Consider the following 56,453-nt stretch of genomic DNA (forward strand, 5'->3'; position numbering starts at 1 on the left):
GAGGGTGTTGATCTCGGTGATGTCCATGTTCAGCGCCTCGACCACCGAGGTCTGCTCTTCGGTCGCGGTGGCCACCGACTGGTTCATGCCGTCGATCTCGCCGATGCGCTCGGTCACGCTGCCCAGGCGCTCGCCGGCCTGGTTGGCGATCTCCACGCTCTGCGCGCTGTAGTGCTGGCTCTCGGTCATGGTGGTGACCGACTCGCGGGCGCCGACCTGCAGCTCCTCGATCATCTTGTGGATCTCCTGCGCCGACTCCTGGGTGCGGTGCGCCAGGCTGCGCACCTCGTCGGCGACCACGGCGAAGCCACGCCCCGCCTCGCCGGCACGGGCCGCCTCGATGGCTGCGTTGAGCGCCAAGAGGTTGGTCTGCGCGGAGATGCTCTTGATCACTTCGAGGATCTGACCGATGTCCACGGTCTTGCTGTTGAGCACCTCGATATTGGCGCTGGAGGCACTGATCTTCTCCGACAGCTCGTTCATCGCCGCGATGGTCTTCTGCAGCACCTGGCTGCCGTCCTCGGCCAGCTCGCGGGCATCCGAGGCCTGGTGCGAGGCATCAGCGGCGTTGCGTGCAATCTCCTGGGCGGCAGCGCCCAGCTCGTTGATCGCCGCGGCCACGCTGTTGGTGCGGGTGGCCTGCTCGTCTGAGTTGGCCATCGACGAGTTGGAGGCACTGACCACCAGCTTGGCCACTTCGTTGAGCTGCTGGGTGGCCGAGGACACCTCGCGAATCGAGCCGTGGATACGCTCGACGAACTGGTTGAAGGAGCCGGCCAGCTCGCCGAACTCGTCGTTGCTCTGCACGCTCAGGCGCTTGGTCAGGTCGCCCTCGCCCTTGGCGATGTCGCGCATGGCCTGGCCCATCAGCAGCAGCGGCTGCATCAGCACGCGGATCAGCATGCCCAGCAGCAGCACGGTGGCGACCACTGCGACTATGGTGGCGACCGCCGCCGAGGCGCGGAACTCGTCGAGCGCGGCGAAGGCGGCGTCCTGATCCAGCACCAGGGCCACGTACCAGTTGGCCGAGAGCAGCCCCTCCAGCGGGGTGAAGGCGATGAACTGGGTCTTGCCATCCACCTCGACCTCGCTGACGCCGGCTTTCACCTGCGGGGTGTCCTGCGGGTACAGCTCCTTGATGTCCTTGAGCGAGTATTTGCTGTCCGGGTGCAGCAGCACCTTGCCCTGGGCGCTAACCAGGAAGGCATGGCCGTGGCCCTGGAACTTCAGCGAGCCGAGCAGCTGGGCGATGCTCTCCAGGTCCATATCGGCACCGGCCACGCCGACCATCTGGCCGTCACGGCGCACCGGGGTGGCGATGGTGATCACCAGCTTCTGCGACGAGGCGGCGATATAGGGTTCGGTCAGCACGCTGCCCTGCGCCGCACTGGCGGCCTGGTACCAGCCACGTATGCGCGGGTCGTAGTCGGCCGGGCGGTTGCCGGCCGGCACCGAGTTCATCGCACCGTCGGCGCCGCCGAAGTAGGTCAGCTGGAAGCGCTGGCCATACACCGGCAGGTTCAGCGCGGCCAGCAGCGGCTCGCCCTGCTGACCATTGCTGGAGAGCTGCTGGGCCAGCGACTCGACCAGCTGGATGCGGCCGTCCAGCCAGGTCTTGATGTTGCGGGTGGCCAGGCTGCCGACTTCCTGCAGCGAGGCATGCACGTCCTCGTTCAGCGACTGGCGCTGGCGGTAGTCGTTGAACAGCACAAACAGGGTGAAGGCGACAATCGTCACCAGCGAGGCGGCCAGCAGGATCTTCTGGCTGAACTTCAGGTTGGAGGGCATCGCAAGGTATCCATGCAAGGTGGCTGGCAGGGTATGCCGGTTACCGCCCCGGCTCGTGCCCGGCGGCGGATCATCGCTCCCTGGCGTGGCCTGCTCCGCGCGAAGGGAGCCGGGCCGAACCAGGGCGCAGGCACCGGATTGCGATGCACTGCGAGCCCTCACCGGTTGGAATGGTGGTTATGGTCCGGATGGGGCTGGAACCCTGCGGGAAGGGCTTCCCGAGGGCCGATGAAAATACCGGCATTCTGCTACCAACCATAGCCCAGCCGTGAGACGGTTTTGCGGCAAAGATGTGTAGCTTTGGGCCGGACAGAACTGCCGCCCCAGGCATTTCGAACATACCCAAGCGTCCTCTTCGCTATCACCCAGTGCGGCAACACAAGTTGCAATGAATCCCCGATCAGTAGCTCGCCGGAGCGCTTGACCTTAAAGTTAAGTTAAAAGTTAGGGTGCCTGCCCAGTGGCTCTTCCAGCGAGCCCTGGCGCAGACGCGATCTGCGCGGACATCAACCTTCACGCAGATAGCGGAGATCCAGAAGCATGAAAGTCAGAAACATCGCGGTAATGGCGGGGCTGTTGCTGAATGTCGTGGCAGCCTCTGCCTGGGCGAGCGGCGCGGCCAGCGCCCCGCAAGCCACCACCACCATCGCCGGCCAGGCCATCCCGGTGGTCGCCGGCGGGCTGTACGACCGCTACCACTCCAACCCGCCGCTTTCGGTCATCGCCAGCGAGGCGCCGGATATCGACCTCAGCTGGTTCAAGGGGCTGCAGAAGACCAAGGTGAACATAGGCTTCGAGTCCTACTCGCCGAACTTCTACTACCGCAACAGCCGAGTCACCGCAGTGTTCACCGCGAACCTGGAGCGTCTGCGCGAGCTGATGCCCGCCGCCGTGCTGGAGCAGGTGCAGCCGCTGCAGATCTGGCCCGGCCGTGGCCTGGTCGCCCTGACTGCCTACGCCTACCACTACTGCGATAACGACAGCTACAACGAGATCGCCCTATCCATCGTCACGAACAAGCCCGGCAACGCCAACCTGGGGCCCATCAGTCTGGTCAGCCAGGCGCTGTCGAAGGACCTCTGGGGCTACGTGCTCAAGCTGCCGGTCAATACCGAACTGGCGCGCGTGCGCGGCGTGGTCGGCTACAACCTGCCGAAATGGCTGACCGCCATCGACTACCAGGAAACCGACAAGTCGGTGGTCTTCACCATCAGCGACAGCCAGACCGGCAAGCTCGACGTCACCCTGGAAACCGCCAAGCTGAGCGATCTCTCCGATGAGCCTGAACTGGTCACCAACAGCTTCACCAATATCGGTCACGACGGTCAGCTGGCCTACGGTTACGCGGTATCGCGCCAGCAGAGTTACGCCTCGAGCAGCGCTGAGGAAACGGTGAAGCTGGAGCTGAGCGACGGCAGCCTGTCGACCTTCATCAAGTCGCTGGATCTGGGCGATCTGGTGAAGTACGAGTACGTGCCGCAGTTCCAGAGCGCGCTGTACGCACCTGCCCCGCTGCAGAGCCTGCTGGAGCAGGACTGAGCACGACGCCTGGCGGGAGCACTGGCTCCCGCCTCTCCCCGCCTAGCGCTTGCCGGCAGCGCGGCGCCGGGCCGACTTGCCGAGAACCTTGGCGTCCTCGGCCTCCATCAACGGGCCATCCAGATCGCCCAGCTGCATGCGCGACAGCACGCGCTTGGCGTTGGTGGCGCAGTCGATATCGTCCGGCTTCGCCTCGATCTCGGCGATCAGCGCCAGCAAGTGCACCTTGCTCTGCGCCAGGCGCTGCTCCAGGGACTCGATGTCCTGCACCTTGCCGCGCAGGGTGTCGATCAGCGTGCCGTGCTGCCACTGGGTCAGGTCGGACGGCAGCAGCGTGCGCAGCTCATCGAGGCTGAAACCGGCCTTCTGCGCCGTGGCGATCAAGTTGAGCACCAGCACCGCTTCGGCCGGATAGCTGCGGTAGCCGTTGGCCTGGCGCTCGACCGTGTGCAGCAGGCCGATGCTCTCGTAGAAACGGATGCGCGAAGGCGCCAGGCCCGTGCGCTCCGCCAGTTCGCCGATCTTCATGGCCTCGATGTTCCTCGTGCAGGTGTGAGCCGATACTGAGGTTAACTTTAACATCAAGGTTTGCGGGTCGTAGCGGCACGGCTTCGAGAGTATTCGGCAGCTGATTCCCGCAAGCAGACAGCCCCGTGGTGCAATCGCCAAGGGCGCAGGCCATTCGTCATCAAGCGACTGCCCGCTCCGTCCGTCGCTCCTCCAGCTCGCGCACCAGCGGCAGTACGTGCTCGCCGAAGTACGCCACCTCCTCCTGGAAATGCAGGAAACCGGAGAGAATCAGGTCCACGCCCACCGCCTTGAGCGCGACGATGCGTTCGGCGATCTGCCGCGGCGTGCCGATCAGGTTGGTCTTGAAGCCGTCGTTGTACTGCACCAGGTCCTCGAAGCTCGACTTGACCCAGTTGCCCTCGCGCTCCGGGCTGGCCGCGCCGGCGTTCTTCACCTCGGCACCGAAGGCGTTGACCGCCTCCGGGTTGGCCTTGTCGATGATCTCCTGCAGCACGGCGCGCGCCTCTTCCTCAGTGTCGCGGGCGATGATGAAGGCGTTCACCCCAATCTTCACCGCATGGCCGTTGGCCGCAGCCTTGGCGCGGATGTCGTCGACCTGGGCCTTGATCCCTTCCACCGTGTTGCCGTTGGTGAAGTACCAGTCGGACACCCGCGCCGCCATGTCGCGCGCGGCGCGCGAACTGCCGCCCTGGAAGATTTCCGGGTGCGGCTGCTGCAGCGGCTTGGGTTTCAGCGTGTAGTCGCGGAAGCGGTAGAAGTCGCCGTTGAAACTGAAGTTGTCCTGGGTCCAGATGCCCTTCAGCGCGCGGATGAATTCCTCCGAGCGGCGGTAACGCTCGTCGTGCTCCAGCCAGTGCTCGCCGATGGCGTGGAACTCGCCCTTGAACCAGCCGGACACCAGGTTGATGGCGATGCGGCCGTTGGTGAGCTGGTCGATGGTCGCCAGCTGCTTGGCCGCCAGCACCGGATTCCACGGCCCCGGCAGGATGGCGGCGATCACCTTGAGCTTCTCGGTGGCAGCCAGCAGCGCGTGGCTGATAGCCACCGATTCGTGCTGGTACTCGGCGCCGTAGCCGGCGGTGAAGCGGATCTGCGACAGCGCGTAGTCGAAGCCTGAGCGCTCGGCGATCTGCGCCAGCTTGCGGTTGTAGTCGATGTCCCAGCTGGTGCGCTGCTCGATGTCGCTGACCACCAGGCCACCGCTGACGTTGGGCACCCAGTAGGCGAACTTGATCGGTTGTTGGCTCATGTCCATCTCTCCTGTCGGGTCGGGATCAGTTGGCGCTCTGCGCCACCACGGCGGTGGAGCCCTTCAGCGCCGCATCGAGGAACTTCGGTTCGGCCCAGTCGGCGACGACGAAGCCACGGCGCACTAGGCGCTGCTCGGCGGCTAGGTCGACGCTCTGCTGCAGGCGGGCGAGGAAGGCAGCGTCCAGCTGCGGGTCGAAGATCTTGTGGAAGCTGGTGCCGTGCAGGTCGTTGGTGAGGATCAGCGTCGGGTAGCTGGCCAGGCCGGAAACCAGCTCGATGTAGGCCTGCTTGTTCTGCTCGTCGCGCAGCCAGGCCACGGCCTTCTGCTGGGCCTTGATCAGGCGGGCGGTGAGCTGCGGGTTCTCGTCGACGAAGCTGCCGTGGCCGACGAACACGCCCTGGATGCTGCCGGCACCGCCGAGGTCATCGGTGGACAGCGGCAGCTCAGCCACGCCACGGGCCTTGAGCACGATCAGGTTGGACAGGCCCCAGGTGGCGTCGATCTGCTTGGCCGCCAGCGCCGCGTTGGCCGCGTTGAAGTCCAGATTGATCACCTGCAGGTCGCGCTCGGACAGGCCCTGGCTGGCCAGCGCGGCGTCGAACGACAGCTGCGAGGCGGTACCCCGGAAGATCGCCACGCGCTTGCCTTTGAGGTCGGCCAGGGTCTTGATCCCCGAGCCGGGCACCACGCCCAGGTAGTGTTTGATGTCGCGCGCGGTGGCGCTGAGCAGGCGGGTGTCCAGGCCATTGGCCTTGCCGATGATGGCGGCCAGGTCGCCGAGGTAGGCGAAGTCCACCTGGTCGTTGGCCAGCGCCTCGTTGATCACCGGGCCGGCGCCCTTGAAGAAGCTCCAGGTGATCTTCACGCCGTCGGCGGCGAACTCCTGCTCGAAGATCTGCTGGGTACGCAGCACATCGACCACACCACCGCCGCTGTGCTGGCTGCCGGCGCTGAGGTCAGGCACGGCGATGCGGATTTCCTTGGCGCCGTCCGCAGCCTGCACCGGCGGCAGGTAGGCCAGCAGACCGATCAGGGCCGGCGTGGCGAACAAGGTGGCGAAGGAGGTGAAGAGGCTTTTCATGGTCGTGCTCCTGAATGCGCGGAACGCTCCACGGCGTTCCCTGGGGCGCACTTAAGGCACGACTCGCTTATAGAATTTAAATACTAAAAAATTATTTTTTAATTACTTAAAAGCCTAAATCAGCAGCCGCGCGGCCCAGCCGGCAGATGCAACGCAGGCATAAAAAATATTCGGCAAAGGCATTGGCCGGCGGACCGCTCAGGTTCTTTAAATGACCGCTCTTATCACTCAATCGAATTGATATGAGCTTTTATATGCCTTTACTGCAAAGTGCTTATATAGACCCACGCGGGAGTAGCCGGCGATGAGTCTGAGCGCTTCCCTCCCGCTGAACCCTGCAAGCGTGCGCCCGCGTCTGAACGGCGAGCGTCTGCTGCCCTGGCTGTTGCCGCTGGCCCTGCTGCTGTTGTGGCAGGCCGCCAGCCACTGGCAATGGATGAGCGAGCAGGTGCTGCCGGCGCCCGAGCTGGTCTGGCAAACGCTGCTGGAGCTGGGCCGTGGCGAGCTGTGGCAGCACCTGGCGATCAGCCTCAAGCGCCTGGCCTGGGGCCTGCTCGGCGGCGTCGCCGCCGGCGTCGCGCTGGGTGCCTGGCTCGGCAGCAGCCCACGGGCCGAGCGCCTGGTGTTCCCCACCTTCGCCGCCCTGGCACAGATTCCCACCCTGGCCTGGATTCCGCTGTTCATGCTGTTCTTTGGCATCGGCGAGTTGCTCAAGCTGGTGGTGCTGGTCAAGGCCATCGTGGTGCCGGTGACCATCCATACCCTGGTCGGCGTACGCGACGCCCAGCCGCGCCTGCGCGAGGCCGCCGACGCCCTGCGCCTGCCACCACTGCTGCGCCTGTGGCGGCTGACCATCCCCGCCGCCCTGCCCTCGTTCATGGCCGGCCTGCGCCTGGCCCTGGCCACCGGCTGGGCCTCGCTGCTGGCGGTGGAACTGCTGGCCTCCAGCGAGGGCATCGGCTACCTGATGGTCTGGGGTCGGCAGCTGTTCATGCTCGACATCGTGTTCGTCTGCATCCTGATCATCGGCCTGTTCGGCATCGTGCTGGATCGCGGCATCCAGTGGCTCGACGGCCGCCTGCTGCACTGGCCGCATCCGCCGGCCGCCGAGTTCCGCCGCGTGCCTTCCGGCCGTGGCTGGCAGCGCCTGCAGGCCTGGTACCTGCCGCTGGCCCTGCTCGGCCTGTGGCAACTGACCTGCAGCGCCGGCTGGGTCGACGCCAATATCCTCGCCAGCCCGGCGCAGGTGGCCCAGGCCACCTGGCAGGGCCTGGCCGACGGCACCCTACTCAATGGCCTGCTGCTGAGCCTGCGTCGCGCCCTTGGCGGTCTGCTGCTGGGCGGCAGCCTCGGCCTGCTGCTCGGCGTGCTGCTCGGTCTGTGGCGCCCGGCCGAACGGCTGCTCGGCCCGACCCTGTCGGCGCTGCGCCAGGTCGCCATCTTCGCCTGGGTGCCGCTGCTCACCGCCTGGTTCGGCCTGGGTGAGCTGGCCAAGCTGGTGTTCGTCGGCATGGCCACCTTCTTCCCACTGCTGATCGCCAGCCAGCGCGGCATCGCCGCCCTCTCCTCGCAGCTCGACGAAGCGGCCCGCGCCCTGCGCCTGAATCGCCGCCAGCGCCTGCTGCGCCTGGTACTGCCAGGCGCAGCCCCGGCCATCTTCGCCGGCCTACGCCTGGCGCTGATCTTCGCCTGGCTCGGCACCATCGGCGCCGAGTACTTCATGCCCTCGGACGGCGGCCTGGCCAGCCTGATGATCGGCGCCCAGCAAATGTTTCGCATGGACCAGGTGATGGCCGGAATGCTGCTGATCGGCATCACCGGCGCCCTGCTCAACACCCTCGGACAACTGATCGAAGCGCGCGCCACGCGCTGGAGAACCGCATGAACAGCCTGACCCAACCCGACGACCGTACCCTCCAGGGCCTGCCGCCTCTCCCGCCGCTGGTGAGCTTCGCCGGCGTCGGCAAACACTTCGGCGAGCTGCAGGCGATCAGCGACTTCAACCTGGATATCCGCGAGGGCGAGTCCATCGCCATCCTCGGCTCCAGCGGCTGCGGCAAGTCCACCCTGCTGCGCCTGCTGGTCGGCCTGGATCGCGAGTTCGAAGGCCGCATCGAGGTCGCCGGCAAGCCCGTCGAGGGCATCGGCAGCGAGCGCGGCATCGTGTTCCAGGAGCACCGCCTGTTCCCCTGGCTGACCGTGGAGCAGAACGTCGGCCTCGGCCTGGTCAACGAGGGCCTGACCCAGGCCGAGCGCTTCCGCCGCATTGAGGAATTCATCCAGCTGGTCGGCCTCGACGGCTTCCAGCGCGCCTACCCGCACCAGCTCTCCGGCGGCATGGCCCAGCGTGTGGCCATTGCCCGCGGCCTGGTGGCCAGCCCGCGCATCCTGCTGCTCGACGAACCCTTCGGCGCCCTCGACGCGCTGACCCGTCAGCAGATGCAGGAAGAGCTGCTGGCCATCCGCAAGCGCGCCGGCATCACCAGCCTGCTGGTCACCCACGATGTCGAGGAAGCGATCTTCCTCGCCGACCGCGTGGTGGTGCTGGCACCGCGTCCGGGGCGGATCAAGCGCATCGTCGAGATCGACCTGCCGCACCCGCGCGACCGCGCCGGCTACGACTTCCACCAGCTGCGCGCCGAGCTGCTCTACGAACTGACCGGCGATGGCGACTACCGCGCCCCACCGCCCCGCGTCGAAGACCTGCCCTTCGCCTCCCTGGCCTACTGATCACTGCACCGAGCATTCCATGAGCAAACGCCCCAACTTCCTGCTGATCGTCGCCGACGATCTCGGCTTCTCCGACCTCGGCGCCTTCGGTGGCGAGATCGCAACACCGCACCTCGACGCCCTGGCCAATGCCGGCCTGCGCCTGACCGACTTCCATGCCGCCTCGGCCTGCTCGCCGACCCGCGCCATGCTGCTGACCGGCACCGACCACCACCTGGCCGGCATCGGCGCCATGGCCGAGTTCAGCGACCAGAAGATCCGCCGCAACCCCGGCTACGAGGGCCACCTCAACCAGCGCGTGGCCGCCCTGCCCGAGCTGCTGCGCGACGCCGGCTACCACACGCTGATCTCCGGCAAGTGGCACCTCGGCCGCACGGCCGAGACCTCCGCCGCCGCCCGCGGCTTCGAGCGCTCGTTCATCCTCGAAGGCGCCGCGCACAACCACTACGACTGGTCGCCGGACGTACCGCCGCACAAGATGCCGCGCCTGCTGCACACGGTGGAAGGCACCTACCGCGACGGCTTCGAGCCGGTCACCGAGTTGCCCAAGGACTTCTACTCCTCCGACGCCTTCACCGACCGCCTGTTGCAGTACCTCGGCGAACGCCCGCAAGACGATGAGCGGCCGTTCTTCGCCTACCTGCCGTTCTCCGCACCGCACTTCCCGCTGCAGGCCCCGGCCGAGCTGATCGCCAAGTACCACGGCCGCTACGACGCCGGCCCCGACGCCCTGCGCCAACAGCGCCTGGCACGGCTCAAGGAGCTGGGTCTGGTACCGGCCGATGTCGAGGCGCATCCGGTGGTGGCCGACACACCGAACTGGGACGAGCTGGACGACGCCGGCCGTCGCCAGTCCGCGCGCGCCATGGAGGTCTACGCGGCGATGGTCGAGCGCCTGGACTGGAACGTCGGCCGGGTGGTCGAGCACCTGCGCGCCAGCGGCGAGCTGGACAACACCGTGGTGCTGTTCCTCTCCGACAACGGCGCCGAGGGCGCGGCGCTAGAGGCCATCCCCATCGTCGGCAAACGCGCCCAGCGCTTTATCGCCAAGCACTACGACAACAGCCTGGACAACCTCGGCCGCGCCAACTCCTACCTCTGGTACGGCCCGCGCTGGGCCCAGGCGGCCACCGCGCCGTCGCGCCAATTCAAGCTGTTCACCAGCCAGGGAGGTATCCGCGTGCCGGCCTTCATCACCTGGCCGGGCCTGCAGCTACAGGGGCAGATCAGCCACGAATTTTCCACCGTGATGGACATCGTGCCGACCCTGCTGCAACTGGCCGGCACCGAGCACCCCGGCACCAGTTACCAGGGCCGCGAGGTGCTGCCACTGCGCGGCCGTTCGCTGCTGCCCTACCTGCAGGGCCAGGAGGCGCAGCCGCACAGCCAGGACGAGACCACCGGCTGGGAGCTGTTCCGCGCCCGCACCATTCGCCAGGGCGACTGGAAGGCGCTGTACATCCCCAAACCGGACGGCCCAGGGCGCTGGCAGCTGTACCACCTCAAGCGCGACCCCGGCGAAATCCACGACCTGGCCCACGCCGAGCCGGAGCGCCTGAACAAGCTGATCGGCCACTGGCAGCGCTACGTCGATGAGACCGGCGTGCTCGACTTCAGCTTCGCCGGGCGCCTGCTACGCGAGCTGGGTGGTGCCCTGCTGCGTGTCTTCACCCGCCAGCCACGGACGCTTTGAGATGCACAACAAGCTCCCCGGCCTGATCGCCGCCCTGCTGCTGAGCCTGGCCGGCCCACTGGCGGCCGAGCCGGCGCAGCCGCTAGAGGTCATCCGCCTGGCCGTACCGGATGCCAGCGCCGGGCGTCATCCCAGCAGCGGCACGCCAACCATCGACTACGCCTACACGCAGAAGCTGTTCGAGCAGGAATTCGCCAAGGACGGCATCGAGATCCAGTGGGCCTTCTTCAAGAACGCCGGTCCGGCGATCAACGAGGCCTTCGCCAACGAGCAGATCGACGTGGCCTTCCTCGGCGACCTGGCGGCCATCATCGGCGAGGCGGTGGGCAACAGCACGCGCCTGCTGGCCGCCACCAGCCGTGGCCTGAATGGCTACCTCGGCGTGGTGCCGGGCAGCGGCAACGACAGCCTGGAATCCCTGCGCGGCAAGACCATCGGCGTGTGGCTCGGCACCGCCGGGCACCTGTCGCTGGAGGCGATGCTGGCCAGCCGTGGCTACAGCGACAAGGACTTCCACCTGATCAGCCTGGACAACAGCGCCGGCCTCGCCGCGCTGGCGGCCAAGCGCATCGACGCAGTGTGGAGCGCCGCCGGCGTGCTGGCCCTGCGTAACCGTGGCCTGGCCGAGATTCCGCTGAGCACCCAGGGTGGCGACGGCACCGGCACCATCGCCGTGACCATGCTCGGCGCCAGCGACTTCGTCGAACGCCACCCGGCCATCACCGAGCGACTGGTGCGCGTGCTGGTACAGGCCGCGCACTGGAGTTCGCGCCCGGAAAACGGCGAGGCGGCGGTCGACCTGCTGGTCAAGCAGATCGGCCTGCCACCGGAGCTGATGGCGCAGGAGCTACAGGGCGAGCCGCTCTCCCGGCGCAACTCGCCGCTGCTCGACGACTACTTCCTCAAGCACCTGCAGTACGGCGCCGACGCCGCCTATGCCAAACGCCTGATCCGCAGCCGCGTCGACGTCCAAAACTGGGCCGAACCACGCTTCCTCGACCAGGCCCTGGCCGAGCTGCAACTCACCGATTACTGGCCGCAACGGGAGGCCTATGTCGACCCTTGGCACTGAGCGCTTAGGCGCCCTCCACTCTCTACCTAGCCTCAAGCTGCCGCCGGCCCTGCTCGGCCTGGTGGTGCCGCTGGCCCTGCTCCTGCTCTGGTCGCTGGCATCGGCCAACGGCTGGATGCCCAAACAGATCCTGCCGCCACCGAGCCTGGTGTGGCACACCGCGCTGGAACTCTGGCACAGCGGCGCCCTGGCCCAGCTCGGCGTCAGCCTGGCGCTGCTGGCCAAGGGCCTGCTGTTCGGCGTGCTTGGCGGTCTGCTGATCGGCATCGTCACCGGCCTCAGTCGCCGCGCCGAGGACATCATCGCGCCGAGCTTCTACGCCTTCGCGCAGATCCCCACGCTGGCCTGGATTCCACTGCTGATCGTCTATCTGGGCATCGGCGACGGGCTCAAGCTGTTCCTGATCTTCAAGGCCGTGGTGGTGCCGGTGGCGGTGCATGTGCAGGTCGGTGTGCGTGATGTGCCCGAGCGCCTGCGCGAGGCAGCCGCCGTGCTGCGCCTGCCCTGGTACCTGCGCCTGTGGCGGCTGACACTGCCGGCAGCGCTGCCGGCCTTCCTCACCGGCCTGCGCCTGGCGCTGATGGCCGGCTGGATGACCCTTATCGCTGTCGAGCTGCTGGCCTCCAGCGAGGGCATCGGCTACCTGATGGTCTGGGGCCGCCAGCTGTTCCAGCTCGACCTGGTGTTCGTCTGCATCCTGGTCATCGGCCTCACCGGCTGGCTGATCGATCGCGGCATCCAGGGCCTCGACGGCGCCCTGGTGCGCTGGCCGCGTCCGCCGCTGGCCGCCCATGCCGGGCGCGCGCCGCAACGCGGCTGGGCCTGGCTGGCGACCCAGGCACGGCGCTGGGCTATTCCGCTATTGCTGCTGTGGGGCTGGAGTTCGCTGGTTGCCAGCGGCAAGGTCAACCCGGCGATCCTGCCGTCGCCACTGGGCATCGTGCAGGCCGGCTGGGCCGACCTGCTCGACGGCAGCCTTAGTGCGGCGCTGGGCTGGAGCTTGCTGCGCAGCCTGCTCGGCCTGCTGCTCGGTAGCGCGGTGGGCATCGCCGTAGGTCTGCTGCTCGGCCTGTTCCGCCCGCTGGAGCGGCTGTTCGCGCCGAGCCTGGCCGCCTTCCGCCAGGTCGCGCTGTTCGCCTGGGTGCCGCTGATCACCGCCTGGGCCGGCATCTACGACTTCGCCAAGATCGTGTTCATCGCCCTGGCCGCCTTCCTGCCGGTGTACCTGGCCACTTGGCGCGGCGTGGCCAACCGCTCGGCGCAACTCGACGAGGTGGCCGACAGCCTGCGCCTGAGCTTCGTCCAGCGCCTGCGCCTGGTCATCCTGCCCGGCGCCGTGCCGTCGATCTTCGCCGGCCTGCGCCTGGCGCTGATCTACGCCTGGCTCGGCTCGCTCGGCGCCGAGTACTTCATGAATTCAGGTGTAGGCATCGGCAGCTACATGGTCGGCGCCCAGCAGAAGTTCGAGATGGCCCGGGTGTTCGCCGGCATGGTCCTGGTCGGCCTGCTTGGCGCCCTGCTCGCCGCCCTCGGCCTGCGCCTGGAGCGCCTGGCCAGCCGCTGGCGGCAGAGCGGCGCCCCTTCCTGAACCCAGACAACCGCCCGCGTGGCTCGGCCGCGCGGGCCACCTTCAGCACATAGCGAGTCCACACCCATGTCCAGAACACCTGAACGCCCCAACTTCCTGGTGATAGTCGCCGACGACCTCGGCTTCTCCGACCTCGGCGCCTTCGGTGGCGAGATCGCCACGCCCAACCTCGACGCCCTGGCCCTCAACGGCCTGCGCCTGACCGACTTCCACGTGGCGCCGACCTGCTCGCCGACCCGCTCGATGCTGCTCACCGGCACCGACCACCACATCGCCGGCATCGGCGCCATGGCCGAGGCCATCGCCCCCGAGCAGATCGGCCAACCCGGCTACGAGGGCTACCTCAACGAGCGCGTGGTCGCCCTGCCCGAGCTGCTGCGCGAGGCCGGTTACCAGACGCTGATGGCCGGCAAGTGGCATCTGGGCCTCAGGCCCGAACTGGCGCCGCATGCGCGCGGCTTCGAGCGCTCCTTCTCGCTGCTGCCCGGCGCCGCCAACCACTATGGCTTCGAGCCGCCCTACGACGAGAACACCCCAGGCGTGCTGAAGTCGACGCCGGCGCTGTATATCGAGGACGACCAGTTCGTCGACCAGTTGCCCGAGGGCTTCTATTCCTCCGACGCCTTCGGCGACAAGCTGATCCAGTACCTCAAGGAGCGCGACCAGAGCCGGCCTTTCTTCGCCTACTTGCCCTTCTCCGCACCGCACTGGCCGCTGCAGGCGCCGCAGGAGGTGGTGGCCAAGTACCAGGGCCGCTACGACGCCGGCCCCGAGGCGCTGCGCCAGGAACGCCTGCAACGGCTCAAGCAGCTCGGCCTGGTGGCCGAGGACGTACAGGCCCACCCGGTGATCGCCTTGACCCAGGAGTGGGACAAGCTCACCCCGGAGAAACGCGCGATCTCGGCGCGCACCATGGAGGTGTACGCGGCCATGGTCGAGCGCATGGACTGGAACATCGGCCGGGTGGTCGACTACCTGCGCCAGCAGGGCCAGCTGGACAACACCTTCGTCCTGTTCATCTCCGACAACGGCGCCGAGGGCGCGCTGCTGGAAGCCTTCCCCAAGTTCGGCCCGAACCTGCAGAGCTTCCTCGATGCGCACTACGACAACAGCCTGGACAACATCGGCAACGCCAACTCCTACGTCTGGTACGGCCCGCGCTGGGCACAGGCGGCCACCGCGCCTTCCAAGCTGTTCAAGGCCTTCACTACCCAGGGCGGCATCCGCGTGCCGGCGCTGATCCGCTACCCGGAATTCGCCCGCCAGGGCGGGCAGATCAGTGGTGCGTTCAGCACAGTGATGGACGTCACCCCGACCATCCTCGACCTGGCCGGCGTACGCCATCCCGGTACCCGCTGGAACGGCCGCGACGTGGCGGCGCTGCGCGGCAAGTCGTGGCTCGGCTACCTCAGCGGCGAGACCAGCGAAGTGCATGACGACGACACGGTGACCGGCTGGGAGCTGTTCGGCATGCGCGGCGTGCGCAAGGGCCAGTGGAAGGCGGTGTACATCCCGCGCCCGCTGGGCCCGGCCAGCTGGCAGCTGTACGACCTGAGCAAGGACCCCGGCGAGACCACCGACCTGGCCCAGAGCGAGCCGAGCAAACTGGCTGCGCTGATCGAACACTGGGACGACTACGCCGAGGAAACCGGCGTGGTCCTGGCCGCCTCGCCCTTCCAGCTATAGAACCGGAGCATCCGCGCCCCGCATGGGGCGCGGAAACATCTGCACAAGAAACCGCCCTGGCTCCCGCCGGGCGGCTGAACCCCGCGTCTGCCGTGCCCTCGGCGCCTGCTGGTTTCACCCGCCCCAGGCTGGCGTCCAGCGGCCCCTGCGCACTGCAACATCCCCGTAATCACCGCCCGTTATGGTGCCGGCTCTTGTTTCAGAAGGCCCATGTCGTGACCAGCGTTAAGAACCTCCGCAAGACCCTCGATCAGGTAGCCGCCAACAACGAGTCTGCCGCCATCTCCGTGATGCGCGCCGCGGAACGCACCGGCGACGAAGTCCTGCGCCAGCAGCTGCACCGGGTCATCCTGCAAATGAACCAGGACGCCCTCGCCCTCCGCGCCCTACGCGACGCCCAACCCGCCGACACCCAGCGGCGCGCCTAAGCGCGCCCTACTCCCCGATACCTGGCGCTACACCCTGTACCCGCCGCCGCTAGTCATCCGTGTTCTCGTACTGCATCGGCACCGATCCGCATCTTTTCTAGTAGCCAACACTTCCAGCCTCTGGATCGGCACTTTCAGCCGAGCCCGTAACCTAGACGCACGCCTCGCGAATTCGTAATGTCGCCCCTAGGTCCTGTCGCATTGCCATCATGAGCGGTGCCGCGTTTGCCTTCGGCAGACTCAAGCACCAAAAGGGATTTCGCAGAGACAGGGAATGTTATGCGACACAAGTGGCGGAAAATATTACGCCGTTTGTGTCGCCTACTTATAGTTATACGGAAATGCAATCTTGATGGATCCATACCGTGACCCACAGCAATCAAATAAGGCAGGACAAATGGACATTAATGTCAGCCTTAAAAAAATAGAAAAGAACTTCAGCAACAAACAGAATAAGCTTCTCCAAAAGATCGAAAAACTAATAGGCCGAGAAGCATCCATAGGCTTAATTAGCCTGCAAGGCTCAGAGCAAACATCGCAAGCAGAAATTGAAGTAATTGCAAATTTAATTACTCAATTTCAACCAATAAAAATCTCTGAATTTCAAGAAACTCCAAGACACATCACATTAGAGGGGCATTTAGATAATTGGCACCCACTAACCATCTCGCCGCAGTATAAAATTCAGAATACAAGCCCTAACAGCCAGCCTTGGGCTATCGACCTAGCTCTGCACTTAAATAGAATCATTGGCCAGGACACAATCCGAGTTTCCTCTCTTGGAATTGAGTATGACGGCTATCCATCGCACTATATAGAGAGCAACATAAAGAAAACATATCTGAGAGACACAGCAATTTCTTCAGAATCCGGAATTCAATCCATAAGAATCTCGCCTGAGTCCTGGAAGAGAGATCCTGACTTCTTCAAGAAAGCGATAAAAAAATACTTCAACCACTCAATTAAAACAGTCGATCAAATTCAGCTAAGCACAATAAAAGCAACAAAAGAATCTGATCTTAAACGCTACACGAATGACATAGAAGACCAAAGACTAACAAAGTGCATTGTATGCAATGGAAGAGGAGAACTGGCAGGAAGCGAATGCCCCATTTGCCGAGGAATGTGCTCTATCCTAGAAAGCACAGCAAGAAAAATTGATATATCGGAATATGATAAGTTTCCATGCCCAAGCTGCAAAGGTATTAACTGCTCTGCATGCCGAGGCTCTGGAGTAATAACCCGCGAAAAAGCAATTTCCTGGAAATAATCAGCCACGTATAACAATGCGCTCAACTTCCGCTCACTCCGCTCGCTGGACGTCCAAAAGCTGCGCTTTTGGCCGCCCGTTAGCTTAATCGTTAAGCGCCCTTGGAGGGCCCAGCATTGGAAGCAGTATTAAACATGATGATAGGAGTATTTACAGGAGTAATAACAACTGTACTCCTATATCTCACAAAACTCATAATAGATAAAATTCTACTACCGTGGTACCAAAACCTTACATATAGAGGAATTGATGTTTCTGGAGTTTGGGAGGGAGAATTCAGCAGTTCAGACACGGCAAACTTTACAGCAAAACTAACCTTAGATCAGAGCGCGCACAATCTTTCCGGCTCATACATCGTCATTAAGTATATAAATGGGGAAGAGCAAAAAATCACATCCATGTCGGTTAGTGGAGAGGTATGGGAAGGCTTCGTATCATTAAAGTGCAGAACAATCAGCAATAAAAACCTATCATTCGGCTCAATGCTTCTAAAAATAAATGATTCCGAGCTAAATGGCCATAAAGTATTCAGAAACCTTGCTGGAAATGGTTCCGGCATTGTCAATAGACCAATAATACTAAAAAGAACGGAGGGTAACGCTTAACAATGCGCTCAACTTTCGCTCACTTCGTTCGTTGGACGTCCAAAAGCTGCGCTTTTGGCCGCCCGTTAGTTTAATCGTTATTAACCACAATTAGCCATGACGCATCCAGAAAATTTTTATAAATACGCATCTCCAAGCACTGCCTTGATCATTCTGGAGAACTCCCGGCTAAGGTGGTCGAGCCCATTACTTTTCAATGACCCTGCCGAGTTCCAACGAATGCCTCGCTTCGAGCCTACTATTGCCGAAGCGTCCAATGAGTTCCCCAGCACCCTTATAAATATAGCTAGTGGAAAAATAAAATTCGACGAATCGGCACTTTCTCCAAGTGCAAATTTACTGCTTCAGTGTGTAAAAGTACTTCTTGCACAAAAAACGCCTGAAGCCAAAATTGCTTCTGCACTTACATCTAGAATTGAAGACCCAGACGCCCATGTAATTTCCGGCTTGAGAGGATTTTTCGGGGAAAATTTTCTATCCACAGCCCGTGTAATGTGCCTAACAACCAATCACAGCAATGATGCTATGTGGGCAAATTACGCCGACGGCCATAAAGGATGCGTTCTAGGGTTTAAGCACATCCCAAGGCTTTCCACACCGTTTCTTGAGGCAAAAAAAGTAATGTACTCAGAGAACCCACCGGTAGTGGGTAACGGTATGGACTTTCTTCTCTATGGAGACACAAGACCACTAAGAGCGGCTACGATCAACGCTGTTTGTTATACCAAAAAAATCGACTGGTCCTATGAGCAGGAATGGCGCGCTATTACATGGCGCCCCGAAGAAGATTCGCAGTTCGCAGATTACAAATTTTATCCTGATGAATTAGAGTCGGTGACCATTGGAAGTAAAGCTTCGCCAGATACTGAGTTGGCCGTAAAAAAAATACTGCGCGAGCTCTACCCGCACTGCCACTTGTATCGACTGGTAATAAATAATGGCGAAAGCTCTCGCGTACCGATAGAGCACTGTGAAAGCAGCACATAACAACTGGTTCAAACCGTTCGCCGCTCTCACTGGGACGGGCTAAAGCCCGCCCCTTAACCAAACGTTAGTCCTCTACAGTTGACTCATCACCGCATGAAGACATACAAACATTACCACGGCACGCCAAATCAAATAATGGCTCAAGAAGAGGTTTCAATTTTGCTGTGCGTTGAACGTGCGCTTGCGTCTTCTAGTAACTCGCAAACAATCGGCAGAAACGGTGAGCTCCCATTTATAAGCTTCTTGCAACGATATTTACCTAATACGCTTCGCGCCGCCTCTGGCCACTTCATTACACCGAACGGCGATATCTCTCCTCAACTCGATGCCATTGTTTTTGATGCGAGGTATCCACTTCTCTCCGAAAACACCGATGGTTCAGCGCTCCTAATGCTGAACTCCGTCGTTCATATCTATGAGCTCAAGACCAATCTAACGGCTAGAGACATACGCAAAAGCATCGAGAATTCAAAGAAGATAACAACACTTACGCAACAGGTTAAAGAGTTCGAGACACCTGATGGTTGGGGCTCACCTCGCCAAACGTTATTGGCCTATCGCACTGAGCAAAAACTGGAGACGCTTGAAGCGGCATTCTTCGGTGCATCAAGCCCCGAAATTTCCCCCATGGATAGTATCGTACTGCGCTGTCTTCCTAATGACGCAGCAATCATTGGAGGAGTGGGCGGAACTCTTCATTTGGAGCCACCGTTTCCTGAAGAAAATGCTCGCGGACCTCGTCCAGATGGGTACTTTCCTATGTTTATACCAAGTCACACGCCGCTCTCTGACCTCTACTATTCGCTTGTTCAAAATGCCTACTACACATTGGGCGAAAGAGATTACTCATTCAACGACATTGGCGCACATTTCAACGATTACATGAGTTGGGCAACAGCATGATTAAGGGTCAAGCAGCTACTACTAGGCTAATAAGCGGTTCATACCGCTCGTTTCGCTCACTGGGACGGGCCAAAGCCCGCCCCTTAACCAAACGTTAGGCTTCGTTCTTCACGCCCCAATCACCCCACCATCCACCCGCGTAATCAGCAACGTGGTCGAGCGCGGCCGGGTCTTGCCGTCGCTGGCTGGGAAGCTGATGGCCGGGTGCTGGATATTGGCCCACATGGCCTTGCCGTCCGGGCTCCAGGCCAGGCCAGTGATTTCGCAGCCGCGCGGGCCGACCAGGAAGCGGCGGACCTCGCGGGTGCTGGGGTCGGCGCAGAGCAGTTGGTTGCAGCCCATGCCGGCCATCACCGGTTCGATGTCGTCGTAGTCGGTCTGGATCCACAGGCGCCCGGCGGCGTCGAAGGCCAGGCCGTCCGGTGAGGAAAACAGGTCGCCGTTGATGGTGCCGGTGAGGTTGGCCGGCACCGGCTTGCCATCCTTGTCCTTGCTGCCGCGGGCTTCGCCGGCGAGGAGGAACAGTTCCCAGGTGAAGGCAGTGGCGGTCGGGTTGGCGCCCTTTTCGTTGAAGCGCAGGATCTGCCCGTGCAGGTTGTGCGGGCGCGGGTTGGCCTTGTCGGTGGGTTGCTTGTCGCCACGCCCGTCGTTGTTGGTCAGGGTCACGTAGACCTCGCCGGTGGCGGGATGCACGGCGGCCCACTCGGGGCGGTCCATCGGCGTGGCGCCGGCGCGGTCGGCGGCGGCGCGGGCGTTGAGCAGTACCTCGGCCTGGTTGGCGAAACCGTTCTCGGCGCTGAGGCCGTTCTGCCCGTGCACCAGGGCCAGCCACTGGCCGCTGCCGTCGGCATCGAAGCGCGCGGCGTACAGGGTGCCTTCGTCCAGCAGATCACGATTGGCCCTAGGGTTGGCAGCGTCGAAGCGGCCGGCGGGGACGAATTTGTAGACATACTCGCCCTTGGCATCGTCGCCGGAGTAGAAGGCCATGCGCCCGTCCTTGCCCAGGCTCAGCGCCGCGCATTCGCGGCTGAAGCGGCCGAAGGCGGTGCGCTTGATCGGCTGCGCCTTGGGGTCGAAGGGATCGATCTCGACCACCCAGCCGAAGCGGTGCGGCTCGTTGACGTGGCCGCCGTGGGGTTGGTCGGCGTAGGGCGTGGCGTCGAAGCGCGCGTCGGCGGTCTCCCATGCGTAGTTCTTGCTGGTGCCCTCCTTCGCCAGGCCGTAGCGCTTGTGCGACACGCGCGCCTCGAAGTCGGCCTTGTCGCGGTTGATGAAGTAGTTGGGCCAGTTCTCCTCGCAGGTGAGGAAGGTGCCCCAGGGCGTGACGCCGGTGGCGCAGTTGTTGAGGGTGCCGAGCACGGTGAGGCCGCTCGGGTCGCTGGCGGTCTTCATCTGCTCGTGGGCGGCCAGCGGGCCGGCGATGCGCATGGGCGTGAGCATGCTGATGCGGCGGTTGTAGGCGGAATCCATCACCCGTTGCCACTGGCCACCTTCGCCCTTTTTCACCTCGATCACCGAGACGCCGTGGGCGGCTTGTTCCTTGCGCACCTCGGCAAGCGGGCGCGGCTTGGACTGGTCGATCTTGCCGGACGGGTGCAGCGGCGGGTTGATGTACTCATGGTTCATCACCAGCAGGCCGCGGTCGGTCTCGCCGGGGAAGGCGAAGAAGTCCATGCCGTCGTGATTGTCGCCGGCCTGCTTGAGCTGGGCCTGCCAGTCGTCGCTGGCGTCCGGGTTCCAGGCCGGCGCGCCGGCTTCAACCGGGTCGCCCCAGGAGAAGAACGGCACGGCGCGGTAGCCCTCGGCCACCAGCACGCTGTCGAACTGCGGGTCGAGCTGCACCGGCACGCCCTTGAAGCTGAGCAGCGGGCTGGCCGAGGCCTTGGAGCAGGCAGCCAGGCCGCCGCCGAAGAAGCCCAGCGCGGCCAGGGTCAGGCCGCCCTTGAGCACGTTGCGTCGGCTACCGTCGACCAGCATGTCCAGCGGCGGGTTGGCGCTGGGGTTGATAGCGATATCGTCGTGCGCTTCCAGGCGCTGGTGGAACTGCTGGTGTTCAGGGTTCATCAGGGCTTCTCTGGTTATTCGATGCGGTAGTGGAAGGTGTTCTTCACGCCGTCCACCGCCACGGCGCGGCCATCGACCACACGCGGCTGGTAGCGGAAGGTGCGGGCGGCGGCCAGGGACGGACGGACGAACAGCGGGTGGCAGTCGCCGAGGGTTTGCGGGTCTTCGACGCGGCCTTGCGGGCTGACCCGGTAGGTCACCGTGCAGTCGCCCTCGATGCCCTTGTCCAGGGCGCGCTCGGGGTAGTCCGGCGCCTCCTTGGCGATGGGCAGGTACTGGCGGCTGGCGGCCGCCGCGGCCTCGGCCTGGCGGGCGCGCTCGGCGGCTTCGGCGTCGGCGCGGGCCTGGGCTTCGGCCTGGCGCTGCTGCTCCTGCTGGCGGGCCAGTTCGTCGGCCTCGCGGCGTTCGCGTTCGATGCGTTGACGCTCGACCTGTTCGCGTTCCTGGCGCTCGCGCTGTTCCTCGACGCGTTTGCGCGCCAGGGGGGCCTGCTCCAGCTTCTGCTGCTCGATGCGTGGATCGGGCTTGGGCGCTTCCACCGGCTTGGCCGGCTCGGGCTCAGGGATCGCTACTGGTGGCAGCACCGCCTCGGGCTGTGGCGGCGCTGGCGGGGCCAGGGTTATCAGGCGCGTGGTCAGGGTGCGCACCTGCGGTGCCGGCGGCGTGTCGGCCTGCCAGTGAGCCAGCAGCAGACCGAGCACCAGCGCGTGCAGGCCCACCGCCACACCGGCGGCTAGAAAGCTGCGCAGCCAGCGGCTGGAGGGAGCGGCGAGCGCCAGTGGCGCGGTGGCCTGCATGACCAGCGCGCTCACTGCGGCGCCTCGGTGATCAGGCCAAGGTTGCTCACCCCACCCTGCTGCAGCGCGGCCATGCCGGCCACCACCGTGGCATAGTCGGCGTGGCCGTCGGCGCGGATATACACCTGGGTGTCGCCGCGCGCGGCGATCAGCGCGCCGACCTTGCTGGTCATCTCCTCCAGGCTCACCGCGCTGTCGGTCCTGTGCTGGGTATCCAGCTCGCTGCCGAGGTTCCAGTAGTAGCCGCCATCGGCCTGCACCGAGAGGGTCAGCACCTGTTGCTGGCTGTCGGTCGGCAGCGCCTCGGCGGCGACCTTGGGCAGCTCGATCTTCACACCCTGGGTGAGCATCGGTGCGGTGACCATGAAGATCACCAGCAGTACCAGCATCACGTCGATGTAGGGCACCACGTTCATCTCGGCCTTGGGGCCGTGCTTGTTCTGCGGCTTGCGCATCTCGCCTCTCCTCAGGCTGCCTGGGCCACGCCGGTGGCAGCCGGCAGGCGCCGTTGCAGGCGACCCTGCAGTTCGTTGCCGAAGGCGTACAGGCGGGTGCTCAGCGCGGCGACGCGGGCAGAGAAGCGGTTGTAGGCGATCACCGCAGGAATCGCCGCGAACAGGCCGATGGCGGTGGCGATCAGCGCCTCGGCGATGCCCGGCGCGACGGTGGACAGCGTCGCCTGCTGCACCTGGGACAGGCCGATGAAGGAATTCATGATCCCCCACACGGTGCCAAACAGGCCGATATAGGGGCTGACCGAGCCGATGGTGGCGAGCAGCGGCAGGCCCTTCTCCAGGCGCTCCTCCTGCTCGGAGATGGCCACCAGCAGGCTGCGTTCGACGCCGTCGATCAGCGTCTCGCGCTCTACACCGGGGTCACGACGCAGCTGCGCGTATTCGCCGTAGCCGGCGCGGAACAGCTGCTCCAGCACGGCGTCCGCATCACTGCGCTCGGCGCCTTCGCGGTACAGGGTGGCGAGGTCGCCGGTCTCGCGGAAGCGGCGCAGGAAGTCCCGCGCCAGGCGCTCGCTGCGGCCCAGCAGCAGGCTGCGCTGGACGATCAGGTACCAACTGGCCAGAGAGGCGGCGAGCAGGGTCAGCATGACCAGTTTGACCAGCAGGCTGGCGTCGCTGACCAGGCTCCAGACGGTCATCTGTTCGAGGGTGGCGTGCATGGTGTGGCTCCTTTGCATGGCGGGCTGAGTCGTGCGCTGCACATCCCTCACCCCGGCCCTCTCCCAGGGGGAGAGGGTGAATGGTGCTATTCGATTACGTGACGGTTACCGGCTGATGACAGCGCGCTATTCCAGGCCGATGGCTTTGGCGACTTCGCTCCAGGGCACGAACTTGAAGTTCTGCGTGGTCTCGGGCATGCGCTTGCGGCCGTCCTGCACCACCAACATGCCTTGGCTCCATGGCCCGCCGAGGTTGGCCGAGGTGACTTCCAGGCCGTCGGTCTCGGAGGCGCCGTCGATGCCCAGGGCGCCGTTGGCGCCGACGCGGAAGGCGCCGCGCAAGGCGAATGGCGGCTCGGCGTCGAGCACCAGGTAGCTGTCGTTGCCCTGGCTGGATACCACCAGGTAGTCGCGCGCCTCGGACTGGTAGAGGCCCAAGCCCTCGACATCAGCGTGCAGCGCGCCGCCGACCTTCATCACCTCATGCAGCTCGGTGGGGCCATCGGCGCGGGCGTCCACCGCCCAGATGCCGGTGTCTTCCTCGCCGAGGAACAGGCGCTGGCGCTGGTCGTCGGCCACGCAGCCCTCGGGCTGGCTGGGCACGGCGAAGCGCCGTACCAGCTCACCGCTGACTTCGCCGCCGCTGTCGCTCAGGCGGTACTGCAGGAAGCTGCCGTCCTTGCCGTTGGCGAAGGCGTACAGCTCGCCGCTGGCCGGCTGGAACAGGCAGATACCGTAGATTTCCTTGAGCGGCGTGCGCACCTCGCCGGCCACGCGCAGCTCGCCGCTGGCGCGGTCGATGGCGAACACGGCGATGCTGTTGCGATCGCGATCGCTGGCCACGGCCAGGTCGACGCGCTCGCCGCCGAGGCTGAAGTTGGCGCGCAGGTCGACGTTGTTCAGGCGCCCTACTGGCAGGTCCTGCAGCAGCTTGCCGTCTAGGTCGTAGACCAGCAGGCCCTGCTTCTTGTTGGTACCGAGCACGCGCGAGCGTGCCGGGTTGGCCGGGTCGACCCAGATCGCCGGATCGTCGGCGGCATCGCCGTGGCGACCGACCGGCTCGCTCTGGCGCAGCGCCGTGACGTTGACCAGCGCCTCGGGCACGGCCACCGGTTGCGGCTTCCAGGCCAGTTCGCCTTCGTAGAAGCGCCCGCTGCCGTCGTCCTGCAGCAGCAGTTCGAGGCCTTCGGCACCTTCACGCACGGCCAGGCGTTCTGGCTCTTCCAAGCCCTCCAACGCAACGCTGCCGGCCGCCTGCCAGGCTTCACCCTGGCGCTGGTACAGGTGCAGGCGACGGGCGCCGACATCCAGCGCCAGCACGCCGCCCGGCACCGTAGCCATGGCGCCGACGCCCTGCTCCAGGCCGCCGAATGGCTTGACCATGTCCACCGCCACGCGGCTGGCCTCAGCCTCCGGGTGCGCCGGGTAGGCCCACAGGCCGACGTTCTCCTCGTTGACCAACAACTGGTTGGCGGCATCGTCGACCTGACAGAACTCGGCCTGTGGCGGCAGCGGCAAGCCGCGCACGCGCAGGGCCTCGGCATTCAACTCGCTGCCGGCGCCGACCAGCCACTGCTCGCCACGGCCTTCTTCGCCGACCAGGAACAGGTAGAGGTTGGCCGCCTCGTCGCGGTACAGGCACAGGCCGGTCACCGCATAGTCGCGCGCCGGCAGGGCCAGAGTACGGCCCCACTGGCGCGCGGCCGGGTCGAGCAGCGCCAGGGTCGGGCGCTGGTTGGCTGCGTCGAGGCTGGCGACCAGCAGTTGCTCACCGAGGTTGCGGCTATCCAGCCCGCTGAAGTTGCCGGGCAGGCGCGCCAGCTCGGCGCCCTGGGCATCGAGCAGCAGCAGGCCGCGCTTCTCGCTGGCGGCCAGGCGCTGTTCGCCGGCGAAGCGCAGGTCCTCAGCCTTGAACTGGCCGGAGGCGCCCCAGGGGCTGAGGGCCAGGCTCGGCGTGGCGGCGGAAGCCGCCGATGGCACCTGGTCGCAACCGGCCAACAGCAGGCCGGCGAACAACAGGGAAAGGGTGAACGATGGGTGCATGGGTATTCCTTGAGCGTGTGCGCAGGCGCGCCCGCCCCGCGAGGGAGCGCGCCGGTGGAGTCTTTTAGAAGTGGGTGAAGGTCAGGCCGAGCTTGTACGTCGGGCCGTATTCCTCGTACTGGGCGTTGTAGGAGCTGCGCCCGGTGTAGACGTAGTAGCTCTCGTCGGTGATGTTCTGCGCCTCGAACTTGAGCTGCAGTTCCTTGGTCAGGAAGTAGCCGGCGCTGAAGTCGACAAACACCTGGTCGTCCACGTGCAGGTCGTGCTGCTTGTCGTCGATGCCGGCGACTTCGTAGAGGTAGTCGGACTTGTAGTTGGCCGACAGGCGCAGGCTGAGCTTGTCGTTCTCCCAGCCGAGCATCAGGTTGCCGACGGTGTCGGACTGGAACGGCAGGTCGATGTCGCGCTCGAGGTAGCTGCCGCTGTCGGCGTCGAAGCCGCTGATGCTGGCGTCGGAGCGACTGAAGGTGGCGTTGGCGCCCAGCAGCAGGCCATTCCACGGCGCCGGCAGCCAGTCGAACTTCTGTGAGTAGGCCAGTTCCAGGCCCCACAGCTCGGCGTTGTCGCCGTTGGCGAAGGTGTTGGCCTCGGAGAAGGCGACCCAGTCGCCGGTGCCGGCGAGGTCGGCGTTGTAGACGAAGTTCTCGATGTCCTTGTAGAACACGAAGGCGGACACCACGCCGGCGCGGCCCAGGTAGTGCTCGATGCCGAGGTCGAAGTTGCGCGACTCCAGCGGGTCGAGCGTCGGGTTGCCGAAGCTGGCCTCGTCGCCGTCGATGACGAAGCCCGGCGCCAGCTGGCCGAAGGTCGGCCGCACCACGCTATTGGTGATGGCGGCGCGCACCTGGGTGTCCTTGTCCAGCTGGTAGCGCGCATGCAGGCCCGGCAGCCAGTGGTGGTAGTCGTTCTTCGCCTCGATGCTCTCGTACACGCCATCGCGGATGCCGGTGCCCTTGGCCTCGAACTCGGTGCCCTCGTAACGCACGCCGGCGATGATGCGCAGGTCGTCGATGTCCAGCGTGTGCATCAGGTAGGCGGCGTTGATGTCCTCGCTCATCTTGTAGTCGTTGACCCGCGACTCCTCCTCGTTGAAGAACTCGCTGCGATCCAGGCCGCCGAGCAGTGCCTCGATGCGGTCCGCCGACAGGCCCGGGCCGAAGCGACCCAGGTTGTAGTCGACCGAGCCCTTGCTGAACTGATCCATGCTCAGCTGTTCGTCGGTGAAGAAGTTGTCGAGGTCTTCGTAAGTCCAGATATCGGTGTCGTTGTCCTTGTCGCGGCGGCTGAGCTTGCCGCCGAACTTGACCTGCGCCGCGTAGCCGGCCAGCTCGTAGTCGCGGGCGGCGTCGAGCTTGATGTTCTTCTCGGTGTCCTCGGTGTTCTCCTCGGCCCACTCCACTTCGTTGAGGGTGAAGTTGGCCGGGTCGTAGAAGGCGTCGCCAACGCTCAGGCGCGGTTTCTCGGTGTCGTAGAAACCGACGTTCTCGAAGTCGTCGTTGCCCTCGAACACCGCCCCGCCGATATGCCCCGGCGTGTCTTCGCTGGACTGGCTGTAGCCGACCTGGCCGCCAAGGGTCCACTGGCCGATCAGCTGCTCGCCGCCGAACACGTAGGACTGAATTTCCTGGGTTTCCTCGCGGTCCTTCAGCTCGCGCCAGCCCTCGGCATCGCCGCTCTCGCCCGGCAGCTGCGCGTCGGCGAACTCGACGCCGGCGGCGTTGCGGGTCTCAGTATCCTTGTAGCGGCTGTACAGGGTGCGCAGGTAGTAGCTGGAGAAGTCGTCCGGGCGGTAGTCGAAGTTAAGGCCCAGGCCGCTGCGCTCGCGGCGGATGTCGTAGTCGCGCTGCTCGAATTTCTCCAGCCGAGCGCCGTCCTCGAAGTCCCAGTCGCCGCCGCTCTCGACGTTGTCCGAGCCGAAGTCGCGCTGCTGCCAGCTGAAGGCCGCAGCCACGCCGAAGTTGTCGACGCCGTCGCCCAGGCTGAAGCGGTCACTGATGGCGCCGGAGAATTTCGGGCTGGTCTGCTCGGTGTTGTCGTCGTAGCTGGCCTCGGTGCTGCCGGTATAGAACAGGCCCTTGTGGTCGAAGGCCGACAGGCTCTCCACCTCGATGGTGCCGCCGAGAGAGTTGGCGTCCATGTCCGGGGTCAGGGTCTTGACCACCGACAGCGACTGCACCAGCTCGGACGGCAACACGTCGAGGGCCACCGCGCGGCGGTCAGCCTCCGGCGAGGGGATCAGCGTGCCGTTGACGCTGACGCTGTTGAGGTCCGGGCCCAGGCCACGCACGCTGACGAAGCGGCCTTCGCCCTGGTCGCGCTCGACGCTCACACCGGGCAGGCGCTGGGTGGCTTCGGCAACGTTCTGGTCGGGCAGCTGGGCCACGCCATCGGCATGCACGGTGCTCTGTACGCTGTCGGAGCGGCGCTGCTCCTTGAGCGCCTGGTCGACGGCGGCGGCCTGGCCGATTACATCGACGTGCTCGGTGGCATTGTCTTCGGCCGCCCACAGCGGCGTGGTGGCGATGGCCAGCGCCAGCACGCTGATGCGGAAGCCGGCGCGGCGAGCGTTGAGTTGGCGTTTGTACATGCTGCTCTCTCCCCAGATGAGCGTTGCGCCGGGGCAAGTCCGGCGATCTGGGAGGGCATGCTGGGAGCGGCCTGTGACGCTTCTGTGACAGGCCCTGGCGCAGCGGGGATTTTGCCGGATTTTCGCCGCCGTTCTGGGCCGATTTGACCCCGAACGCCGGTCCGCAATGACCTCCTCGCAGTCGTTCGGCCCCGATGGCCAGGGGCGCAGAAGGTGAATCTGCAAAAAAACCGGCAGCCACTCTGGGCCGATTCGACCTCCCCCGCTGCAACCATTCGGTCATCTGCCTCTGTTCTGCTGGCGCCCGAACGCACATTCGGGGAACCACCATGCCTTCGCTGCTCGGCCTGCACCGCCTGAAACTCGCCGCCCTGTTGCTGGCCGCCAACGTCGCTCTGCTGCTGCACATGGGCGCCGGCGACATCAAGCCGCTGGCCTACTGGGTGTGGCTGGACATCCTCGGCGAAGGCGGCTCCGCCCTGCTCTGCCTGGTCTGGCTCGGCTTTCTGCTCAACAGTCGCCCGGCCGGGCGGGTCACCAACCTGCTGGCCCTGGGCCTGGGCCTGGTGTTCTTCTCCTGGTGGGTGGACTGCCTGGACGAGTTCATCGCCATGCCCGACGCCATCACCTGGGACCACTGGCTGGAGTCGGTGCCGATGCCGATCGGCCTGCTGCTACTGACCCTCGGCCTGTATCACTGGCACCTCGAACAGCGCGCCATCAGTGCGCAAATGGAGAAGCGCGAGCGGCTGTTCCGCGAACACCGCCTGTTCGACAAGCTGACCCCGCTGGGCGCCGCCGACTACCTGCGCCGCCAGCTGGAGCTGGGCCTACAGGAGAGCGTGCGCGAACAGCAGCCGCTGTCGCTGGTGATGATCGACCTGGATGGTTTCGACGCGATCAACCAGCGCTACGGCCATGCCGAGGGCGACCGCGTGCTGCAGGCCGTGCCGCAACTACTGCTGCTCAACCTGCGCCAGCAGGACCTGCTGTGCCGCCTGGCCGGCGACCGCTTCGTCGCCCTGCTGCCGAATACCGGGGAAACCGTGGCGGCGCAGATAGCCACGGAGCTGGCCGAGGCCGTGCGCCACCTGGCTCATCGCTCGCGCCAGCATGGCGAGCGCATCCAGCTGCGCGCCAGCGTGGCCCAGGTGATGGCCATGCAGGAGAGCGCCGAGAGCCTGCTGCAGCGCCTCAACCTGGCGCTGGCCAAGGCCAAGCAACCGCTGGCCCTGAGCGCCTGACCATGACGCTGCACTGCCCCTGGTACGAGAACGACAGCCGCTGCATCGCCGCGCACCAGCAGCCGGCCAGCCTGATCGAGCTGTGCCTGTCGCGCGGTATCGACAGCCACCGCCTGCTGCGCGGCACCGGGCTTTTCTTGGAAGACGTGCCCAAGGCCGACACGCGGATCAGCCCGACGCAGTTCCTCAGCCTGATCGACAACGCCCAGCGCCTGCTCGACGCCGACGACACCAGCTTCCTGTTCGGCCAGCGCCTGCTACCCGGCCACCACGGCGCCGCCAGCCAAGCCCTGGCGCTGGCCAACAACCTGCAGCAGGCTCTGGAACTGCTCGGCGAGCTGCGCGCCCTGCTCTCGCCGCTGCTCAGCCCGCGCCTGCTGCTAGACGAGCAGCACGCCTATTTATACTGGCTGGACAGCTGCGGCGCCGGTGCGCAGCAGCGCTTCCTGCTGGAGGCGCAGATGACCGCGGTGGTGGCCATGAGTCGGCGTCTGAGCGGCGAGGCGCTACCCTGGCAGTTCCACTTCCGCCACGCCCAGCCCAGGCATATCGAACAGTACTGGGTGCACCTCGGCGAGAACCTGCGCTTCGACCAGCCCTGCGACCTGCTGCGCCTGCCACGCGAGCACCTGACCCGTGCCTGGCCGCAGACCGTGCAAAGCACCGCCCAGGTGGCCTGCCAGCAGGCGCGCCAGCAGCTTGAGCTGCACGGCACCCGCGCCAGCCTGCTTGATACCCTGCAGCGCTGGCTGCTGCGCAACGTGCGCCAGGCACCCAACCTGGAACACGCTGCGGCCGCGCTGGGGATGAGCCCGACCACCCTCAAGCGCAAGCTGCACAGGCACGGCACCAGCTACCAGGAACAGCACGACCGCGTGCGCCTGCTGGTGGCGCTGTACCTCTACCAGATCAAGGGCTACAGCAACGACGAAGTGGCCAGCCACCTGCGCTTCCACGACGCCACCAACTTCCGCCGCTCGTTCAAGCGCTGGACGGGCCTGGCCCCCAGCGCCTTGCGCCAGCTGCTCGGCGGCTAGTCGCTGCGCCGCTCGCGCCTCGCCGAACGGTTGAGCATGGGCGCCAGCAGGTTGCCGAACGGCAGCCGGCAGCCTCTCTTCTCCTCGCTCGGTGCAACCTTGGCGGCCGCCGGCTTGAGCCGCGAGATGCCGAACATCACCAGCGCCAGGCCCGCCAACTGGTAGACCGAGATGGCTTCGCTGAGCAGCGCCCAGGAGGCGAAGATGGTCAGCACCGGGCCGAGGTTGCCGATGGCCGCGGTCTGCGTCGGCCCCAGACGCTGCACGGCCAGGGCCATCCAGTAGATCGGCAGCACGGTGGAGCACAGCGCCATCAGCGCGGCGTACAGCCAGATCTCGCTCGGCAGGCTGGTCAGTTGCGCGAACGAGCCGCCACTCACCGCGAAGTGCGCCAGCACCATGAACGATGAGGCCGTGCCGGCCAGCCCGGCCAGGCGCATGGAGCCGATGCGCTGCACCAGCACCCCGGTGCCGAAGTAGTACAGCGCATAGGTCACCGCGCTGGCGAATACCCAGGCGGCGCCCAGCAGGACCTGGTCGCCGACCTCGGCCACGCCGATGTCGTGGACGAAGGCGATACCCAGGCCGAGGTAGCAGATGCCCATGGCCAGCAGCGTGCGCCGGCTCGGCCGCTCGCGCAGGGCCACCGCCTGCAGCAACAGGACCAGGGTCGGATAGGTGAACAGGATCAGCCGCTCCAGCCCGGCGCTGATGTATTCCAGGCCGTAGAAGTCGAACAGGCTGGAGAGGTAGTAGCCGAGCATGCCCAGCACCAGCACGCGCAACACGCCGGACACGCCCATCGGCGCGCCGCTCTGGGCGCGGCTGAGCCACAGCAGCCAGAGGAACAGCGGCAGCGCCAGGACCATGCGCATGGCCAGCAGGCTCACCGCATCCACCGGCCCGGCGGCGTAGGCGAGCTTGACGAAGATGGCCTTGAGGCTGAAACCGGCCGCCGACATCACGGCGAACAGGCGGCCATCGGCGAGGCAACGCTGGTACAGGGAGGTGTTCATGGCAGTCCGCAACGGCAGCAAAGGCTTTATTCTGAGACGAATAGTGATTGGCTAGAATCGCATTTTTCCGAAGGAAGCCTTCGCCAAAGGAGAAATCTCATGCACTTCGACCTGGCCGACCTGCGCCTGCTGGCCGCCATCGCCAGCAGCGGCAGCCTGAGCAAGGCCGCAGCGAGCATTCCGGTGGCCGTGTCCGCTGCTAGCACCCGCCTGCGCCTGTTCGAGGAGCGCTGTGGCCTCGCCCTGTTCACCCGCACCGCCGGCGGCATGAGCCCGACCCCGGCCGGGCGCCTGGTGCTGGAGCGCGCGCGCAGCGTGCTCAATGAGGCGGAACAGTTGAAGGAAGCACTGAAGGAGCTCAGCGGCCAGCGCCGCATCACCCTGCGCCTGTCCGCCACCACGGTGGCCAATAGCACCTTCCTGCCGGCCACGCTCGGCCCCTTCCTGGCCGACTACCCGGAGGTGGACCTGCAGCTGATCGAACAGAAGAGCGTGGAGGTGCTGCGCGCCGTGCAATCCGGCGACTGCGAGATCGGCGTGTACGACGGCAACCTGCCCACCGGCGGCCTGCTGTCGCTGCCGTTTCGCGACGACAAGCTGGTGATGCTGGTGCCGCGCGACCATCCGCTGGCCAACCGCCAGGTCACCCAACTGCGCGACGCCCTCGGCTATCCCTTCGTCTGCCTGCCGGCGGAGCGCGCCATGCAGCGCTTCACCGAGGAGATGGCGACCAAGTACGCCATGCCGCTACAGGTGCGAGTGCGCGCGCCGAGCTTCGACGCCATCGCTCAGTTGGTGGCGCAGCGTGTCGGCATCGCCCTGCTGCCGGAGGCCGCCGCCTCGCGCCTGGCGCTGGAGCTGCCGGTCAGCCTGGTGCCGCTGACGGATACCTGGGCCAGCCGCGAGCTGCGCCTCTGCATCCACAGCTGGGAGGCGCTGTCGTCCCATGCACGGCAGCTGGTGACTTTCCTCTCCAGCCGCTAGCGCTGGCCTGTCTCAGGAGCCGATGGCATCCAGACACAACCAGCCGACGATCGAGAAGAACAGCACCGCCACGAGAGTAATCAGCATTGCTTCGCCCCTTTTTATGGATCACACCCGAAGCAGTGACCCTGGAGCGCGGCGGAAGTTGGGGGCGTTTTAGCCCGCGATGAAGAAGGCCCGTACCGCCGCCTCGCCCAGCGCGCGAGCCTCGGCCAGCGCCGCCTCGCCACGCGCGGTGCCTTCGACGGTGAAGAACTGCAGCGCCTGCAGGCCGACCGTGGCCAGCGCCACCTGCAGATAAGGGCGCAGGAAGTCCGGCTGGCGCGCCTGCTCGCCGCTGATCAGCCCGCCCGAAGAGATGGCCACGTACACCGGGCGGTCGCTCAGCACGCCGACCTTGCCCTGCGGCGTCGGCGTGAAGGTCACGCGCACCCGCACGATATGGTCGATCCACACCTTGAGCGCCGAAGGCACGGTGTAGTTGTGCATCGGCGTGGCGATCAGCAGCACGTCCGCCTCGTCGAGTTGGCGGATCAGCTGGTGCGAGCGCAGTTGCGCAGGCCCCGGATCGGGCAGGTCCACCGGCGAGGCCAGCGCCATGGCGTAGTCGCTATCGACATGCGGCAGCGTGTTCAGGTCCAGATCGGTCAGCTCGATGGCGCGGCCGCCGGCCTGCAGCGCCAGGCCTTCGAGCACCTGTTGCGACAGGCGCAAGCTCTCGGACTCGTGGCTGCGCGGGCTGCCGATCAGGCGCAGCACACGCAGGGGGCGGTTAGCGGATGTGGTCATGACGAGGTTTCCTGGGAGCTGAAAATCTGGGGTTCAAGGAGTATCGAGCAGTTTCTGGAAGCGCAGCGCGCCGGTCAGCAGGCCTTCGCGGAAATAGAAGCGCTGCGCCAGGGCATTGCCCAGCGCGGTATCCAGCACCAGGCGCGCACAACCCTCGGCGCGGGCGACCCGCTCCAGCGCACGCAGCAGGCGCGCGCCCCACTGGCCGCCGCGCTGAGTCTCGGCGGTGATCAGGTCATCGACGTAGAGAAAGCGCCCGTAGACGAAGTTGTGCTGCAGACGGTAGCCGGCCAGGGCCACCAGCGTGGCGCCGTCGAAGGCGCCGACCAGGCGATAGCCCTCGCCACGCATATGCTCGACCGCCGCGACGAACTCGCCCTCGCCGGCCAGGTGCGGGCGCAGCTCACGCATCACCGGGTAGGCGGCGCGCAGGTCGCCGGGGCCGTCGAGCGGGCGCAGCGCCGGGTCGGCAAGGTCCAGCACGCTGGGCAGGGGATGGTGTGATGAGTAGGTCATGGCACCATCCTAGACCGCCGATGCCATAATCGATTGATCCAAGAAAATGCATTTTGACTAGGCCATGACCGACTTCCGCTTCGCCCCGCTCGCCGAACAGGACAGCACCCCGCTCTACCGCCAGCTCTACGAGCGCGTGCGCGGCGCCATCGCCGCCGGCAGTCTAGGGCCTGGTGATCGCCTGCCCTCGGCCCGCGCGCTGGCCAAGGAGCTGGGCGTGGCCCGTGGCACCATCGAGCTGGCCTATTCGCTGCTGACCAGCGAGGGCTACCTGCTGGCGCGCGGCCAGGCCGGCACCGTGGTCAATCCACAACTGCACGCGCCCGCCACGCCCGTAGCGCCTCCGCCCAGCGAGGCCGACTCCGGCGAGGATGCACCGGATAGCCTGTGGCGCCCGCCGCAGCTGCTGCCGTTCCAGATGGGCGTGCCGGCGCTGGACGCCTTCCCGCGCAAGATCTGGGCACGCCTCGGTGCGCGCTACCTGCGCGGCCTGCGACCGGCCGACATGGACTACCCACCGACCCACGGTCTGCCCGCCCTGCGCAGCGCCATCGCCTCCTACCTGCAGGTCTCGCGCGGCATCGACTGCGGCGCCCACCAGGTATTCATCACCAGCGGCTGGCGCGCCAGCCTGGCGTTCGTCGCCCATGCCGTGCTCAGCGCCGGCCAGCGCGCCTGGGTGGAAGACCCGGGCTACCCGCCTGCGCGGCAGATCCTGCGCCAGTTCGGCCTGGAGCCGGTGCCGGTCGAGGTGGATGAACAGGGCCTGCGGGTGGATCGCGGCATCGCCCTGGCCAAGGATGCGCGGCTGGCGGTAGTCACTCCGGCGCACCAGAGCCCGCTGTCCATGACCCTGTCGCTACCGCGCCGGCAGGCCTTGCTGGAATGGGCCAGCCACAACGATGCATGGGTGATGGAAGACGACTACGACGGCGAGTACCGCTACGCCAGCCGCCCACTACCGGCGCTGGCCAGCCTGGATCGCCACGGCCGGGTGTTCTACGCCGGCACCTTCAGCAAGGTGCTGTTTCCCGGCATTCGTCTGGCCTACCTGGTGGTGCCGCAGGCCCAGGTGGTGCGCTTCGAGCAGGTCGGCCGGGCGCTGTTCGCCGCCGCCATGCCGGGCATGACCCAGGCGCTGGTCGCTGACTTCATCGCCGAAGGGCACTTCACCCGGCATATCCAGCGCATGCGCCGCCTGTACGGCGAGCGCCGCAGCAGCACCATCGCCGCGCTGGAGCGCGGCCTGGCGGGCAGTCTGCAAGTGGAACAGGCGCCGGGCGGCATGAATCTGGTTCTGCGTCTGCCCGGCGAGGCCAGCGATCAGCCTCTGGCCGAACACCTGTTGGCCCACGGCCTGGCGGTGCAGCCGCTGTCGCGCTGGTGGGCCTCATCACGCCGCGATTCGGCGCTGCTGCTGAGTTTCACCAACTGCACCTCGCCGGAGCAGGCGCAGCGCCTCGGCGAGCTGATTCGCCAGGCCCTGTGAGAGGCCTCAGCTGAGGTTGGCCTTGTCCAGGCCGAACAGCTTGTCGAAAGAGCCGGGCGCGGCCTGGAACGCGACGTTGAGGCGGTTCCAGCCATTGATGGCGACGACCAGGAACGAAAGGTCGGACAGCTCGGCCTCACTCCACTGCTCGCGTACCGCCGCATAGATGTCATCGGACACCCCGCGTGGCGACAGCGAGGTCAGCGCCTCGGTCCACTCCAGAGCGGCCCGTTCGCGTGGCGAGAACAACTGCGACTCGCGCCACACCGCGACATGATGCAGGCGCAGCTCGCGCTCGCCGGCGATCTTCGCCTCCTTCACGTGCATGTCCACGCAGAAGGCGCAGCCGTTGATCTGCGAGGCGCGCAGGGTGACCAGGTGGGCGATCTCGGCCAGGTGCGGCTTCTGCCCCAGCAGGTTGTTGAACTCCACGTACTTGCCGGAAATCTGCGGCGAGAGTTTGAAGTAGTCGAGGCGCTGGCTCATGGTCGTGATCTCCTGCTGGATGGGCGCAGCCTGCCGCGAGGTGGCGCGGCGGCTGCCGAGGTGCAATCACTCTAGGCAAACATGGCCCGCTCACCCAGTGCCAAGAGCGGCTCTTTCGACTGGGCCATGGCCTCAGCTGCGAGGCAGTCCTTCCAGGACCCGCTGTACCACCTGTGCCGACTCGAAGATCGCCTTCTCCTCGTAGGGCGCGAAGCCGATCACCAGCCCCGGCGGGCGCGGCGCATGGCAATAGGCGCTGAGCGGCAGCGCATCCACGCCCTGCTCAAGCAGCGCCGTGTAAGCCGCCGCCTCGTTATCCACGTGCAGGCGGCAGGCGATATCCAGGCCGGCGCGAATCGGCGGCACGTCGATCAGCCCGCGCCAGTGACGATGCGCGGCCTCGGCCAGGGCGTCGGCCCTCGAGGCGTAGAGCTTGCGCATGCGCCGCACGTGGCGGTCGAAGTGACCCTCCTCGATAAAGGCGGTCATCACCTCCTGGCTGAGGCTGTTGGCGTGCCGCGCCATCAGCGCCAGGGCGCGGGTGAAGCTGTCCACCAGCTGCGGCGGCAGCACCAGGTAGGCCAGGCGAATGGATGGGAACATCAGCTTGCTGAAAGTGCCGGCGAGGATCACCGAGCTGTCCGCCGCCGGCAGCGAGCGCAACGCCGGGATCGGCTTGGCGATGAAGCGGTACTCGCTGTCGTAGTCGTCCTCGACTATGTAGGCGCCGCTCTGCGTGGCCCAGCGCAACAACTCCAGGCGCCGCGCCGGTGACATCTCGCCACCCAGCGGCATCTGCCGAGACGGCGTGACATAGGCCAGGCGCGCCTTGGGTGCCAGGCGAATGCCCTCCTCTACCTGCAGGCCATGCTCGTCCACCGGCACGTTGACCCAGCTGCAGCCGGCCACCTGCATCAGCTGCCGTGCGCCCGGATAGGCCGGGTCCTCCAGCCAGACCTGCTCGCCCTCCGGCACCAGCAGGCGCAGGCACAGGTCGAGGCCCTGCTGCACGCTGCTCAGCACCAGGATGCGCTCGGCCGAGACCTGCACGCCGCGAGCGATGGCCAGGTAGCCGGCGATGGCTTCGCGCAGCGCCGGCAGGCCGGACGGGTCGGAATCCAGCAGGCTCGGCAGGCGTGAGGAACGCAGCTGCTGGATATGCAACTTGCGCCACAGGTCGACGGGAAAGGCGCTGACGTCGCCGCGATGGGGAAAGAACGGCCGGCTACCCGGCGTCACCGCGCGCCGGCCGAACACCGGGCGGATCGCGCTCAGGCGCTCCACCCAGGGCGTGGCCGGCGGCTCGCGCAGCGGCTCGACATTGGGCACCACCTTGCGCCGCACATAACCGGCATGCAGCGTGGTGTCCGGCAGCACCTCGCTGACGTGGGTACCACTGCCAACCCGCGACTGCAGATAGCCCTCGGACAACAGCTGCTGATACGCCGCCTGCACCGTGCCGCGGGCCATGCTGTAGTGCTCGGCCAGTGCGCGCGTGCTGGGCAGCTTGGCCCCGGCCGGCAGGCGCCCGCCGAGCACTGCCTCGCGCAGGCTCTGGTACAGCCAGGCCTGCAGGCTCACACCCGGCGCCGGAGCACCGAGCGGCAGGGACGAGACGACCAGGGAGGAGCGTTTTTCCGGAGGCATGACAGCACCAAAGTGGACTAATGCATTACGACACTATTGGATCAATACCATGATCCATCTGCGGCGCAAACTCTCCCCCGTCGTTCGAAACCAACCACAGTTCCTTTTCTCGATTCGGAGTGAGCCATGAAACAACAGATCCTGATCATCGGCGCCGGCTTCGGCGGCCTCTGGAGTGCCCTCAGCGCCGTGCGCCTGCTGGACCAGCACCAACGCCTCGACGTCGCCGTCACCGTGCTCGCTCCGCAAGCCGAGCTGCGCGTTCGTCCGCGCTTCTACGAAAGCGACATCTCCACCACCGTCGCCCCGCTCGCCGAGCTGTTCGACGCCGTCGGCGTCAACTTCATCCAGGGCAGCGCCACCGCCATCGACGCCGACGGCAAGTGCGTGCGCTACCGTGATGCCCACGGCGCGCAGCAGGTACTGGGCTTCGACCGTCTGATCCTCGCTGCCGGCAGCCAGGTGGCCCGCCCCGCCGTGGTTCCCGGCCTCGAGCGCTTCACCTTCGACGTCGACAGCTACGAGTCCGCCCTGCAGCTCGACGACCATCTGAAAGGCCTCAGCGCCCTGCCCGACAGCCCTGCCCGCAACACCGTGGTAGTGGTCGGCGGCGGCTTCACCGGCATCGAGACGGCGACCGAAATGCCGGCGCGCCTGCGTGAAGTGCTGGGCGAGCAAGCCAACGTGAACGTGGTGGTGGTCGACTCCGGCTCCAATGTCGGCGCCGCCATGGGCCAGGCCATCGCCGAAGTCGTGGCCCAAGCCAGCGATGAGTTGGGGGTGACCTGGCGCCTGGGCTCGGCCGTACAGGCGGTGGACGCCGATGGCGTAGTGCTCGCCAACGGCGAACGCATCGACGCCAAGACCGTAGTCTGGGCCGTGGGCGTGAAGGCCTCGCCACTAACCGAGCAAGTCGCCGGCGAACGCGACCGCATGGGCCGCCTGCACGTCGACCGCAACCTCAAGGTCCTCGGCCAGGAAAACATCTTCGCCACCGGCGACACCGCCTACGCCGCCACCGACGACCTGGGCAACTACGCGCTGATGACCTGCCAACACGCCATCGCCTTGGGCCGCTCGGCCGGCAACAACGCCGCAGCCGATCTGCTGGGCGTCGCCCCGATCCCCTACAGTCAGCACAAATACGTAACCTGCCTCGACCTGGGCGCCTGGGGCGCCGTATTCACCGAAGGCTGGGAACGCAAAGTGGTGCTCACCCGCACAGAAGGCAAGGAACTGAAAACCCAGATCAACACCCAGTGGATCTACCCACCAGCCGCCAACCGCGATATCGCCCTGGCCGCCGCCGACCCGCTGATTCCTGTAGTGGCCTAAGCCTTTACACCTAACAAAAGCCCGGACTTGATCCGGGCTTTTGTGTTTTTAGAAGCACAAAACGCAAAAGCCCCGAGAGCATTTCTGCTTTCGGGGCTTTTGTATTTCGATCTGGCGGTGAAGGAGGGATTCGAACCCTCGATACGGTTTCCCGTATACACACTTTCCAGGCGTGCTCCTTCAACCGCTCGGACACTTCACCGGATCTCGCCGAACCAGTCTGGTCCGTCGAGGCGCGCTAATGTAGCCGCACGGTTCTCCGAATGCAAATTTTTTTTCAGTCGATTCATGCGCTTATGCAGAGCGGCGGGGTTTCGCCTCGGTGCCTTCGAAGTGCTGGCCGCCGAACAGCAGGAAGCCGAGCGAGACGAACAGGCTGAACAGGAACAGCTGCAGCACGCCGGCCTGGCTGTGGCTGTAGGGGCTGGTTGCCAGCAGCGTCAGGCCGAGCAGCACCAGTGGTAATAGATAAGGAATGAAACGCGACATGGGGACTCCTCAGGTTCGCGACCAACCTAAGTCACTGCTCGGTATAGCAGCCAATTGGCGATGCCGATGGCACCGATAGCCTGTCACCGACGGGCGGATGACCCTCCGGTCAGCCAAAGCGCTTTACCCATGGCCCTGTGCTGGGTAACGTCAGCGCCACTTCCCGCAACCTGGACTAGGATTTCCGCCATGAGCGACCTGATCAGCTACCAACTCGAAGACGGTATCGCCACCCTGACCCTCAACAACGGCAAGGTGAATGCCATCTCCCCGGACGTGATCGCCGCCTTCAATGCAGCCCTGGACCAGGCCGTGCAGGATCGCGCCGTGGTGATCATCACCGGCCAGCCGGGCATCCTCTCCGGCGGCTACGATCTCAAGGTGATGACCTCCAGCCCACAGAATGCCGTGGCCCTGGTCACCGCCGGCTCCACCCTGGCCCGCCGCATGCTGGCCCACCCCTACCCGATCATCGTTGCCTGCCCGGGCCACGCCATCGCCAAAGGCGCCTTCATCCTGCTCTCCGCCGACTACCGCATCGGCGTCGAAGGCCCGTTCAACATCGGCCTGAACGAAGTACAGATCGGCATGACCATGCACCACGCCGGTATCGAGCTGGCGCGTGACCGCCTGCGCAAGGCCGCCTTCCACCGCTCGGTAATCAATGGCGAGATCTTCGATCCGGTCGGCGCCGTGGATGCCGGTTTCCTCGACAAGGTTGTGCCGGCCGAGCAGCTGCAAGCCACCGCCGTTGCTGCCGCCCAGCAGCTGAAGAAGATCAACATGACCGCGCACAAGAACACCAAGCTGAAAGTGCGCAAGGCCCTGCTGGAGACCCTGGACAAGGCCATCGAACTGGACCAGCAGCACCTCGGCTGACAGCTCGCATGCGACACAACAAGCCCGGCCCAGTGCCGGGCTTGTTGTTTGCGGGGAAGACCGCCGATCAGGCGCGGAAATGCATTGAAATAACCTCTGATCGGGATCAATTGCCGGCAGCAGTGCACGCCCGTACACTGCGCGCCTTTTTGTCTGCCTGAAGGCTTACCGATGCTTTTCCTCGCGCGCATGTTGTTGATGGGCCTGCATTTCCTCATTGCCGGTGTGCTCGGCCTGCTGCTCGGCCTGTGCCGGCCGTTCAACCCGGACAACAGCCGCCTGTGCGCGCGCCTGTATTCCCTGCCAGCCCTGTGCATGCTGCGCCTGCGAGTCAAGACAGAGGTGAGCAGCCTGTTCGGCCAGGATCGCCCCTGCGTGGTGGTGGCCAACCACCAGTCCAACTACGACCTCTATGTGCTCGGACGCGTGGTGCCGCCGCGTACCGTGAGCATCGGCAAGAAGAGCCTGAAGTGGGTGCCCTTCTTCGGCCAGCTCTACTGGCTGGCGGGCAACGTACTGATCGACCGTGGCAACGGCCGCAAGGCCAAGCAGGCCATGCTGAAAACCACCGAAACCCTGCAGCAGCGCGACACCTCCATCTGGGTCTTCCCGGAAGGCACGCGCAACCTGGGCAAGGGGCTGCTGCCGTTCAAGAAAGGCGCTTTCCAGATGGCCATCGCCGCCGGCGTGCCGATCATCCCGGTATGCGTCAGCACCTACGCCGGGCGCCTCAAGATCAACAGCTGGAGCAGCGGCAAGGTGATGATCCGCTCGCTGCCGGCCATCCCTACCCTGGGCCTGACCCTAGATGACCTGCCGCAACTGATGGAGCGCTGCCAGCAGGCGATGCGCGAATGCATCGAGCAGCTCGACCACGCGGTGACGGCCAAGGCTCCCGCCTAAGCCAAGCAGTAACCCAGAAGGCCCGGCATAGTCCGGGCCTTTTTCTACCTGGCACACGGTCCTGGGTTAAGCTGCGGCATCGCCATGCAGAGGACAGCCCATGGGTCAGGTCGTTGCCGCCGCCGCTTACCACAAAGGCAAGAAAGTCGCCGATATCGCCCTCAACCAGGGCCATGAGTGGGCCTCGCAGCCCGAGCATTTCGTCTGGATCGGACTGCGCGACCCGGCCGCCCCGGAATTCAGCATCCTGCAGCAGCAGTTCGGCCTGCACGAGCTGGCACTGGAAGATGCCCTCGCCCAGCACACCCGGCCCAAGCTGGAGACCTTTGGCGACGCCCTGTTCATGGTGGTGTATTCGCCGATCCGCCGCGCCGATGACCGCCTGGAGTTCGTCGAGACCCAGCTGTTCGCCGGCAAGGGCTACGTGATCAGCGCTCGCTACGGCGATTCCGCGCCCTACTCCACCGTGCGCCAGCGTTGCGAAGCACGGCCGCTGCTGCTGGAGCACGGCGAGGACTTCGTGCTCTACGCCCTGCTCGCCTTCGTCATCGAGAACTACCGGCCGCTGCTGGACTGCGTGCACACCGAGCTGGAAGACATCGAGCAGACCGTGCTCGCCCGCCCGCTGACCCAGGCCGACGTCGAGCGCATCCACAGCCTGCGCCGCGACCTGCTGCGCCTGCGTCGCCAGGTGGCGCCGCTGTCGGAGATCTGTCAGGAGCTGCAGCAGCTCGACTTCCCTTTCATCGACAAGCATATGCGCCCGTACTTCCGCGACATCACCATCCACGTCAACCGCCTGCTGGAGGATCTCACCGGGCTGCGCGAGATGGCCGACCACGCGATCGAGATCGGCCTGCTGCTGGAGTCGTCGCGGCAGAGCCTGACCCAGCGCAAGTTCGCCGCCTGGGCGGCGATCCTGGCCTTCCCTACGGCGGTGGCGGGCATCTATGGGATGAACTTCCAGAACATGCCGGAGCTGACCTGGCACTACGGCTACTTCGGCGTGCTGGGCGTGATCGGCCTGGGCTGCGCCGGGCTGTTCGCCAACTTCAAGCGGATGGGCTGGCTCTAGCGGACGCTGCGGCGCTCGCGCTTGTCGGCGTACATGCGCTCGTCGGCCAGCGCCAGTACGCCGTCGAGGGTCACGCCGTTGCAGTCTTCGACCTCAACGATGCCGATGCTGGCGGCCAGCGGGAACAGCTGACCGTCCTCGTTGCAGGCCGCCACGGCCTGGCGCAGGCGCTCGCGCAGGCTATCGCCAGCCAGGCCCGGGGCCAGCACGCAGAACTCGTCGCCGCCCATGCGCGCCGCCACGTCGGCATCACGCAGCACCTGGCGTAGCACGTCCGCGGCGCAGCGCAGCAGGGCATCGCCGGCCTCATGGCCGGCCTGGTCGTTGACCTGCTTGAGGCCATCCAGGTCCATCAGCATTAGGGTGTAGCCGCCGCCATAGCGGGCCGCATGGCGCAGCGCCTGGTCGGCCAGCAGGTAGAAGCCGCGACGGTTGTGCAGCTCGGTCAGTTCGTCGGTCATCGACAGCCGATGGATGCGGTCGTAGGCCTGCTGCAGCTCGCGGGTGCGCTCCTGCACCTTCAGCTCCAGGCTCTGATACAGCTGCACACTCTCGATGGCCACCGAGGTGGAGTCGGCCAAGGCCTGCAGCAACTGCACCTCCTCGGCGCAGGGCTGGTGATGATCGGCCCAGTAGTTGCCGATGGCGCCGATGGGGTCGCGGGTGCGGATCGGCACCATCACCAGGCTCTGCACGAAGGTCGGTCGGTAGGCCTCATGCGGAATGCGCGGGTCGGCGTAGATGTCGGGGATCACCGCCGGCTCGCTGTTGAGCATGGTCCAGCCGCTGATGCAGGTCTCCAGCGGGAAGCGCTTGCCCTTCCACAGCGGCGCCACGGCGTCCTCGTCGGCGTAGTGGCAAAGATCACCATCGCGCAGCACGAACGTGGCACCGTCGCAGCCGGTCAGGCGCCGCGCGGCGCGGCGCACGATGTCCTGCACGCTGGGTAGATCACGCGCCAGCGACAGTTCCTGCACCACGTGCAGCAGATGGCGCATGCCCTGCTGGTAGCGCTCGCTGGTCCAGGCCCGCTGTGCAGCAGGCTGTACCGGGGTATCACTGTGCATCGTTTCTCCGCTATGGCGCCGCGTACTTCCTAGAACGGCCGGCGCCAGACTGCATGGACGGGAACGGGTTACCCCAGATCAGACGGGCTGGGCACCCTTGCCCTGCGCGACGAAACGCATCATCCACTCGGCCACCGTGGTGCCCTGGTGCGAGTGGGCGAGGCTGGCGACAGCATTGCTGTAGACCGGCTCGCCAATGCACTGCTGGCGGATGTCGAGCAGTGCACGGGAATAGTCGTGGACGAATTCCGGATGGCCCTGGAAGCACAGCACCTGATCTTCGATGCAGTAGGCCGCTACCGGGCAGAACTCGCTGGAGGCCAGCAGGGTGGCCTTCTCCGGCAGCGCAGTGACCTGGTCCTGGTGGCTGATCAGCAGGGTCAGCTGATCCAGCGCCGGGGTCATCCACTGCGGTTGCTGCTTCATCTCGTAGTGGTGGATGCCTACGCCCCAGCCCTGATGAGCGCGTTCGGCGCGGCCGCCGAGCAGCAGAGCCAGCAGCTGGTGGCCGAAGCAGATGCCGAGCAGCTTGTCGCCGTTCTCGTAACGCTCGAGCAGGAAGCTCTTGAGGGGCTGAATCCACGGATCGCTGCCAAACGAGTCGGCCTTGCTGCCGGTCACCAGGTAAGCGTCATAGCGCTCACCAGCCGCCGGGTAATGGCCCTGCACCACGTTGAAGACTTCGAAGCTGGCCGCCAGCGGTTGCTGGGCGAACAGGCGTTCGAACATGCGGCCGTAACCCTGATATTGGTCGACGAGTTCGGGGCGGAGTACATCGGTTTCCAGAATGCAGATACGCAGAGACATGGAGCGGACTACCTGAAACAGCCGGGGGTGAAAGAAGAGGTGTTTAGCGTGCATCGAAGCGACACCGAAACGCAACAGCCACAAGGCCTTGCGCGATATCCGGCAATCATCAGCGGTTTCGATACCTATCATGCCGCGCATTCACTTCTGCGCGGCAAGCGGCTCGGCAAAGATGCAGCCACACCCAACCAGCAAGGAGAACCACCATGAGCAGTTTCGCCGCCCTCGCCAGCCTGATCGCCGCCTCCGCCTTCCACAGCGCTCCGGCCGCCAATCAACCCTCGCAACCGGCCAACGCCCGCCAGTAACCCTGGCGGCGCCCCCTCAGGAGGATCAGCCGTGACCATCACCGAAGCCTTCAGCAGCACCAACACCTATGGCGTGACCTACGTCAGCCTCAGCGATTCGGGTCTGAACTTCGAATCCGAAGCCGCCGTGCACATGGACGATGGCAGCCTGCTGACCCTGCGCATGCCAACCCGGCAGAGCGAGAAGCTGGCCATCCACTCGGTGGTCTGCATGCAGAACGGCTGGTGCCAGGCCGCCTGAGCGGTCACTGCGCGAGCAGACGCGCCGCCACCTCATCGCCCAGGTGCCGGGCGAGAATGCGCTGCCAGCTACCGTCCTGGCGCATGGCCGCGAAGGCCTGGCGCATTTCCAGCTGCACGCCCTGCGCATCCGCCAGCCGCGGGCTGCCGGCGATAAAGCTGCGCGACACCCCCACGGGCCGCCCTTCCAGCAACGAGCCGGCCGGATAGTTCAGGCGCCGCCAGAGATAGTGGGTGCGCAGATCGATTTCGTACCAGGCCAGTACCCGCCCGCCATACAGCATGCGCGCGGCCTGCTCCGGGTCCGTCACTTCCACCACCGTCTGCCCTTCCTGCTTCAGCGCCAGCGCTTCTTGCGCGCGCGGCGTGCCGCCCATCACCACCACGGGGCCGGCGGCGAGCGCATCTTTCAGGCTATCGAAACGCTGGCGCGGGCTGACCAGCATGTAGGAGGTGTTGAGCACGTCGAGCAGCCAGACGAAGCCCTGCTCACGCTCGGCGGTGCGCCCCAGGTTGAGCACGATGCCGTGCGGATCGTTCGCCACCTCCAGCTGCACGCGTTTCCACGGCACGCTGCGGTAGATGCACTCGCGGTGCATGCGCCGGCACAGCTCGTCCATCAGGTCGCCGAACACGCCGCGGTCACGCGGATTGTCGTCGGCGAACGGCATCTGCCCCTGCCCGACATAGACATTCAATGCCTGCCCGGCACCGGCCATGGCCGACGCCAGCGACAGACCGGTCGCCAGAAGAAATCCCACCCACCCCGAATGCGTGCTCACGCGCCAGCAACTCCCCCGATGCGCTGTCGGCAAGACTGACAGAAAGCCCATGAAAAGCAAAACCGGCCACTGGGGCCGGTTCGCTTGCTACGGGTGGCGATCAGAAGCCTTTGCCGCTGGCCGCTTTCTCCAGCAGCAGGGCCGGCGGCAGGAAGCGCTCGCCGTACTGCTCGGCCAGGTACTGGGCACGAGCGACGAAGTCCTTCACTCCGTACTGGTTGATGAACTGCAGCGCCCCGCCGGTCCAGGCAGCGAAACCGATGCCGAAGATCGAACCGATGTTGGCGTCGGCCACCGACTTCAGCACGCCCTCTTCCACGCATCTCACCGTTTCAATCGCCTGGATAAACAGGATGCGGTCACGCACGTCCTCCTGGGATATCTGCGCATCGGCCTTCTCGAAGTGCACCTTGAGCTCCGGCCACAGGCGCTTCTTGCCACCTTCGGGGTATTCGTAGAAGCCACCGCCGGCCGCCTTGCCCGGACGCTTGTACTCCTTGAGCATCAGCTCGATGACGTTGAACGCCGGGTGCTGCGGAATGCTCTTGCCCTCGGCGGCCAGGTCCTTGATGGTCTGCTGGCGAATGTGCTCCATCAGGCTCATCGACACCTCGTCACTGATCGCCAGCGGGCCCACCGGCATGCCGGCCTTGCGCGCCTCGTTCTCGATCATCGCCGCGCTCACGCCTTCGCCGAGCATGGCAATGCCTTCGTTGGTGAAGGTGCCGAACACCCGCGAGGTGAAGAAGCCGCGGCTGTCCTCGACCACGATCGGGGTCTTCTTGATCTGCAGCACATAGTCGAAGCCACGCGCCAGCGTCTCGTCGCTGGTCTTCTCGCCACGGATGATCTCCACCAGTGGCATCTTGTCGACTGGGCTGAAGAAGTGCAGGCCGATGAACTTGTCCTGCTTCTGCACCGCAGTGGCCAGGCCGGTGATCGGCAGGGTCGAGGTGTTGGAAGCGATCACCGCCTCCGGCAGCGCGGCGGCCTCGGCGGCAGCGTTGACCTTGGCCTTCAGACCGCGATCTTCGAACACCGCTTCGATGATCAGGTCGCAGCCTTCAAGGTCGGCATCGCTGGCGGTCGGCTTGATCCGCGCGAGGAAGGCGTCGCGCTTGTCAGCGGTCATGTGGCCACGACTGACCTTCTTGTCGAGCAGCTTGGCCGAGTAAGCCTTGCCCTTCTCCGCCGCCTCGATGGATACGTCCTTCAGCACCACCTCTATGCCGGCAGCAGCCGACACATAGGCGATGCCGGCCCCCATCATGCCGGCGCCGAGCACGCCGACCTTCTTCGTCACGTACTGCGGAATGCCCTGCGGGCGCGAGCTGCCGGCGTTGATCTCGTTCAGCTGGAACCAGAAGGTGCCGATCATGTTCTTCGCCACCTGGCCGGTGGTCAGCTCGGTGAAGTAGCGCGCCTCGATGATCTGCGCGGTGTCGAAGTCGACCTGCGCGCCCTCGACGGCGGCGCACATGATCTTCTCCGGCGCCGGGAAGCAGCCCTTGGTCTTGTCACGCAGCACGCTCGGCGCGATGGCCAGCATCTGCGCCACGGCCGGAGTGCTCGGCGTGCCGCCGGGGATCTTGTAGCCCTTCACATCCCACGGCTGCGCGGCAGTCGGGTTGGCGGCGATCCAGGCGCGGGCCTTGGCCAGCATCTCGTCCGGAGTCGCGGCGATATCGTGGATCAGGCCGGCCTTGAGCGCGGCGTCCGGGCGAACCTTCTTGCCTTCGGCCAGGTACGGCAGGGCTTTTTCCAGGCCGAGGATGCGCACCATGCGCACCACGCCGCCACCGCCCGGCAGCAGGCCGAGGGTCACTTCCGGCAGGCCCAGCTGCACGCTGGAGCTGTTCAGGGCGATGCGGTGGTGGCAGGCCAGGCAGATTTCCCAGCCGCCACCCAGCGCGGCGCCGTTGATCGCAGCTACCACCGGCTTGCCCAGGGTCTCCAGGCGGCGCAGCTGGCCCTTGATGTTGAGGATCATGTCGTAGAACGACTTGGCGTCGGCCTTGGTGACCTTGATCAGCTCGTTGAGGTCGCCGCCGGCGAAGAAGGTCTTCTTCGCCGAGGTGACGATCACGCCGGCGATGGAGTCCTTCTCGGCTTCCAGGCGGGCCACGGTGGCGCCCATGGCCTCGCGGTACACCGCGTTCATGGTATTGGCGCTCTGGCCGGGCATGTCGATGGTCAGGACGACGATATTGTCCTGGCCCTTTTCGTAACGGATGGCGTCAGTCATTTTTCTTATCTCCGCCTCAAACTCTTTCGATGATCGTCGCGATGCCCATGCCGCCGCCCACGCAGAGCGTGGCCAGGCCGTAGCGCAGGTCGCGCTTCTCCAGCTCGTCGAGCAGGGTGCCGAGGATGGCGCAGCCAGTGGCGCCCAGCGGGTGGCCCATGGCGATGGAGCCGCCGTTGACGTTGACCTTGTCCTCGCTCACGCCCATGTCCTTCATGAACTTCATCACTACCGAAGCGAAGGCTTCGTTGACCTCGAACAGATCGATGTCTTCCACCGAGAGCCCAGCCTTGGCCAGGGCCTTGCGGGTGGCCGGCGCCGGACCGGTAAGCATGATGGTCGGGTCGGTGCTGGTCACGGCGGTGGCGACGATCCGCGCACGCGGCTTGAGGCCCAGCTCCTTGCCCTTGGCCGGGCTGCCGATCAGCATCAGTGCGGCGCCGTCGACGATGCCCGAGCTGTTGCCCGGGGTGTGTACGTGCTCGATGCGCTCGACGTGGCTGTACACGCGCAGCGCGGTGGAGTCGAAGCCCATCTGGCCCATCATCTCGAAGCTCGGCTTGAGCTTGCCCAGGCCCTCGACGGTGCTGTCACCGCGAATAAATTCGTCGTGGTCGAGGATGACGATGCCGTTCTGGTCGGTCACCGGAATCAGCGATTTGTTGAACGAGCCATCGGCGCTGGCGCGCGCGGCCTTCTGCTGCGAGCGCAGGGCGAAGGCGTCCACATCGCTACGGCTGAAGCCTTCCAGGGTAGCGATCAGGTCGGCGCCGATGCCCTGCGGCACGAAGCTGGTGTGGATGTTGGTTTCCGGGTCCATCACCCAGGCGCCGCCGTCGGAGCCCATCGGCACGCGCGACATGGATTCCACGCCGCCGACCACCACCAGGTCCTCGAAGCCGGAACGCACCTTCATCGCGCCCATGTTCACCGCTTCCAGGCCCGAGGCGCAGAAACGGTTGAGCTGCACGCCGGAGACGCTGACGTCCCAGTCCGCCACCATCGGCGCGGTCTTGGCGATGTCGGCGCCCTGGTCGCCCACCGGGGTCACGCAGCCGAGCACGATATCGTCGACCTGACGGGTATCCAGCGCGTTGCGCTCCTGCAGCGCACGCAGCAGGCCGGCCACCAGATTGACTGGCTTGACGCTGTGCAGCGCGCCGTCCTTCTTGCCCTTGCCGCGCGGCGTGCGCACGGCGTCGAAAATATATGCTTCGGTCATGACGTCCTCGGTACATGGCAGCGGCGGATGCCGGGTCGCCTTACCTTAATTCCCCGCCCCGCGGACTCAATGACCGATGCGCTCAGGCCCGTTGACCATTGGGCTCAGACGAGCGGTCTGTTTTGCACCACTGCCTCCCGCGCAGGCCGCGGCGTGTCTGGCTCAAGGGCCGAGAGGCGAATCCCGGCATGCGGCAATAACCACAGGGATTTTCCATTGCCTGGCTAGAAACCAAGTCATCTAAGCCAGGTGTGACGCGGCCCCTAGAGTTACTCATGCAAGGTGCCGTCGCCGGGTTCTGCCGGGACGGCTTTTTTATCTGCGCCACGGTGTGACGCCCCGCCCGCCGATCTTTACTCGCGGGCACTGGCCGAAGCACCAACAAGAACAAAGGCAGTAGAACTATGTTCAAACACGTCAAATACCGGCAGGCGAGCCTCATCGTCCTAGCCACCACCGTCATCCTGATCCTGCCCAACGTGCCTCGTCTGGTCGGTTGATCATCCCTAACTAGCCGTGGCCCGATGCCGTAGCGCTCGGGCCACGGAACAACCCCTCCCCAAGATACCCCCAACCAAGACTGTGCTAGCGTGGCCACTCGCCTTCATGAGAACGCCGCCATGCGCCATCTGCTGCTCTGCCTGGGCCTCGCCCTCAGCCCCCTCGCCGCACTGGCCGGCGATATCGACCAGGCCGCCGCAATCAGCGCGCTGCAGCAACCCAATGCGGTGCTGATCGACGTACGCACCCAGGAAGAATTCGCCAGCGGCGCCCTGCCCGAGGCCAGCCTGATTCCCTATGAGCAGATCGCCCAACGCATCGCCACTGTGGCGCCGGACAAGAGCACGCCAGTGGTCCTCTACTGCCGCAGCGGCCGCCGCTCCGGCATCGCCCAGGACCGTCTGCTGGAGCTGGGCTACAGCAACGTGATCAACGCCGGCGGCTACGAACAACTGCAACCCCTGCTCAAGGACCGATAGCACCCATGCGGACCACGCTTCAACGCCTCGCCCACCTGCCCCTGCTCGCCGCCCTGCTGGCACCCGCCGCCTTTGCCGCCGAACTCAAGCTTGAGCTGCCGCAGGGCAGCGGCAGCTGGAGCACCGAACAACTGCTGACTCACCCGCAGGCCCAGCAGGTGGAGATACCTGGCGACGTTTCCTACAAACGCACCATGCACTACCGCGCCGTACCGCTGGCCGCCCTGCTCGAAGACGTACAACCCGGCGACCACCTGCAGGCCGTAGCCCTGGACGGCTTCGCCGCCGAACTCCCCGCCGCCCCGCTACTAAGCACCCAGGGCGCCCGCGCCTGGCTGGCAGTGGAAGACCCGGCGCAGCCCTGGCCACGCCTGTCGAAGAACAAACCCAGCGCCGGGCCCTTCTACCTCGTCTGGCAACAACCGGAAGCCGCGCAGATCGGCCCGGAGCAATGGCCCTTCCAGGTTTCCACCTTCCGCCTGCTCGCCCCGGTGGCCCAGCGCTTCCCCGCACTGCTGCCGGCAGCCGATGCCAGCGCCGAAGTGCAGGCGGGGTTTGCCGTGTTCCAGAAGAACTGCCTGGCCTGCCACCGCCTGAACGGCGCGGGGGATTCGCACTTCGGGCCGGACCTGAATATCCCGCACAACCCGACCGAGTATTTCGAGGGGGATTTTCTGCGGCAGTACATTCGTGATCCGCAGAGCCTGAGGAAGTGGCCGCAGGGGCGGATGCCGGGGTTTAGTGAGGGGGTTTTGAGTGATAAGGAATTGAGGGAGTTGATTGGGTATTTGGGCCACATGGCTGGACGGAAAGGCCGCCACGAGTAGCATTCCAGCAACACGAGAAAAGCAGTATCCGCTGCTACAGCCAAATGCTTTTCCAGCCGAAAAGCCTTGCTCTCAGGACGCCAGCAAAGGGATTTGAAATGCCAACTGTGTTGAACAAACTAGCCACTATCACTTTGCTAGCCGTCGCCGCGACGCTTGCGGCCATCGCATTACTAGCGGCGTCAGTAGCTCTGCTGGCCTATCTCGATACAACCGTACCGAATGCAGCGTTCTTCAGACTATGCCCCAGCGACTCACAAAGCGATTGCGTAGCTTTCACCTGGACACATCTGATAGCCCTGCTCTGCTCCAGTCTGCTTTCTGCAGGTCTCTTGGCTGCCTGGAGAGTCAAACGATGGAAGAAAAACCCAGAAGCAAGCAACTGCAGGACTGCAAATGAGTAGCGCGCTTGAGCTAGAAAACTTCATCACCTTTTTTGAGGTAGAACCCACCAAAACTCATGAAACAGGTTGGTTCTATGGAGCGCATTTCGAGACCCAAATAGGCGCTGATACCGTGCTCGCCACAGTGGCGCCAGATGAAGCGGAGTTCTTTATCGAATGGCGCCAAGGCGAACGAACCTTACTAAAACTCAAGCTCGTCATGATCACCGAATGGATCTTTCAAACTCGCAACGGCAGAGAGCAACTGCTCCTTAAGACAGCCACGGACCGCGAAGGCATTTGTGTCATCACACTCAGACCGGAAGTGGCTATAAATCTGGAGCTGCAGTGGTGAGCATGGGAGCAGTTATGCGCTACGCCTCAGGGGAACTTGTGGAGCTTGGAGACTGCGTACTGCTGGAGCAAGGCCGTACGAAGGGGGTGGTGCAGGCAATCATTGAAACCCCGGAGCAGATGGCCGAATGGGGATTAGATGAACCTGGGCTCTTACTAGCGTCTGAGCCGTTCGGCCTGGTGTTCTGGCCCGAGTCAGAGCCCTACGACCCGGTAATTTTCGTTTCGCGGCAAGCAACCTAGTGTTCGGCCTTACAAATCTGGCCCTCTCTCGCAGCCGCACAGAACATCCTACTCAGCTGACCTTCCGCTTTCGCCCTTACGGCGAGTCACTTTCTCTTGCGTGCCCAAGAGAAAGTGACCAAAGAGAAGGGCACCCCGGCATCCGGGTCTGGCCTGCGGCCAGACTTCCCTCCCTCCGGGGCCGCTCCGGGGGCCGGCTTACAAGGGCCGTCCCTGGCCCTTTAAGCCTCTCGCCGCATCCATGCGGCTCGTCCCACTGCGCAACACCTCCACTCAGCCTCCTGACGGGAACTTGGGCTCCGAGTTGCCTGATGCCTTTCCTCGTGTTGATCGCTCCCGCGTCTAATCGCTATTTTGGCGGGCCAGCTTTCATCGATGACACGACTGCTGCTCTCGGCTCAGTTGGCATTGACCGACTGGTTCACGGCGTCATCCGCAAACAAGGAGATTTAAGTGGTTACCTGCTACCTCAGATACATCCTCGACCCGCAGAAACTCAAAGAATTTGAGCACTACGGAAAGCTGTGGATTCCGCTAGTGGAGAAATTCGGCGGCCAGCACCATGGCTATTTCCTGCCATCGGAAGGAGCCAATAACGTCGGCCTCGCCATGTTCACCTTCCCCAGCCTGGCCGAGTACGAGCAGTATCGGATCAAGTCTGCTGCAGATCCGGAGTGCATTGCCGCGTTCAAATATGCCGCAGATACCCAATGCATCATCAGCTACGAGCGCTCCTTCTTCCGGCCAGTCTTCACGGCCTGAGGTCTAGCAAAGCGGGAAGAGCGCAGAACTATCAGGCAACACGAACGCCCCTTCAGCAGGGTGAGTGGAATCGTCGTGGAAGGGGTTGAGCGGCATGGATGCCGCGAGAGGCGCGATGGGCCAAGGATGGCCCTTCGCGGCGTGCCCCTGGAGCGGCGATGGAGCGAACGAACCCGGAGCGAAGCGTAGGGCCGGATGGCGGGGCAAGCGTTTTTGGTTACTTTTGCCGCGACTGGCAAAAGTGACCCGCCCAGCAGGGCGGAACTGATGCGTCGATAAGCACGAAAACGAGCAGCGGCACGAAACCAATAACATCAGGCCAATGCACAGGGCACCAGTCCCTCACCCCTGCCCCTCTCCCACAGGGCGAGGGGTTAAGAAAGAAGCGCGCTCCGCGCGCCACACCTCACTGCTGTTGTTGCTGCGTCTGCATCAACGCCGCCACATTCACCCGCGCATGCATCTGCTCGCCCCCACCACCCCGGCGCATCCCCCGCACCGGACAGGCGTCGAGATAGTCGAGCCCAACCGCCAGCTTCAAATGCCGCTCCGGCCGCGACAGCTGGTTGGTCACATCGAAGCTGTACCAACCATCCCCCAGCCAGGCCTCAGCCCAGGCATGGCTGGCCAGGTGCCCGCTGTCCTCGGTGTACAGATAGCCCGACACATAGCGCGACGGCACACCCAGGCTACGCGCGCAGGCCAGGAAGGCATGGGTATGGTCCTGGCACACCCCGGCGCGGCCGGCGAAGGCCTCGGCGGCAGTGCTGTCGACCTGGGTCACGCCCGGGCTGTAGGGCATCTGCGCATGCAGGCCGTGCATCAGGCCGATCAGCCCGTCGCGGTCGCTGCGCCCGGCGCTGCTGGCGCGGGCGAACTCGCGCAGCGGGTCGTCGGCCTGGGTCAGGCGCGTGCTGCGCAGGTACGGCAAGGCCGAACGGCTGTCGCGCTCGGACTCGCAGTGTTCGTCGATCTCCACCTGGCCACGGGCGCCGATCACCAGTGCCTCGTGCGGCTCGTCCAGGGTCAGCACATGCAGGATGTTGCCGTAGGGATCGCGCTGCGCACGCACCGGGCGCGGCAGGTCGAGCTGCCAGCTGATCACGCGCTGGCGCGCGCTCTCCTGCGGGGTCAGGCGCAGGTACTGGATGCTCGCGCGCACCTGATCGTCGTAGTTGTAGGTGGTGTCGTGGCGGATCGAGAGTCTCATACGACCTCCAGATAGGACGTGTGGATGGCGCTGCCCAACTGCCTAACGAGCAGGATGAAATCGGTGAGCCAGGTGTGCAGGCCCTCGTCGAGGACCTCGTCAATGCTGGTGTAGCGCAGGCGTGCGTCCAGTTCGGCGGCCAGGCGCTGGGCCGGGCGGCCGTTGTCGCCGGGCAGGCCGGCGAGCATCAGGTTGAGCTCCTCCATGCAGGCGCGCAGCGAGCGCGGCACCTCGGGGCGCAGCAGCAGTAGTTCGGCGATCTTGTGGGTGCGCGGCGAGCCGCGGTAGATCTCGGTGAAGGCCTCGAAGGACGACAGCGCGCGCAGCAGCGCGCTCCACTCGTAGTAGCCACGCGCCGAAGTGTCGCTGACTTCGTCGGCGGCATCGCCGAGCATCTCGTAGCGCGCATCGAGCAGGCGCAGGGTGTTGTCGGCGCGCTCGATGAAGGTGCCCAGGCGAATGAAGCGATAAGCCTCGCCGCGCATGATGGTGCCGAAGGTGGCGCCACGGAACAGGTGCGAGCGCTCCTTGACCCACTCGCAGAAGCGGCTGATGCCATAGCGCCCCAGGCCCTCGGCGGCGATGCCGCGCATCTCCAACCAGGTGGCGTTGATGTTCTCCCACATGTCGGCGGTGATCCGCCCACGCACGGCGTGAGCGTTGGCCCGCGCGCCCTGCAGGCAGCAGTAGATGCTCGCCGGGTTCTCCGCATCGAGGGCGAAGAAGTGCAGCATGCGCTCGGCGTGCATCTGCCCGTGGCGGGTCAGGTAGTCGTCCAGGGTGCCGGTGATCAGCAGCGGCAGGGCCAGTTCGTCGAGGCCGTCGCCACGCCCGTCCTGCGGCATCAGCGACAGCGAATAGCTGACGTCGAGCATGCGCGCGAGGTTTTCGGCGCGCTCCAGGTAGCGCGACATCCAGTACAGATCGGAGGCAGTTCTACTCAGCATGATGCGATTTCCTTAATCCTCGACCACCCAGGTGTCCTTGGTGCCGCCGCCCTGGGACGAGTTGACCACCAGGGAACCCTCGCGCAGCGCCACACGGGTCAGGCCACCGGGCACCAGGCGGGTCTCGCGACCAGACAGCACGAACGGCCGCAGGTCGATATGGCGTGGCGCGATGCCCTTCTCGACGAAGGTCGGGCAGGTCGACAGGCTCAGGGTGGGCTGGGCGATATAGGCTTCCGGGCGCGCTTTCAGGCGTTCGCGGAAGGCCTCGATCTCGGCCTTGGTCGCGGCCGGGCCGACCAGCATGCCGTAGCCGCCGGAGCCCTGGGTTTCCTTGACCACCAGCTCGGACAGGTTGGCCAGCACGTGTGACAACTCATCGGGCTTGCGGCACTGCCAGGTGGGCACGTTCTTGAGGATCGGCTCCTCGTCCAGGTAGAAGCGAATCATCTCGCCGACGTAGGGGTAGATCGACTTGTCGTCCGCCACCCCGGTACCCACCGCGTTGGCCAGCACCACGTTGCCGCTGCGGTAGGCGGCCAGCAGACCGGGCACGCCGAGCATGGAGTCAGGGTTGAAGGCCAGCGGGTCGAGGAAGGCGTCGTCCAGGCGGCGGTAGATCACATCCACCGGCTGCGGACCGGAGGTGGTGCGCATGAACACCTTGTCGTCACGGACGAACAGGTCGGCGCCTTCCACCAGCTCCACGCCCATCTCGCGGGCGAGGAAGGCGTGCTCGAAGTAGGCGCTGTTGAAGCGGCCCGGGGTGAGCACCACCACGCTGGGGCTGTCCATCGGGCTGGAGCTCTTCAGCGTATCCAGCAGCAGGCTCGGGTAATGGTCGATGGGCGCCACGCGCTGCATGGAGAACAGCTCGGGGAACAGGCGCATCATCATCTTGCGGTCTTCGAGCATGTAGCTGACGCCGCTCGGAGTACGCAGGTTGTCTTCCAGCACGTAGTAGGTGCCGTCGCCATCGCGCACCAGGTCGACGCCGGCGATGTGAGCGTAGATGTCGCGGTGCAGGTCGAGGCCCTGCATCGCCAACTGGTAGCCCTCGTTGGCCAGCACCTGCTCGGCCGGGATGATGCCGGCCTTGAGGATGCGCTGCTCGTGGTAGATATCGGCGAGGAACATGTTCAACGCCTTGACCCGCTGAATGCAGCCGGACTCGACGATGCGCCACTCGCTGGCGGGGATGCTGCGGGGAATGGTGTCGAAGGGGATCAGGCGCTCGGTGCCCTGCTCGTCCCCGTAGAGGGTGAAGGTGATACCTGCACGGTGGAACAGCAGGTCGGCTTCGCGGCGGCGCTGGGCCAGAAGCTCCTCGGGGGTATCCGCCAACCAGCGGGCGAATTCCCGATAGTGCGGGCGGACTGCGCCGCTCGCGTCGTACATCTCGTCATAGAAGGTGCGGGCCATGCCGTACTCCTTGTCACCCGGACAGGAGAGCCATCGCAAGGGCCGTGCCACGAAATTTTATTGTTTATTTTCAATGAGTTGAATAAAAGCGAAACGTATGACGCACCAGCTTGGGGCGCATTTCATGCGTCATTTGGGACGCTCGCCCCAAGGCATGGCAGGCTTTTGCCGGAGGCTGTCTATGGGGGATATAGCGAGGTTCGATTTCCCGCACGGGGCGCGGCTGGGCAGACTGCGCGGCATCGGAGCGGTGGCTGCATCAGGCCCGTCGCTCCGCGAGATCGGCGCTCCCCTTCTTGCCGATCGCTCCTGTGGCCGCCCCCTTTCGGGCGGCCTTTTTTATGCGCGGCTCAGACCGCCTGGGCCACGGCCGGCTCGCCGAAGGCCAGGTTCAGCCAGTGACGGTAGAAGCCCTCGGCGACCTTGTTCAGCGACTCGATGCGCAGCGGCAGGTCGACCAGCATCTGGCGCAGGCCCTGCTGGCTGGCCTGGGTCTCGTCGAGCAGGTGTGCCCAGTCCTGCAGCCACCAGCGCACCAGGCCCTCGGTGACTTCCGGATGACCCTGCAGGGCCAGCACCTTGTCGCCCCAGGCGAAGGCCTGGTTAGGGCACCAGGGGCTGGACAGCAGCCACTCGGCGCCGGCCGGCAGGTCGAAGGTATCGCTGTGCCATTGGTAGACCGGGAATTCGCGTGGCAGATGCGCCAACCAGGGGCTGCCGGCGTCGCGCCGCACCAGCGGCTGCCAGCCCACCTCGGTGTAGGGCATGCGATGCACGGAGGCGCCGAGCGCGCGGGCGATCAGCTGGCCGCCCAGGCAATGGCCGATGATGGGAATGTCGCGACGAATGAAGTGACGCAGCGCATCGATTTCCGCCCTGATCCAGGGCAGGTCGTCGTTGACGCTCATCGGCCCGCCCATCACCGCCACCGCGCGGGGGCGATCCAG

At 65.3% G+C, this 56,453-nt stretch carries 51 protein-coding genes and 1 tRNA gene (1 of these 52 running past the window's edge); 26 read left to right on the plus strand and 26 right to left on the minus strand.

Annotation, left to right across the window (positions count from 1 at the left end; all coding sequences use genetic code 11):
- Positions 1-1,788, minus strand: a 1,788-nt coding sequence (locus tag IP89_RS18570; RefSeq protein ID WP_043311160.1) for a methyl-accepting chemotaxis protein, incomplete at its 3' end; no start/stop codon positions are given.
- Between the two features lie 540 nt (positions 1,789-2,328).
- On the opposite strand from IP89_RS18570, the gene IP89_RS18575 reads away from it, so the two are divergent.
- On the plus strand, positions 2,329-3,327 hold the full coding sequence (locus IP89_RS18575) for a hypothetical protein (protein WP_043311162.1): 999 nt from the start codon (positions 2,329-2,331) through the stop codon (positions 3,325-3,327).
- A gap of 42 nt (positions 3,328-3,369) precedes the next feature.
- Here IP89_RS18575 and IP89_RS18580 read toward each other — a convergent pair whose 3' ends face one another.
- The 3 genes from IP89_RS18580 to IP89_RS18590 form a co-directional block, all read right to left on the minus strand.
- Positions 3,370-3,855 carry a MerR family transcriptional regulator gene (locus IP89_RS18580; protein ID WP_043311163.1) on the minus strand — a complete coding sequence of 162 codons (486 nt, stop codon included), beginning with the start codon at positions 3,853-3,855 and terminating at the stop codon, positions 3,370-3,372.
- Between the two features lie 160 nt (positions 3,856-4,015).
- Entirely contained in the window at positions 4,016-5,113 is a 1,098-nt protein-coding gene (gene sfnG, locus IP89_RS18585; RefSeq protein ID WP_177326902.1) for a dimethylsulfone monooxygenase SfnG, read from the minus strand.
- Positions 5,114-5,132: 19 nt separating this feature from the next.
- Positions 5,133-6,191 carry an ABC transporter substrate-binding protein gene (locus tag IP89_RS18590; RefSeq protein WP_043311166.1) on the minus strand — a complete coding sequence of 353 codons (1,059 nt, stop codon included), beginning with the start codon at positions 6,189-6,191 and terminating at the stop codon, positions 5,133-5,135.
- Positions 6,192-6,495: 304 nt separating this feature from the next.
- Here IP89_RS18590 and IP89_RS18595 point away from each other — a divergent pair, with 304 nt between their 5' ends.
- The 11 genes from IP89_RS18595 (at position 6,496) to IP89_RS23175 (ending at position 19,153) form a co-directional block, all read left to right on the plus strand.
- Positions 6,496-8,076, plus strand: a complete 1,581-nt coding sequence (locus tag IP89_RS18595; protein WP_043311168.1) for an ABC transporter permease — start codon at positions 6,496-6,498, stop codon at positions 8,074-8,076.
- Complete coding sequence (locus tag IP89_RS18600) at positions 8,073-8,921, plus strand: ABC transporter ATP-binding protein (protein WP_052081132.1); 849 nt, start codon at positions 8,073-8,075, stop codon at positions 8,919-8,921. Before IP89_RS18595 ends, IP89_RS18600 begins: the two co-directional genes overlap by 4 nt.
- A gap of 19 nt (positions 8,922-8,940) precedes the next feature.
- Entirely contained in the window at positions 8,941-10,614 is a 1,674-nt protein-coding gene (locus IP89_RS18605) for an arylsulfatase (protein ID WP_052081133.1), read from the plus strand.
- A gap of 1 nt (position 10,615) precedes the next feature.
- Positions 10,616-11,686, plus strand: a complete 1,071-nt coding sequence (locus tag IP89_RS18610) for an ABC transporter substrate-binding protein (RefSeq protein ID WP_052081134.1) — start codon at positions 10,616-10,618, stop codon at positions 11,684-11,686.
- Entirely contained in the window at positions 11,667-13,274 is a 1,608-nt protein-coding gene (locus tag IP89_RS18615; RefSeq protein ID WP_081963305.1) for an ABC transporter permease, read from the plus strand. The genes IP89_RS18610 and IP89_RS18615 overlap by 20 nt, the downstream gene beginning before the upstream one ends.
- 66 nt (positions 13,275-13,340) lie before the next feature.
- Positions 13,341-14,960, plus strand: coding sequence for an arylsulfatase (locus IP89_RS18620; RefSeq protein ID WP_043311169.1), 1,620 nt, complete (start codon positions 13,341-13,343; stop codon positions 14,958-14,960).
- Between the two features lie 215 nt (positions 14,961-15,175).
- Entirely contained in the window at positions 15,176-15,388 is a 213-nt protein-coding gene (locus IP89_RS18625) for a hypothetical protein (protein WP_043311247.1), read from the plus strand.
- Positions 15,389-15,740: 352 nt separating this feature from the next.
- Positions 15,741-16,658 carry a hypothetical protein gene (locus IP89_RS23165; protein ID WP_218185999.1) on the plus strand — a complete coding sequence of 306 codons (918 nt, stop codon included), beginning with the start codon at positions 15,741-15,743 and terminating at the stop codon, positions 16,656-16,658.
- A 116-nt stretch (positions 16,659-16,774) separates the two neighbouring features.
- On the plus strand, positions 16,775-17,263 hold the full coding sequence (locus IP89_RS23415; protein WP_156115081.1) for a hypothetical protein: 489 nt from the start codon (positions 16,775-16,777) through the stop codon (positions 17,261-17,263).
- A gap of 96 nt (positions 17,264-17,359) precedes the next feature.
- Entirely contained in the window at positions 17,360-18,250 is an 891-nt protein-coding gene (locus tag IP89_RS23170) for a DUF2971 domain-containing protein (protein ID WP_081963307.1), read from the plus strand.
- Between the two features lie 93 nt (positions 18,251-18,343).
- Positions 18,344-19,153: a DUF6602 domain-containing protein gene (locus IP89_RS23175; RefSeq protein WP_081963308.1), complete on the plus strand. Its 810-nt coding sequence runs from the start codon at positions 18,344-18,346 to the stop codon at positions 19,151-19,153.
- A 108-nt stretch (positions 19,154-19,261) separates the two neighbouring features.
- Here the strand turns inward: IP89_RS23175 and IP89_RS18630 are convergent, their stop codons facing one another.
- From IP89_RS18630 to IP89_RS18655, 6 genes are all read right to left on the minus strand, one after another.
- Positions 19,262-21,217 carry a PhoX family phosphatase gene (locus tag IP89_RS18630; protein WP_043311171.1) on the minus strand — a complete coding sequence of 652 codons (1,956 nt, stop codon included), beginning with the start codon at positions 21,215-21,217 and terminating at the stop codon, positions 19,262-19,264.
- A 14-nt stretch (positions 21,218-21,231) separates the two neighbouring features.
- On the minus strand, positions 21,232-22,029 hold the full coding sequence (locus IP89_RS18635; RefSeq protein ID WP_043311173.1) for an energy transducer TonB: 798 nt from the start codon (positions 22,027-22,029) through the stop codon (positions 21,232-21,234).
- Positions 22,026-22,469, minus strand: coding sequence for a protein TolR (gene tolR / locus IP89_RS18640; protein ID WP_043311174.1), 444 nt, complete (start codon positions 22,467-22,469; stop codon positions 22,026-22,028). Before tolR ends, IP89_RS18635 begins: the two co-directional genes overlap by 4 nt.
- A gap of 11 nt (positions 22,470-22,480) precedes the next feature.
- Positions 22,481-23,188 (minus strand): protein TolQ, encoded by a 708-nt coding sequence (tolQ, locus tag IP89_RS18645; RefSeq protein ID WP_043311176.1) that lies wholly within the window; start codon positions 23,186-23,188, stop codon positions 22,481-22,483.
- Positions 23,189-23,314: 126 nt separating this feature from the next.
- A complete protein-coding gene (locus tag IP89_RS18650; RefSeq protein ID WP_043311178.1) occupies positions 23,315-25,231 on the minus strand; it encodes a phytase in 1,917 nt (638 codons plus the stop codon).
- Positions 25,232-25,295: 64 nt separating this feature from the next.
- Positions 25,296-27,818, minus strand: coding sequence for a TonB-dependent receptor (locus tag IP89_RS18655; RefSeq protein ID WP_043311179.1), 2,523 nt, complete (start codon positions 27,816-27,818; stop codon positions 25,296-25,298).
- A 329-nt stretch (positions 27,819-28,147) separates the two neighbouring features.
- On the opposite strand from IP89_RS18655, the gene IP89_RS18660 reads away from it, so the two are divergent.
- Both IP89_RS18660 and IP89_RS18665 read left to right on the plus strand, forming a co-directional pair.
- Positions 28,148-29,062 carry a GGDEF domain-containing protein gene (locus tag IP89_RS18660; RefSeq protein ID WP_043311181.1) on the plus strand — a complete coding sequence of 305 codons (915 nt, stop codon included), beginning with the start codon at positions 28,148-28,150 and terminating at the stop codon, positions 29,060-29,062.
- Between the two features lie 2 nt (positions 29,063-29,064).
- Entirely contained in the window at positions 29,065-30,099 is a 1,035-nt protein-coding gene (locus IP89_RS18665) for an AraC family transcriptional regulator (RefSeq protein WP_043311182.1), read from the plus strand.
- Here the strand turns inward: IP89_RS18665 and IP89_RS18670 are convergent.
- Positions 30,096-31,115 carry a DMT family transporter gene (locus tag IP89_RS18670; protein WP_081963309.1) on the minus strand — a complete coding sequence of 340 codons (1,020 nt, stop codon included), beginning with the start codon at positions 31,113-31,115 and terminating at the stop codon, positions 30,096-30,098. The two genes, IP89_RS18665 and IP89_RS18670, sit on opposite strands and share 4 nt — an antisense overlap.
- 99 nt (positions 31,116-31,214) lie before the next feature.
- Between IP89_RS18670 and IP89_RS18675 the strand changes: the two genes are divergently transcribed.
- Positions 31,215-32,099, plus strand: a complete 885-nt coding sequence (locus tag IP89_RS18675) for a LysR family transcriptional regulator (protein WP_043311183.1) — start codon at positions 31,215-31,217, stop codon at positions 32,097-32,099.
- Between the two features lie 156 nt (positions 32,100-32,255).
- Here IP89_RS18675 and IP89_RS18680 read toward each other — a convergent pair whose 3' ends face one another.
- Together IP89_RS18680 and IP89_RS18685 are read right to left on the minus strand one after the other, a co-directional pair.
- A complete protein-coding gene (locus tag IP89_RS18680; RefSeq protein ID WP_081963310.1) occupies positions 32,256-32,888 on the minus strand; it encodes an FMN-dependent NADH-azoreductase in 633 nt (210 codons plus the stop codon).
- A 33-nt stretch (positions 32,889-32,921) separates the two neighbouring features.
- Positions 32,922-33,404, minus strand: coding sequence for a GNAT family N-acetyltransferase (locus tag IP89_RS18685; protein WP_052081135.1), 483 nt, complete (start codon positions 33,402-33,404; stop codon positions 32,922-32,924).
- Between the two features lie 64 nt (positions 33,405-33,468).
- Here IP89_RS18685 and IP89_RS18690 point away from each other — a divergent pair, with 64 nt between their 5' ends.
- Positions 33,469-34,893 carry a PLP-dependent aminotransferase family protein gene (locus tag IP89_RS18690; RefSeq protein WP_043311184.1) on the plus strand — a complete coding sequence of 475 codons (1,425 nt, stop codon included), beginning with the start codon at positions 33,469-33,471 and terminating at the stop codon, positions 34,891-34,893.
- 6 nt (positions 34,894-34,899) lie between these two features.
- Here the strand turns inward: IP89_RS18690 and IP89_RS18695 are convergent, their stop codons facing one another.
- Together IP89_RS18695 and IP89_RS18700 are read right to left on the minus strand one after the other, a co-directional pair.
- Positions 34,900-35,379 carry a carboxymuconolactone decarboxylase family protein gene (locus tag IP89_RS18695; protein WP_043311254.1) on the minus strand — a complete coding sequence of 160 codons (480 nt, stop codon included), beginning with the start codon at positions 35,377-35,379 and terminating at the stop codon, positions 34,900-34,902.
- 132 nt (positions 35,380-35,511) lie between these two features.
- Complete coding sequence (locus tag IP89_RS18700; protein WP_043311185.1) at positions 35,512-37,026, minus strand: PLP-dependent aminotransferase family protein; 1,515 nt, start codon at positions 37,024-37,026, stop codon at positions 35,512-35,514.
- Between the two features lie 126 nt (positions 37,027-37,152).
- Here IP89_RS18700 and IP89_RS18705 point away from each other — a divergent pair, with 126 nt between their 5' ends.
- Entirely contained in the window at positions 37,153-38,361 is a 1,209-nt protein-coding gene (locus IP89_RS18705; protein ID WP_043311186.1) for an NAD(P)/FAD-dependent oxidoreductase, read from the plus strand.
- A 112-nt stretch (positions 38,362-38,473) separates the two neighbouring features.
- On the opposite strand, the gene IP89_RS18710 is transcribed toward IP89_RS18705, so the two are convergent.
- Both IP89_RS18710 and IP89_RS18715 read right to left on the minus strand, forming a co-directional pair.
- A tRNA-Ser gene (locus IP89_RS18710) sits at positions 38,474-38,563 on the minus strand.
- A 92-nt stretch (positions 38,564-38,655) separates the two neighbouring features.
- Entirely contained in the window at positions 38,656-38,850 is a 195-nt protein-coding gene (locus IP89_RS18715; protein ID WP_043311188.1) for a hypothetical protein, read from the minus strand.
- A gap of 189 nt (positions 38,851-39,039) precedes the next feature.
- On the opposite strand from IP89_RS18715, the gene IP89_RS18720 reads away from it, so the two are divergent.
- The 3 genes from IP89_RS18720 (at position 39,040) to IP89_RS18730 (ending at position 41,707) form a co-directional block, all read left to right on the plus strand.
- On the plus strand, positions 39,040-39,729 hold the full coding sequence (locus tag IP89_RS18720) for a crotonase/enoyl-CoA hydratase family protein (RefSeq protein WP_043311189.1): 690 nt from the start codon (positions 39,040-39,042) through the stop codon (positions 39,727-39,729).
- Between the two features lie 171 nt (positions 39,730-39,900).
- Positions 39,901-40,632 carry a 1-acyl-sn-glycerol-3-phosphate acyltransferase gene (locus tag IP89_RS18725; protein WP_043311190.1) on the plus strand — a complete coding sequence of 244 codons (732 nt, stop codon included), beginning with the start codon at positions 39,901-39,903 and terminating at the stop codon, positions 40,630-40,632.
- Positions 40,633-40,732: 100 nt separating this feature from the next.
- Positions 40,733-41,707 (plus strand): magnesium and cobalt transport protein CorA, encoded by a 975-nt coding sequence (locus tag IP89_RS18730; RefSeq protein WP_043311191.1) that lies wholly within the window; start codon positions 40,733-40,735, stop codon positions 41,705-41,707.
- Here the strand turns inward: IP89_RS18730 and IP89_RS18735 are convergent.
- Complete coding sequence (locus IP89_RS18735) at positions 41,704-42,774, minus strand: sensor domain-containing diguanylate cyclase (protein WP_043311192.1); 1,071 nt, start codon at positions 42,772-42,774, stop codon at positions 41,704-41,706. The two genes, IP89_RS18730 and IP89_RS18735, sit on opposite strands and share 4 nt — an antisense overlap.
- Positions 42,775-42,852: 78 nt before the next feature.
- Positions 42,853-43,581, minus strand: a complete 729-nt coding sequence (locus IP89_RS18740) for an amidotransferase (protein ID WP_043311193.1) — start codon at positions 43,579-43,581, stop codon at positions 42,853-42,855.
- Positions 43,582-43,629: 48 nt separating this feature from the next.
- Here IP89_RS18740 and IP89_RS23420 point away from each other — a divergent pair, with 48 nt between their 5' ends.
- Positions 43,630-43,791: a hypothetical protein gene (locus IP89_RS23420; protein WP_156115082.1), complete on the plus strand. Its 162-nt coding sequence runs from the start codon at positions 43,630-43,632 to the stop codon at positions 43,789-43,791.
- Positions 43,792-43,920: 129 nt separating this feature from the next.
- Positions 43,921-44,130: a type III secretion system co-regulatory protein PtrC gene (ptrC, locus tag IP89_RS18745; RefSeq protein ID WP_177326903.1), complete on the plus strand. Its 210-nt coding sequence runs from the start codon at positions 43,921-43,923 to the stop codon at positions 44,128-44,130.
- Positions 44,131-44,134: 4 nt separating this feature from the next.
- Here the strand turns inward: ptrC and IP89_RS18750 are convergent, their stop codons facing one another.
- The 3 genes from IP89_RS18750 to IP89_RS18760 all read right to left on the minus strand — a co-directional run bounded on the left by IP89_RS18750 (position 44,135) and on the right by IP89_RS18760 (position 48,378).
- Entirely contained in the window at positions 44,135-44,890 is a 756-nt protein-coding gene (locus IP89_RS18750) for an ABC transporter substrate-binding protein (protein ID WP_177326904.1), read from the minus strand.
- Between the two features lie 121 nt (positions 44,891-45,011).
- Entirely contained in the window at positions 45,012-47,156 is a 2,145-nt protein-coding gene (locus IP89_RS18755) for a 3-hydroxyacyl-CoA dehydrogenase NAD-binding domain-containing protein (protein WP_043311195.1), read from the minus strand.
- 16 nt (positions 47,157-47,172) lie between these two features.
- On the minus strand, positions 47,173-48,378 hold the full coding sequence (locus IP89_RS18760) for an acetyl-CoA C-acetyltransferase (protein WP_043311196.1): 1,206 nt from the start codon (positions 48,376-48,378) through the stop codon (positions 47,173-47,175).
- Positions 48,379-48,998: 620 nt separating this feature from the next.
- On the opposite strand from IP89_RS18760, the gene IP89_RS18765 reads away from it, so the two are divergent.
- From IP89_RS18765 to IP89_RS18785, 4 genes are all read left to right on the plus strand, one after another.
- On the plus strand, positions 48,999-49,358 hold the full coding sequence (locus IP89_RS18765) for a rhodanese-like domain-containing protein (RefSeq protein ID WP_043311197.1): 360 nt from the start codon (positions 48,999-49,001) through the stop codon (positions 49,356-49,358).
- A gap of 5 nt (positions 49,359-49,363) precedes the next feature.
- Entirely contained in the window at positions 49,364-50,185 is an 822-nt protein-coding gene (locus IP89_RS18770; RefSeq protein WP_043311198.1) for a cytochrome c, read from the plus strand.
- Positions 50,186-50,581: 396 nt separating this feature from the next.
- A complete protein-coding gene (locus IP89_RS18775; RefSeq protein WP_043311199.1) occupies positions 50,582-50,923 on the plus strand; it encodes a hypothetical protein in 342 nt (113 codons plus the stop codon).
- 695 nt (positions 50,924-51,618) lie between these two features.
- A complete protein-coding gene (locus tag IP89_RS18785) occupies positions 51,619-51,927 on the plus strand; it encodes an NIPSNAP family protein (protein ID WP_043311201.1) in 309 nt (102 codons plus the stop codon).
- 406 nt (positions 51,928-52,333) lie between these two features.
- On the opposite strand, the gene IP89_RS18790 is transcribed toward IP89_RS18785, so the two are convergent.
- From IP89_RS18790 to IP89_RS18805, 4 genes are all read right to left on the minus strand, one after another.
- On the minus strand, positions 52,334-53,137 hold the full coding sequence (locus IP89_RS18790) for a transglutaminase family protein (protein ID WP_043311203.1): 804 nt from the start codon (positions 53,135-53,137) through the stop codon (positions 52,334-52,336).
- Entirely contained in the window at positions 53,134-54,084 is a 951-nt protein-coding gene (locus IP89_RS18795; protein ID WP_043311204.1) for an alpha-E domain-containing protein, read from the minus strand. Before IP89_RS18795 ends, IP89_RS18790 begins: the two co-directional genes overlap by 4 nt.
- Before the next feature lie 12 nt (positions 54,085-54,096).
- On the minus strand, positions 54,097-55,506 hold the full coding sequence (locus IP89_RS18800) for a circularly permuted type 2 ATP-grasp protein (protein ID WP_043311205.1): 1,410 nt from the start codon (positions 55,504-55,506) through the stop codon (positions 54,097-54,099).
- A 350-nt stretch (positions 55,507-55,856) separates the two neighbouring features.
- Positions 55,857-56,453, minus strand: the 3' portion of a protein-coding gene (locus IP89_RS18805) for a type 1 glutamine amidotransferase (protein WP_043311206.1). It continues 129 nt past the right edge of the window; 597 of the gene's 726 nt are visible here — the last part of the coding sequence; its start codon lies beyond the right edge, outside the window; its stop codon occupies positions 55,857-55,859.

It is taken from the genome of Pseudomonas sp. ML96 (assembly GCF_000761545.1).
In the GTDB taxonomy this organism is placed as follows: Bacteria; Pseudomonadota; Gammaproteobacteria; order Pseudomonadales; family Pseudomonadaceae; genus Aquipseudomonas.

What these genes read in the sequence shown, in the direction of transcription:
- IP89_RS18575 (WP_043311162.1), top strand. Translation starts at nt 2,329, where the DNA reads ATGAAAGTCAGAAACATCGCGGTAATGGCGGGGCTGTTGCTGAATGTC.
- IP89_RS18580 (WP_043311163.1), bottom strand. Translation starts at nt 3,855, where the DNA reads ATGAAGATCGGCGAACTGGCGGAGCGCACGGGCCTGGCGCCTTCGCGC.
- sfnG (WP_177326902.1), bottom strand. Translation starts at nt 5,113, where the DNA reads ATGGACATGAGCCAACAACCGATCAAGTTCGCCTACTGGGTGCCCAAC.
- IP89_RS18590 (WP_043311166.1), bottom strand. Translation starts at nt 6,191, where the DNA reads ATGAAAAGCCTCTTCACCTCCTTCGCCACCTTGTTCGCCACGCCGGCC.
- IP89_RS18595 (WP_043311168.1), top strand. Translation starts at nt 6,496, where the DNA reads ATGAGTCTGAGCGCTTCCCTCCCGCTGAACCCTGCAAGCGTGCGCCCG.
- IP89_RS18600 (WP_052081132.1), top strand. Translation starts at nt 8,073, where the DNA reads ATGAACAGCCTGACCCAACCCGACGACCGTACCCTCCAGGGCCTGCCG.
- IP89_RS18605 (WP_052081133.1), top strand. Translation starts at nt 8,941, where the DNA reads ATGAGCAAACGCCCCAACTTCCTGCTGATCGTCGCCGACGATCTCGGC.
- IP89_RS18610 (WP_052081134.1), top strand. Translation starts at nt 10,616, where the DNA reads ATGCACAACAAGCTCCCCGGCCTGATCGCCGCCCTGCTGCTGAGCCTG.
- IP89_RS18615 (WP_081963305.1), top strand. Translation starts at nt 11,667, where the DNA reads ATGTCGACCCTTGGCACTGAGCGCTTAGGCGCCCTCCACTCTCTACCT.
- IP89_RS18620 (WP_043311169.1), top strand. Translation starts at nt 13,341, where the DNA reads ATGTCCAGAACACCTGAACGCCCCAACTTCCTGGTGATAGTCGCCGAC.
- IP89_RS23165 (WP_218185999.1), top strand. Translation starts at nt 15,741, where the DNA reads ATGGATCCATACCGTGACCCACAGCAATCAAATAAGGCAGGACAAATG.
- IP89_RS23170 (WP_081963307.1), top strand. Translation starts at nt 17,360, where the DNA reads ATGACGCATCCAGAAAATTTTTATAAATACGCATCTCCAAGCACTGCC.
- IP89_RS23175 (WP_081963308.1), top strand. Translation starts at nt 18,344, where the DNA reads ATGAAGACATACAAACATTACCACGGCACGCCAAATCAAATAATGGCT.
- IP89_RS18630 (WP_043311171.1), bottom strand. Translation starts at nt 21,217, where the DNA reads ATGAACCCTGAACACCAGCAGTTCCACCAGCGCCTGGAAGCGCACGAC.
- tolR (WP_043311174.1), bottom strand. Translation starts at nt 22,469, where the DNA reads ATGCGCAAGCCGCAGAACAAGCACGGCCCCAAGGCCGAGATGAACGTG.
- tolQ (WP_043311176.1), bottom strand. Translation starts at nt 23,188, where the DNA reads ATGCACGCCACCCTCGAACAGATGACCGTCTGGAGCCTGGTCAGCGAC.
- IP89_RS18650 (WP_043311178.1), bottom strand. Translation starts at nt 25,231, where the DNA reads ATGCACCCATCGTTCACCCTTTCCCTGTTGTTCGCCGGCCTGCTGTTG.
- IP89_RS18655 (WP_043311179.1), bottom strand. Translation starts at nt 27,818, where the DNA reads ATGTACAAACGCCAACTCAACGCTCGCCGCGCCGGCTTCCGCATCAGC.
- IP89_RS18660 (WP_043311181.1), top strand. Translation starts at nt 28,148, where the DNA reads ATGCCTTCGCTGCTCGGCCTGCACCGCCTGAAACTCGCCGCCCTGTTG.
- IP89_RS18665 (WP_043311182.1), top strand. Translation starts at nt 29,065, where the DNA reads ATGACGCTGCACTGCCCCTGGTACGAGAACGACAGCCGCTGCATCGCC.
- IP89_RS18670 (WP_081963309.1), bottom strand. Translation starts at nt 31,115, where the DNA reads ATGAACACCTCCCTGTACCAGCGTTGCCTCGCCGATGGCCGCCTGTTC.
- IP89_RS18675 (WP_043311183.1), top strand. Translation starts at nt 31,215, where the DNA reads ATGCACTTCGACCTGGCCGACCTGCGCCTGCTGGCCGCCATCGCCAGC.
- IP89_RS18680 (WP_081963310.1), bottom strand. Translation starts at nt 32,888, where the DNA reads ATGACCACATCCGCTAACCGCCCCCTGCGTGTGCTGCGCCTGATCGGC.
- IP89_RS18685 (WP_052081135.1), bottom strand. Translation starts at nt 33,404, where the DNA reads ATGACCTACTCATCACACCATCCCCTGCCCAGCGTGCTGGACCTTGCC.
- IP89_RS18690 (WP_043311184.1), top strand. Translation starts at nt 33,469, where the DNA reads ATGACCGACTTCCGCTTCGCCCCGCTCGCCGAACAGGACAGCACCCCG.
- IP89_RS18695 (WP_043311254.1), bottom strand. Translation starts at nt 35,379, where the DNA reads ATGAGCCAGCGCCTCGACTACTTCAAACTCTCGCCGCAGATTTCCGGC.
- IP89_RS18700 (WP_043311185.1), bottom strand. Translation starts at nt 37,026, where the DNA reads ATGCCTCCGGAAAAACGCTCCTCCCTGGTCGTCTCGTCCCTGCCGCTC.
- IP89_RS18705 (WP_043311186.1), top strand. Translation starts at nt 37,153, where the DNA reads ATGAAACAACAGATCCTGATCATCGGCGCCGGCTTCGGCGGCCTCTGG.
- IP89_RS18715 (WP_043311188.1), bottom strand. Translation starts at nt 38,850, where the DNA reads ATGTCGCGTTTCATTCCTTATCTATTACCACTGGTGCTGCTCGGCCTG.
- IP89_RS18720 (WP_043311189.1), top strand. Translation starts at nt 39,040, where the DNA reads ATGAGCGACCTGATCAGCTACCAACTCGAAGACGGTATCGCCACCCTG.
- IP89_RS18725 (WP_043311190.1), top strand. Translation starts at nt 39,901, where the DNA reads ATGCTTTTCCTCGCGCGCATGTTGTTGATGGGCCTGCATTTCCTCATT.
- IP89_RS18730 (WP_043311191.1), top strand. Translation starts at nt 40,733, where the DNA reads ATGGGTCAGGTCGTTGCCGCCGCCGCTTACCACAAAGGCAAGAAAGTC.
- IP89_RS18735 (WP_043311192.1), bottom strand. Translation starts at nt 42,774, where the DNA reads ATGCACAGTGATACCCCGGTACAGCCTGCTGCACAGCGGGCCTGGACC.
- IP89_RS18740 (WP_043311193.1), bottom strand. Translation starts at nt 43,581, where the DNA reads ATGTCTCTGCGTATCTGCATTCTGGAAACCGATGTACTCCGCCCCGAA.
- IP89_RS18755 (WP_043311195.1), bottom strand. Translation starts at nt 47,156, where the DNA reads ATGACTGACGCCATCCGTTACGAAAAGGGCCAGGACAATATCGTCGTC.
- IP89_RS18760 (WP_043311196.1), bottom strand. Translation starts at nt 48,378, where the DNA reads ATGACCGAAGCATATATTTTCGACGCCGTGCGCACGCCGCGCGGCAAG.
- IP89_RS18765 (WP_043311197.1), top strand. Translation starts at nt 48,999, where the DNA reads ATGCGCCATCTGCTGCTCTGCCTGGGCCTCGCCCTCAGCCCCCTCGCC.
- IP89_RS18770 (WP_043311198.1), top strand. Translation starts at nt 49,364, where the DNA reads ATGCGGACCACGCTTCAACGCCTCGCCCACCTGCCCCTGCTCGCCGCC.
- IP89_RS18775 (WP_043311199.1), top strand. Translation starts at nt 50,582, where the DNA reads ATGAGTAGCGCGCTTGAGCTAGAAAACTTCATCACCTTTTTTGAGGTA.
- IP89_RS18790 (WP_043311203.1), bottom strand. Translation starts at nt 53,137, where the DNA reads ATGAGACTCTCGATCCGCCACGACACCACCTACAACTACGACGATCAG.
- IP89_RS18795 (WP_043311204.1), bottom strand. Translation starts at nt 54,084, where the DNA reads ATGCTGAGTAGAACTGCCTCCGATCTGTACTGGATGTCGCGCTACCTG.
- IP89_RS18800 (WP_043311205.1), bottom strand. Translation starts at nt 55,506, where the DNA reads ATGGCCCGCACCTTCTATGACGAGATGTACGACGCGAGCGGCGCAGTC.